Genomic DNA, 57,518 nt, shown 5'->3' on the forward strand with positions numbered 1-57,518 from the left:
ACCATGCCAGCGCTGCGCCCGCGCCGGCCAGCCATGCGCGCCGTGTGATTCGCCGATCCTGTCCGTTCATCCTGCTCCCTTTCCCGCTGCGTCCGCGCGCCGTCGTCTTGCGCGCCATCTACGCCGTCCCGCCGCGCTACCTACGCCGTCGCCCCGGACTTGATCCGGGGCCCCGCTTTCTTTCCCCACGAGAAGAAGAAGCGGGGCCCCGGCTCAAGGCCGGGGCGACGGGCGGGGGGCCGTCGCGTCACTCAACGTCCGCTCGCAATGACGAGCGATTGATTATCATCCTGACGTCATGTAAGCGGTTTCTGTAAGCGGTTACAAGACCGCGTTACCGAGAGGATGCTTCGCCGGCCATGTCGCCTGCCCGACCCGACCCTGTTCCCGTCGCCCCGGCGGCGCGTGGCGCGCATGCGACGATCCACGATGTCGCGCGCGTCGCGGGGGTGTCGGTCGCGTCGGTGTCGCGGGTGTTCAACGGGCGCGACCATGTCCGCGCGGCGATGCGGACGCGCGTCGAGGAAGCCGCCGCACAGCTCGGTTACGTGCCGCACGCCGGGGCGCGTAGCCTCAGCATGGCGCGCACCGGCGCGATCGGCGTGGTGCTCCCCGATCTTCATGGCGAATTCTTCTCCGAATTGCTGCGCGGCATGGACCGCGAGGCGAGCACGCGCGGGCTGGGGCTGTTGCTGACGGTGCTCCACGACGGGCGCGGGCTCGACACGCTGGCGGTGCTGCGCGGGCAGGTCGACGGGCTGGTGGTAATGGCGCCGCAGCTCGATCCGGCGGTGGTCGCACAGCATATGCCGCGCGGGCTGGCGGCGGTGTTCCTCGCCTGCGCGCCGCAGGACGGCAGCGCGAGCCTCCGCATCGACAATCGCGCCGGGGCGGCCGCGGCGGTCGCGCATCTCGCGGCGGGCGGGGCGAAGCGGATCGTCCATCTCTCCGGCCCGGCGGGCAATCTCGACGCGCAGGAACGCCGCGCCGGGGCCGAGGCAGCCGCCGCGGCGGCGGGCGTGACCTTGTGCGTCGTCGAGGGCGACTTCCGCGAGGGCAGCGGCGCGGTGGTCGGCGAATGCGTCGCGGCCGGCACGATCGAGGCCGATGCGATCTTCGCCGCCAACGACATGATGGCGATCGGCGCGCTGATGGCGCTCAAGCGCCAAGGCGTCGCGGTGCCGGAACAGGTGGCGGTCGCCGGGTTCGACGACATTCCGCTCGCGCGGCTGGTGACCCCGGCGCTGACCAGCGTCGCGATCGACATTGCCGCGATGGGCGCACGCGCGGTCGCGCAGCTCGCGGCGCGGATCGCAGCGGCGCGAAACGGGTTTTGGGAAGGCGCAACCGACGGAGCGGACGAGGCGATCGTCCCGCATCTGGTGGTGCGCGAAACGACAATGATAAGCAGGCAGGGAACAGGGTTATGAAGAGGAACGCTTTTCGGCTGGCGCTCGCCGGCGCGACGGTGCTGGCCGGGCTGGGCAGCGCGGCAATGTGGAGCGCGCCCGCCGCGGCGCAGGCCGGGCAGGCGGCGCTGCGCGGCGTGATCCGCACCGCGCCCGACAATCCGGTGCAGGACGTCACGCTGGTGGAGGTCGGATCGGGCTTCCGCCGCACCGTCGTGCCCGGTGCCGACGGCAGCTACAATTTCCCGTCGTTACGCGCGGGCGCGTACCGGCTCGAGATCCGGCTCCAGAAGGGCACGCGCAATTCGGACCAGTTCACGCTGCGCGTCGGGCAGAATGCCGGGCTCGACCTCGACCTGACCACCGCGCCCGCCCCGGCGCAGCCGGCCCCCGCCGACAACACGGCGGGCGAGACCGCGCCGCCCCCTGCCGAGGCGCAGGAGGGCGACATCATCGTCACCGGCAGCCGCATCCGCTCGCTGTCCGGCGGGCAGGTCGGGATCAACATCACCCCGCGGCTGATCGAGCAATTGCCGCAGAACAGCCGCAACTTCCTCGCCTTCGCCGATCTGGCCCCGGGCGTGCGCTTCATCGAGAGCGCCGACGGCAGCTCGCGCATCCAGGGCGGCGCGCAGGGCACCAATTCGGTCAACGTGTTCATCGACGGCGTCAGCCAGAAGGATTACGTGCTGCGCGGCGGGCTGACCGGGCAGGACAGCTCGCCCGGCAACCCGTTCCCGCAGCTCGCGATCGGCGAATATCAGGTGCTGTCGTCGAACTATAAGGCGGAGCTGGATCAGGTCGGCTCGGTCGCGGTGATCGCGGGCACCAAGTCGGGCACCAACGAATTCCACGGCGAGGGCTTCTTCGACTTCACCAACCAGAACCTGCGCGAGCGCCGCCCGACCGAGATCTTCCCGAACAAGATCGCCAAGGTCGCCTCGGAGGACAAGCAGTTCGGCGTCGCGCTGGGCGGCCCGATCGTCAAGGACGTGGCGCATTTCTTCGTCAGCTACGAAGGCAAGCGCCGGCAGGTGCCGATCGACATCCTGCCCGGCAACGGCACCGCGGTGTCGAGCCTGCCCGCGCAGTACCGCGACATCTTCGGCTCCTATAATTCCGATTTCCGGCAGGACCTCTATTTCGGCAAGCTCGACGTCGAGCCGACCGACAAGGACCTGATCGAGCTGACCGGCAAATATCGGAACGAAAGCGGGCGGCAGATCGGCAACGGCATCGCCGCTTATTCGACCGCGACGCTGACCAAGGTCGAGGAAAAGCGCGGGATGCTGCGCTGGCAGCATAGCGAAGAGAAGTGGATCAACGACTTCCGCGTCTCCTATGAGGATGTGGCGTGGTCGCCGCAGCCGGCCGAGAACGGCATCGGCCAGCAATTCCGCACGACGACGCGGATCAACGGCAATGTCTCCAGCTTCGACCTGTTCCGCACCGGCGCCGGGCTCGGCTTCCAGGACAAGGGGCAGAAGGGCTGGACCGTCCAGAACGACTTCACCTGGACCGGGTTCGAGAACCACACGATCAAGGTCGGGGCGAAGGCGAAGTGGGTGCGGCTCAACTCGCTCGAGCAGAACCTCATCAACCCGCTCTATCGCTACGACACGACGCTGCCGGTCGCCGACGGGTTCAACGACGAGATCCCGTACAGCCTCGAATTCGGCGCGCAGGGCGGGCTCGATCCGCGCATCCGCTCGAACAACTTCCAGCTCGGCCTGTATGCGCAGGACGATTGGGACGTGACCGACCGGCTGACGCTGAACCTCGGGCTGCGCTGGGATTACGAGCGGACCCCGGCGTTCCTGAACTATGTGACCTCGGCGACCGACATCGCGGCGGTGACGCCGCCCAATTACACGAACCTCGTCAACGCCGATTACGACATCAACGACTATATCTCGAACGGCAGCAACCGGAAGGCGTTCAAGGGCGCGTGGCAGCCGCGCGTCGGCTTCACCTATCGCCTCGACGAACAGGGCCGGTTCACGGTGTTCGGCGGCTATGGTCGCTCGTACGACCGCAACCAGTTCGACTTCCTGCAGCAGGAGCTGGCCAACGGCCGCTTCCAGCGGCGGCAGTTCCTGTTCCAGGGCGCCGACACGGTCAATCCGTGCACGTCCAGCGCCACCTGTATCCCGTGGAACGACGTCTACCTGACCGAGGCGGGGCGCCAGCAGTTGCTCGGCACCGGCAGCGCACCGGGCGGGCGTGAATTCCGCTTCATCAACAACGACCTGAAGGTGCCGTATTCGGACCAGTTCAGCCTGGGCCTGCGCGGACGGTTCAATCCGGTCGAACTGGAGGTCGGCTATACCCGGATCGTCAGCAAGGACGGGTTCGTCTATCTGCTCGGCACGCGTCGCCCCGACGGGTCGTTCTTCGCGCCGTCGCCGTCGACCGGCGCGCCGCAGGGCCCCGACACCAGCTTCGCGCCGGCCGGTTACGGCGCGATCATCCTGGGCGACAACGGGCTCGAGACCAAGGCGGACTCGGCCTATGCCAAGCTGACCAAGGCGTATTCGGCGGCGTCGCCGTGGAGCATCGACGCGACCTACACCTTCACCGCCGCGGTCGATAACCGGCCGAACAGCGACCAGTCGTCGTACTTCCTGCTCGATTTCCCGAAGGTCAGCGATTATCCGTTCCTGCGTTCGGGCGTGGTGCCGCGGCATCGCTTCGTGGTGGCGGGCAGCGCGGACACGCCGCTGGGCGTGACGCTGTCGGCGAAGTTCCAGATCGAGAGCCCGACCTTCCAGCGCGCGCTGCTCGACAGTGCCTCGCCGTACCAGCGGACGATCGTCGGCTCCGAGGTGTTCGGGCTCGGCGATCGCTGGGGACGCCGCCAGCTCGACCTGGCGTTCACGAAGTACGTGCCGCTCAAGTTCATCAGCGACGAGACGCGGATTCGCTTCCGCGTCGACATCATCAACGCGATGAACGACCGCAACTACGTCGATTACAACAACAATCCCGCCGACAACACGCGCACTGCGGACTCGCCGAGCGTGTACCGCGAGGTGTCGAGCTACAGCATCGGCGGCAACCCGCCGCGCACGATCAAGCTGTCGGCGGGGTTCAACTTCTGATGAGGGAGCGTCGCGTCGCCCCCTTTGGCCACCGCCCCGGCGGACGCCGGGGCCCAGTTGGGAAAGGTTTCCGCATCTCGCGCGCCGCCCGCAACTGGACACCGGCGTCCGCCGGGGTGGCGCACGGAGAGGCGGCGGAATCTCCCTTCTTCCCGTCACCCCGGCGCAGGCCGGGGTCCAGAGCCGCGGGCGCTGGCTCTGCTTGGCGCTGGACCCCGGCCTGCGCCGGGGTGACGGTATAGAGGCGAAAGGACCGCATGACGTTCGACCGACGCGACATCCTGCGCGCGACCGCGCTCGGCGGGGCGGGGTGGCTGGCAGGGTGCACCGCCGGGCCGCTCGCGCCCAAGCAAGCGCCGCGGCTGGCCTTCCCCGGCGTGCTGCCCGAGATCGGCACCACCCCGGCCAGCGCCAGCGACCCGCTGATGGACGACATCCAGCGCCGCACCGTCAGCTATTTCTGGAACACCACCGATCAGGCGACCGGGCTCGCCCCCGATCGCTGGCCGACGCCGAGCTTCGCGTCGATCGCCGCGGTCGGCTTCGCGCTCACCACCTATCCGATCGCGGCGACGCGCGGCTGGATCACGCGCGCGGCCGCCGCGCAGCGCACGCTCGCGACGCTGCGCTTCTTCGCCAATGCCCCGCAGGGGCCGGGCAGGGACGGGGTCAGCGGCTACAAGGGCTTCTTCTACCACTTCCTCGGCGTCACCAAGGGGCATCGCTTCGCCAAGACCGAGCTGTCGACGATCGACACCGCGCTGCTGCTCGGCGGCGTGCTGTTCGCGCAGACGTGGTTCGACGACGAGAGCGATCCCGCCGAGCGCGAGATCCGCGCGCTCGCCGACCAGCTCTACCGCGCGGTCGAATGGGACTGGATCACCCCGCGCAAGCCGTTCGTCTCGATGGGCTGGCATCCCGAAAGCGGGTTCATCGGCTCCGACTGGAACATCTACAACGAGAGCCTGATCCTCTATGTGCTCGCGCTCGGCTCGCCGACCCACGCGCTGCCGCCGACGACCTGGGATCAATGGACCGCCAAATTCGACCCGTCGTGGGACGAGAATTACAGCGATCCCTTCACCGCCTTCCCGCCGCTGTTCGGGCATCAATACAGCCAGGTGTGGATCGACTTCCGCGGCCTGATGGACACCTATTCCAAGCGGCGCGGGTTCGACTATTTCGAGAACAGCCGCCGCGCGACCTATGCGCAGCGCCGCTATGCGATGCGCAACCCGGCCGGCTGGCGCGGCTATGGCGAGAATGTCTGGGGGCTCACCGCGTGCGACGGGCCGGGCGATTTCGTCCGCGAGATCGACGGGCGCAACCGCGAGTTCTTTTCCTATTCGGCGCGCGGCCCCGGCGACCGCGACGACGGCACGATCGCGCCGACCGCCGCGCTCGGCTCGGTGGCGTTCGCGCCCGAGATCGTGCTGCCCGCGGCGCGCGCGATGTATTCGCAATATGGCACCGCGATCTACGACCGCTATGGCTTTCGCGACAGCTTCAACCCGACGCTGACGCTGACCGACGTCAAGCTGCAGCACGGCAAGGTGGTGCCCTATATCGGCTGGGTCGCGGACGATTTCCTCGGCATCGATCAGGGGCCGATCGCGTGCATGATCGAGAACTGGCGTAGCGGCCTCATCTGGAAGACGATGCAGAAGAACCCGTATATCCGCGCCGGGCTGGAGCGCGCGGGCTTTGCAGGTGGCTGGCTTTCACCGACATAAGTGAATGATTTCGGATGGTTAACCGCTAGAGGATCGCGGATGACGCCCCGCATGTCCTTCGACGTCGACCCTTCGCGCGATCTGGTGCGCATCACGTTGGCCGGCTTCTTCACCCCCGACGACGTCGGGCGGTTCGTCGCCGCGCGCGACGCCGCGCATCGCCAGCTGCGCTGCGGCCCCAATGCGCATGCGACCTTGGTCGACATGCGCGCCATGCAGATCCAGTCGCAGGAGACGGTCACCGCCTTCCAGCAGGTGCTGGGCGACCCGCGGCAGGCGTCGCGCCGGCTGGCGTTCGTCGTCGCGCGCTCGCTGGCGCGCTTGCAGATCCGGCGCGCCGCCTCGGAGCGGCAGGCGTCGTACTTCACGTCGGTCGAGGAAGCCGAGGCATGGGTGACGGGACAATAATCTTTACATAAGAGGTATTATCAAGACCGTGCACTTTAAGAGGGTGCATTCTAAATCGAAGTGCGAAAACCTAGCTTAATTGCGGGTTCCACCCGGCTGAGGATTAAGCATCGGACGCTACACGCATCTGGATCTCGACGAACGCCGCAAACTATATCAGCTCACCAGCACCGGCAGAAGTCCGCGTCAGGCCCCAGCGGAGCTTCGAAACCACCCGTCGACGATCTACCGCGAGCTGAAGCGCAACCACCGGTTCGACGAAGAGCCGATGTTCCGAGGATATTTTCCGCTAGCGGCGCAAGCCATGGCAGCCGGTTGACGGCTGAGAGGCACTAAGATCGGCCGCTATCCCGAGCTCGCCAGGTACGTCGTCGACCGATTGGAAGCCGCCTGGTCACCGGAGCAGATCGCCGGCTACTTTCGACACCGGACCGTCGGCCCGCTGTGGGTGAGCCATGAGTCGATCTATCGGTTCGTGTATGGGCTCGATCTTCGTGAGCAAGCGCTTCGTGATCGACTCACCAGGGCATGGAACCGCGCAAGGCTTGCTTACCTCGGCAAGAAGGCCGCCGCACCCCTCGATGGGTGATCCTATTCGACGTCGCCAACTTCAAGCAGCTGAACGATCTACACGGCCACGCCGCCGGAGACGAGATGCTGCGATCGCTCGCGTCCCAAGCTACGGCGACCATTCCTAACGATGCTCATTTTATCCGCTTGAGCGGCGATGAGTTTGCCGCGCTTCTGCCAGCCGGCCGCAGAGCAACTCGCGCCGCGCAAGTCGGGGGCGTCACATAAAACGGGCACAGATATACGTTAAGGCTCGGAGGGGTCGAAAAACACCTGTTTGTCAAGCATTCGTGACGACAACTATGTTTTCCGCCACCCCATGGATGGAGTGGCTGCCCTTGAGACGTTGCTGCCGCTCTCGAGCTACCGGTTGAACGTCGGGTGTCGCCAGGACCGGGGATTCAGCTTTGCCTGTTCCCTATCGACTAGGTCGTGAACCCATAAATGATGAGGGCTCCAGTCATCAATCAGCGACGCTTGAGACGAGGCCGTGCGCGCCATCGCCTCTGAGCGGGTGTTTCAGCCTTTCTGAAGGGGCGGTATGCTTGATGATGCCTTAGCGGGTCAAAGAGGCCGCGACGCTCCATAGCTTCGTTGGACAAACCTATTCGTATCGCTGCATCGAGCTTGCGCTTATTACGTCGAAGCAGGAAGCGCTCGGGGTGGTGTCCAACCTGTCGGTAGTCAAGCTCCGAGGGGTCTTGCCCCCAAGCTGCGCGACGGCGCATGGCACGCCACATTGTAATTGACCGTCGAGCGAGTGCGACTGCTGCTTCACCGGAGAGCCTCGCCGCTCTCGCGAACTCAGATTGCCACGAGAAGCTGTACTCGCGGCGGCTCAGATCGCCGCGTCCTTCCTTCATCTCGGCATCCCTCGAAAGCTCACCTTTGAAGCATCGTCGATATGAGTCGCTGCCGCAAGGAAAGCTCTTCCACGCTTTGCCCGCATCTGATTCAGCATGGGCATGAGCCGATACGACCTGACCGATTTCGAGTGGCGCGTGATTGAGCCGCTGCTGCCCAACAAGCCGCGAGGCGTGCCGCGTGTCGACGATCGCAGGACGTTGAACGGCATCTTCTGGGTGCTTCGGTCTGGCGCGCCTTGGCGCGACCTGCCCGAGCGTTATGGCCCTCGCACCACCTGTTACAACCGCTTCGTGCGATGGCGAAAGGCGGGCGTGTGGGACCGGCTGATGGACGCCATCAGCGCGGCGCACGACGGCCAAATTCAGATGATCGACAGCACTTCCATCCGGGCGCACCAGCAGGCTGCGACGGCAAAAAAGGGGGTGCAGATCATTGTCTCGGTCGATCACGCGGCGGGCTTACGACCAAGATCCACGTCGTCGTTGACGCGCAGGGTCTCCCGATCCGCCTCGGCCTGACCGCAGGCCAGGCACATGACGGGCAGATCGCCGACACGCTGCTCGACCATCTCGGCCCACAGACCATCGTGCTGGCCGATAAGGCCTATGACGCTGACCGCATTCGCGAGCTGATCCAAGACCAGGGCGCCACGCCCAACATCCCGCCGAAAAGCAACCGCAGGTGGAAGCCGTGTTTCAGCAAACGACTCTACCGCGAGCGCAACCTGATCGAGCGGTTCTTCTCAAAGCTAAAGCACTTCCGACGCGTCGCCACCCGCTACGACAAGCTCGCCGCCAACTTCCTTGCTATGATTCAGCTCGCCTCGATGCGCCTGTGGCTGCGAGCTTATGAGTCTGCGGCCTAGGTCGAAGGATGCGACGATGGGTCAAGCGGTCAGCCGCGCCTTGTGATCGCGGGGGTTCAGGGTGCGTCAAGAGAGCGCCGCCCACATCCGCTATGATTGCTTGGCGCGGCCTGCGCGGATGTCGGCCTGGCGCCATCACTTCGCCGCCAGGATTTTCTGCAGCCAGTCGCCGACGAGCGACACCAGACGCGGGGAGCCGGCGTTCGGCCCCAGCCTTGCCACTTCCTCCTCGCCACCGGTCACGGCACCCTCCTGGAACCAGTGACTGAGACCCTCCAGCACTACCACCTGTCCCCGCGGATTGTTCGCCAGTGCCTTGCGGGTTTCCGCCGCCTCGTCGGACGCCACGACCAGCGGATCCTTGGAACCGAACACGGCCAGGACGGGGATGGCGAGCGATCGCAGGTCCGACGCGGAGCGCAGCTTGCTAGCCTTTCCGGCCTCCTCGGTGTCGATTATCGCCAAGGCACCTTCCGCTTGGGGACGCGGAAAACCCGCGGCCTCGAACCGGTCAATTACCGTCGCCCGGAGTCGCGCAATCGTCTCCGCGTCCTTGCCGTCGACCCGCGCCTGCAGCAGCATCGTCGCCGCATCGGCGGCCGTCGCGGCCTTTTCGGGCGGGCGCCCCGCGACGATCATCTGATTGTAGATGGCACGCCGGAGATAGGCCAAGCCGTCCCCGACCGATCCTGCCAGCATAACAATCGCGGCGATGCCCGGATCGGCGACAGCGACCGCCGGCGCGATTACGCCACCCTGGCTGTGTCCGACCAGGGCGATGCGGCGGCCGTCAATGTCCGGGCGGCGGCGCATGGCCGCGACAGCGGCGGCAGCGTCGGCCGCAAGCTTCTCGGCGTCCTCCTCATAGGTGCCGGTAGACTGGCCCACGCCGCGCTTGTCATATTCGAGCACGGCAATGCCATGGGCGGTCAACCGCTTGATGATCTCCGTGAAGCCGCCCCGCCCGTTCGGGCCATGGCCCTGGATCACCACGACCAGCGGCGCGCGCGTCTCCGCAGTCGCGGTCGGGTAATGCAACGTACCCGCCAGGGTAACGCCCGGGGCGCTCGCGATGCGGACGTCGGTCGTGATCTCGGACGGCCGAAACGTGGCGAAAACGCGGGCGATCGCCGCATCGTCCGCGGTGCCGCGAAGCACGGCGACGGGCCCCAGTTCGATCCGCTCGGCCACTTGGCCGAGCGGCACCGAAAGCGATTGCGACTTCGCTGCTAGACCGTGCGGCGAGGTGCCACGAAGGACGATGCGCTGCCAGCGCTCGGTCAGGTTGACGTCGGCTGCGGTCAAACGGGCATAGTTCGGCGCGGGCCCCTGTACTGCGATTGTCAGGTGCGTCGGACGCGCGGCGCGCGCCCAGAACACGACGGTGATCCGCTCGCCCGCGGCAATCGCGTCTGGTATCGGAAGGACGGCGCCGCGCGACCAGGGCGTGGGTGACGGAGTCCCCGGCTCCACGAGAAGCATCGCGGATCCCGGCAGGGCGGAATTGCGGGCATGGCTATAGGGCGCGCCATAGACCGCCCATTCATTTACGCCCAGGGCCGCGCTCGTCTGCGCTGCAGCCGGACCCGTGGCCAACAACGCGATGCTAAGGGGCACGGAGCGCGCGGTCGGCCGCACGACCTCAAAGAACCAGCTCCCGGCAATTGCGACCATGCGCTGCATCCGTCCCCTCCTCTGTTATGTAGAGTCAAAAGATCGCGGCAGGCTCCTCGGCGCAACCCGCGTCCTTGAAGCGCGCCAGGCCGGCGATGGCGACGGCCTCGGCGACCAGCGCCGCGAACGGTACCAGCAGTACCGCGAAGTCCAGCGCCGCGCAGGCGGTGACGATCGCGAGCGTCGCCATGATGGCCGCGGCGAGATGCAAGGCCGTTCCGACGCGATGCCAGTCGCGGTCCAGCACCCACCACGCCGCCGGCAGGTGGCAGGCGGCGAGCAGCAGCATCACCAGCGTCAGGGCGGGCCCCAGCGCCAGGGTGCCTGCATCCAGCATTAGGCGATAGGATCCGCTTCCCGACATCAGGCCATGAATGCCATCGCTTGCTTCGACGAAGGGAAAGCCGGCCGTCGCCGCCATCGACAGCGCCGTTGCCATCGGCAGGAACAGCCCGAAGACCAAGGCGTAGCTTGCCAGCATGAAACGGCCCTCGGCATGGTGCGGCAAGGACCGACACGCGCCCAGCAGGCAGCCGAAAGCGAAGCGAAATGCCTGCCCGTCCCGCGCCGCGATCTCGAACTCATACGCCATCGCCAGCGCCCAGTTGCGGCGGCGGGATCCCAGTAGCTGCATCGCCAAGGCCAGCAGCAATCGTGGCAGCGCCTGTTTCATGCGGTGGCCAGGCCCCCGTCACGCGCCCCGAACGTGTCAGCCTGCGCTTGTGCCAGTCGCACGCCTTCTGCTGTGAGACGATATGCATGCCTTGGCGGCCGTCCGGATTGTTCGGGCGCTTGCCACATCGCTTCGACGAGCCCCTGATCAGTCATGCGCATGAGCAGAGGGTAGAGCGTGCCGGACAACAGGCCGGTTTGCTTCATCAATTCATAGCCATGGCACCACACAGGGGCTCGCGCCACGAGCGCTTTCAGCAGCAGGCACATTTGCGAAGAAGGGCGGCGAGGGCGACGCATGACGATATAGCAACATATGTAGAAATAATGGTCAACCTGCTTTTGGTCCGGGAGAAGCGCATGGCGCATTTGAGCGGCCCCATGCCATGAACGGCGGGGTATGATGGTCTGCTGAGATCAGCGTGATCGGCAGCCATATTCAGGTCCTGACTTTCATAGCAGCGGATTGGAATGCCAAACCGTAAGGCGCTAGCCGCCTAAGGAGCGTACAGTGCTACCAGTGGCAGCTTTCGGATTAAGCGGCCGCTCCCGGTCGCTGATCCAAACGACCGGCTCTAGTCGGATGCAGCCACGCTCTCCTGACGGGAAACACATGATTGCCGACACTCCGGCCAGTGACCCCGGCCAGGTCCATCGCGAACCGGCGTTTTCTGCGCGACAAACCCTGTCGCAATGCTAAGCTGCGCGGTAACCGCCTATTTGAGGTTTTCCGTACATGCTCGTCGGGTACATGCGCGTATCCTCAGCCGACGACCGCCAGTCAGTCGACCTGCAGCGCGACGCGCTGGTCGCGGCTGGGGTCGACGAGCGGCACCTGTACAGGGATAAGGCGTCCGGCGCTCGTGACGATCGGCCGGGGCTGAAGTCGTGCCTCGAGTACCTGAAGGCCGGCGACACGCTGATTGTGTGGAAGCTCGACCGGCTCGGCCGGTCGCTACCGAACCTGCTCACCATCGTCACCGACCTGAAGACGCGCGGCATCGCGTTCCGCTCACTGACCGAGCAGATGGACACGACCACGCCGCACGGCGAGCTGCTGTTCTCCATCTTCGGCGCGCTCGCCCAGTACGAGCGCGAGCTGACGCGGGAGCGGGTGATCGCCGGGCTCGCGGCGGCCAAGCGCCGGGGTAGGCGCGGGGGGCGGCCGCCGACGCTCAGCGCGGAGCAGATCGAGCAGATCACGGCCGCGCTGGATGGGGGCGCCAGCAAGGCGTCGGTGTGCCGGACCTTCAAGGTGCCGCGCTCCACGCTGCTCGATACGCTCGAACGGTTGGGCTGGACCGCCCCAGCCAAGGCCTGACGGGTGCCCAGGCGCGCTGTTCTCACTGAGGAGCAGCGCGCGGCGCTGCTCGCGCTGCCGGAGAACGAGGTCGAGCTGATCCGCTACTGGACGCTCGGCCCTGACGATCTGCGGACGATCGTCAGCAGGCGACGGCCGCACAACCGGCTCGGCTTTGCCGTCCAGCTCTGCGCGCTTCGCTATCCGGGCCGGCTGCTCCGGCCCGGCGAACTGATCCCGCACGCGCCACTCGCGTTTGTCGCCGACCAGGTCGACATCGACCCTGACGTGCTAGCGGACTATGCCACGCGCGGGCCGACCCGCTACGAACAGCTCGACACACTGCGCGACGTGTTCGGGTTTCGGCAGATCAGCCGTCCGGCGAGGGCGGAGCTGCAAGCATGGCTGTTGCCGGCCGCGCTCGCCACCACGGGGGGCGCGGAGCTCGCGCGCATGCTCCTGGACGAGTTCCGCAGGCGACAGGTCATCGTACCCGGGATCACGCTGGTCGAGCGCATGGTGGCCCAGGCGCTGCTCGACGCCGAACGCCATGTCGCCGAGCTTCTGACCCGAAAACTCACCGCTGAGCAGCGCGACGTGCTGGATGGACTGCTCGCGCCCCATGTGACGGCGAAGACCAGCGTGCTCGCCTGGGTGCGTCAGCCGCCGGGGCGACCCGGCCGACGCGCGTTCCAGGCCATCCTGGATCGGCTCGCCACCCTACGCGGGATCGGGCTCGATCCGGGGCTGACCGACGCCGTGCATCCCGAGCGCCTGCGGCGGCTCACCGGCGAGGGCGCGCGGCTCACCGCCCAGCACCTCGCGACCTTGAACCCGACCAGGCGGCGCGCGGTGCTGGTCGCGACCGCGCTAGAGACGCAGGTCACCCTGACCGACGATGCGGTGCTGATGTTCGAGCGACTGTTCGGCCAGATGTTCCGGCGCGTTGAGCGACGTGAGGAAGCGGCGTTGAAGCGGGACCGGCGCACCATCACGGCCAAGATCAGGCTGCTCGCGCGGCTGGGCGACGCGCTCCTCGCCGCTCGGAGCAATGGCGGTGACGCGCTTGCTGCGGTCGAGCACGTCATCGGCTGGAACGAACTCGGCGCCGAGGTGGAGGAGGCAAAGCGCCTGGTCCGGCCCGACCCGCTCGACCCCGTCGAGCTCGCCCGGTCCAACTTCCCCATCCTGCGCCAGATCGGTCCCGCGTTCGTGCAAGCCTTCGCATTCGGGGCGGTGCCGGCCTGCTCGATGCTAGCGCGCGGCGTCGAGATCGTGCGGCTGCTCGGGACCGGTCGCCTGCGCAAGCTGCCGGCCGATGTGCCAGTCGGGTTCATACGCCAGACTTGGCGACGTCGCATCGGCCGGGACGGCATGGACCGGCGCACCTACGAGTTCTGCGTGCTGGCCGAGTTGCGCGACCGGTTGCGCGCCGGTGACATGTGGGTCGAGGGCAGCCGCCGCTACCGCGCGGTCGAGCAGCAGCTCATTCCCGCTCCCGTGTTCGCCGCGATGCGAGAGGCGGGACCGCTGCCCGTGCCGTTGCCAAGTTCCGCGGCCGAGTGGCTGGCCGGACGTCGTGAGGTCCTCGCCCGCCGTCTGGGCGAGGTGGCGATCAAGGTTCGCGCCGATGCCCTCGAAGACGTGTCCCTGCGCGCGGGGCGGCTGCGCATCTCTCCGCTCAAGGCGGTCACCCCCGACGAGGCGGAAGGCGCGGTTGCGCCCTTGTACGCGCACCTGCCGCCGATCCGCGTGACCGACCTCCTGGCCGAGGTCGACCGCTGGACGGGGTTCACGAGCTGCTTCACGCACCTGACAACCGGGCGCACCCATGACGACCCGCGTGCGGTGCTCACCGCGGTGTTGGCCGACGCTACCAATCTTGGCCATGCCCGTATGGCGGAAGCTTGCGACCTCGTCAGCCAGCGCCAGCTCGGCTGGCTGTCGTCCTGGCACCTACGCGAGGAGACCTACGGCGCGGCGCTCGCCCGGCTGGTGAACACGCAGCACCGGATGCCGCTCGCCGCCCTGTTCGGGTCGGGCACATCGTCGAGCTCGGACGGGCAGCACTTTCCACTCAACCGCCGTGCGCAAGCGACCGGGGCCGTCAACCCGCACAAGGGTTCGGAACCGGCCGTGTCATTCTACACGCACGTTTCCGACCGCTACTCGCCGTTCCATTCCAAGGTGATCTCGGCCGGCGCGGGCGAGGCCGCCCACGTGCTCGACGGCCTGCTCCACCACGGGGCCGACCTCAGCATCGAGCGGCACCATACCGATGGCGGCGGGGTGTCGGATCATATCTTTGCGATGTGCCACGGCATGGGCTTCCTGTTCGCGCCGAGGATCCCGAACCTGTCCGCCAGACGGCTCCACCTGTTCGAGGGTCTGGACCCCGGACCCGACATAGCGCCGCTTGTCGGCGAGGCGATCGACGAGGAGTTGATCACGGCCCACTGGATAGACGTGCTCCGACTGATGACCTCCGTCCGCACCGGCGCCACCAGCGCATCCGCCATGCTGGAGCGGCTCGGCTCCTACCCGCGTGCGAACGGGCTGGCTCTGGCGTTGCGCGAGATCGGACGCGTGGAGCGCACGCTGTTCACGCTCGACTGGATCGAACACCCCGACGAGCGGCGCCGCGCCACCCGCGAGTTGAATAAGGGCGAGGCGGAGAACGCGCTCAAGCGGGCGATCTTCTTCCATCGTGCGGGCCGGCTGCGCGACCATGGGCTCCAGGCGCAGAGCCATCGCGCAAGCGCGCTTAACCTGGTCGCGGGCGCGATCGTGCTCTGGAACACGACCTACCTCGAAGCCGCGATGCAACACCTTGAGCGGCAGGGCCGCCCCGTACCGACCGACATGCTGGCCCACCTCTCGCCGCTCGGCTGGCAGCATATCAACCTCACCGGCGACTATCTCTGGACCAAGCCGACCACCAAGGCAGGGCAACTCCGGCCATTGCGCCCGGTGCTCAGCCCGCCGCTGCCCCGAGCCGCTTAGCGTATATCTGTGCCCGTTCTATGTAGCGCTCCCAAGTCGCCGAGAAGCTGCGCTTAGCAGTACGGGAAGACACGCGCTGCACGATCAGCGTCGGACTCGCGCGAATGGATGGCGAGCAAGCGACCTTGGCAGACGTGTTCGAGCGGGCGGACCAGATGCTCTATCGCGCCAAGCGAGCCGGTCGCGACCGCGTGGCGGCCTGATCGAAGGCCGAGAGGATGCGCGCAAACAGCTCAAGCTGCGGCCTGAGGAACGATTGCAGGTGCTGGCGCTCAATCGACTCCGGCCGGATCACTGAAGCGTGCTTCGCGCCTGTAAGATCGCCAGAAACTCGGCGACCTTCAAGAGGCAACTAGCCTCCAACGTTTCGCCGTCATGCAGCAGCTCATTGATGCGGTCTTCCAGCCAGTAGGAGGCATCGGGCCCGCGTCGTCGTGCTTGCGGCATAGCTCCGTTATCATCGCGCCGGCCTCGGCCTCCTTCAGAAGGCCGATGATATGCTCTTCCGTAAAATGCTTCCGCTTCATTCCGTCCGTCCCTTCAATGGGCCGGTCTCTAGGTCCAGGTAGATGAAGAAACGCGGGTCACGTCAAGACCACCATCGAATACATAATCTCGCGCCAGAGAAAGCAGACGTGACCACGATCGCCAGATGCTCACCAGGTTTGGAAATTTCCCCTGATCGACTAAGGAGCGATCATGGTTCACGTACCTTCAGCCCGGCGGCGCCGCTTACAGCCCGACCTACCCCTCTTCCTCACGATGGCGATGATCGTTTTGCTGTGGATCGCAGGCGGTGCATCCCGCGAGGATACGTTGAGCCAGGTCGTCGTGCGCGCTGGCTGCTGGAGCATTCTCGTCGTTGCAATCCTCGCGGGGCCTCGCCCTGCGCTACGCGCCAATCGAAGTGTCCTGCTGCTACTTCTTGCCGCAATCGTCTTGCCGCTTCTGCAACTCATCCCGCTACCGCCTGCGTGGTGGCAGACGCTGCCCGGACGCGACATTCTAGTGATCCCAGGTGAGCCGGTCCCGTGGCGCCCCTTGACGATGACTCCCGGGGCAACGCGTAACGCGCTTGCCTCGTTGATCGTGCCTTCGACGATGTTCGTGTTGCTGGCCCAAGCAAACGAACGAACGTTTCGATGGATGCCCACAATTCTTTTGGGCATGATCGGCTTTGCGGTCCTTCTGGGGCTATTACAATTTTCCGGTGCTGGGTTCAATAATCCCCTCCTCAACGACACACCGGGCGTGGTCAGTGGCATCTTTGCCAACCGCAACCACTTTGCCTTATTCATTGCGCTTGGATGCCTGATCACTCCGGTCTGGGCCTTCACGAACCGAAACGGGATTAAATGGCGTGGACCAATTGCGGCAGGGTTAATGCTGCTGTTCGTGCTGACGATCCTGGCGACCGGGTCGCGTACCGGCATATTGCTGGGTGGTCTGTCGGTGACATTTGCGGCGACTCTGGTGGGAAAACGATTACGGCGCCGTCTGGCGGGAGCGCCGAAATGGGTTGTCCCGGCTGTGGTTCTCACGGTGATATTTGTTGTCGCAGGCATCGTCGTACTCAGTTTTGCGGCCGATCGCGCCACCTCGATCAATCGGGTGCTTTCGACCGAGGGCGGCGAGGACATGCGGACACGCGCATTGCCGACGGTCTTGCATATGGTCGGCAGCTATATGCCTACAGGCTCTGGCTTCGGGGGTTTTGATCCAATTTTCCGGATCCACGAACCATTCGGCTTATTGAAGCTAACCTACTTTAATCAGGCGCATAACGACTATTTGGGCATCGCGCTGGACGGCGGCATCCCCGGGCTTGCGTTACTGCTGGCAGGCATCGTGTGGTGGTTGAACGCCTCTGTTCGCGTCTGGCGGATGCGAGCCGACGAGCTCGGTATCTCGGGCCAGCTCGGGTCGCTGGTCATCCTCCTCGTGCTGATTGCGAGCATCACCGATTATCCGGCACGTACACCGACGGTCATGGCCATCATCGTCATAGCCGCTATGTGGATGGTGCGGGCGCGGGGGGCAAAATCGGAGCCTGCTTTACCGGCGTGATGGCGAAACCTATAGAGCGCCAGATTTCCAATTTTTCGCGGAACCACCACGCGCATGCGCTCTTCATATTACATCCTGTGCCTTGCGCTGGCGGTAACGGCTTGCGGGGCACCCAAGCCGCTGGTGTCGAGCGGCACCCTTACCGTGGTTCCTGAGACCAGCGAACTCCCCCCTCCGGGCCGTGGTGATCTCACGGCAGCAGACCGACCTGCTCTGATCGGCCCGCTCGACACCATCGAGGTCGATGTGTTCGGTATTCCGGATCTTGGCCGCGAAATGCAGGTGGATGCCAGCGGGCGGATCGCGATGCCGTTGGCGGGCACGGTCGATGCGCGAGGCAAGACCGCGCAGGAACTGGCGCAAGCGATCGAAATCGCGCTTCGCCAGCATTATGTTCGCAATCCAGAGGTAACCGTGAACATCAAAAGTTCGGTCAGCCAGGTCGTCACCATCGACGGCTCGGTGGTCGAACCCGGCCTGTATCCCGTCACCAACCAGATGACGCTGATGCGCGTCATTGCATCGGCCAAGGGAATGACAGAATTCGCGCGGCAAGAGGATGTCGTTATTCTGCGTACTGTCGGCACGCGGCGCATGGCCGGTCTTTACAACGTCGCCGCTATCCGACGTGGTGCCTATGACGATCCGGCCGTGTACGCCAACGACATCATTATCGTCGGCGACTCTCCGCAACGTCGCCTGTTCCGCGACTTTGTCTCGCTCTCGCCGCTCCTCGCCGGGCCGCTGATCGCCGTACTGCAATAAGGCGTCCGTTGATGAACTCTGCCACTCTCCAGCTTCGCCCTGCTCGTCCAGTCGGCGTGACCAGCCTGTCCGGGCTCGCGCCGAACAGCAGCGAACCGATGCCGGTCATTCGCCAATATCTGCGCATCGCCCTGCGATGGCGCTACGTCATTCTCGGGGTTGTTGCGGCCTGTTTCATCCTGGGGCTTATCATCACGCTCCTGATGACCCCGAAATACACGGCGACCGCGACGATCGAGATCTCCCGTGATTCCAGTCAAGTCACCAACTTCCAGGGGGTCGAGCGCGAGACTAGCGTCGCCGATCAAGAATTTTACCAGACGCAATACGGTCTTCTAAAATCCCGCATCCTCGCCGAACGCGTCGCCAGCCAGCTCCGTCTGCCGGATGATAAGAGCTTCTTTGAGCGCTTTGGCGCAAAAACGGGTGATGACGCTTTCCGCGAGGTGAGCGGCCGCTACATGGCCGCCGGCCGTCCTGCACGGCAGCGTGTCGCCGGAGAAATCCTGCTGAAACTTGTCGGGATCAACCCCACCCGCCTGTCGCGGCTGGTCGAGATCGAGTTTACTAGCCCGGACCCGGCGTTTTCGCAGAAGGTCGCCAACGCCTGGGCGGAAAACTTCATCCAGACCAATTTGGAACGAAAGGTCCAAGCGACGTCTTACGGTCGCAATCTGCTACAACGAGAACTGGCGCAGACAAAGGACCGCCTCGACGAATCTCAGCGTCAGCTCGTCACTTACGCCGAGCAACAGCGCATCATTAATTTGCCGGCCCAAGGCAGTGGCGACACCAAATCGGCCGAGCGCTCGATCGTTGCAGACGAACTTGCCTCATTAAATAGCGCGCTTTCACAGGCGACGGCTGATCGCATCGCCGCAGAAGCTCGCGTCACGGGAGCTGGTCGCAGCGGGCAATCTAGCGAAGCGTTGCGCAATCAGGCGATAAACGCCTTACGCCAACGTCGGGCAGAGCTCGCTGCTGACTACCAAAAGCTGATGGTTCAGTTCGAACCCGATTATCCTCCGGCACGCGCAATCCAATCGCAGATCGACCAGCTCGACCGCTCCGTCGCCCGCGAGGAAAATCGCGTCTCCGGATCGGTGCGCGCCGAGTATCTTCAGGCCGCCGATCGGGAGAACGAACTGCGCAAGCGCGTCGAGGGATTGAAATCCGACTATCTCAACCTGCGCCGTCGTAGCATTCAGTATAATATTTATCAGCAGGAGGTAGATACCAATCGTGCGCTTTACGACGGCCTCCTCCAACGTTTCAAAGAGATCGGCGTGGCCGGCGGGGTCGGCGTCAACAACGTAGCGATCGTCGATCCGGCTGATGTCCCGCAGAAACCTTCCAGCCCACGTCTGTTCATCAATCTGGCTATCGCACTGCTGGCCGGCTTGGCGCTCGGTGCAGGCCTTGCTTTTGCGCTTGAACAAATGGATGAGGCGATCGCTGATCCCGGCGAGGTCGAGCGCAGGCTTGGGCTGCCACTGCTCGGTTCTGTACCCAAGGTTGAGGGCGTTGCGCCGCGCGACGCGTTGCTGGATCGCAAGTCCGATCTCGTAGATGCTTATCTCGCAATACAAACCAGCCTTGGCTTTACGACCGAACATGGCGTGCCACGCTCGCTGGCGATTACCTCGACTCGGCCGGCCGAGGGCAAGTCGACCACTGCCCTCGCCATCGCCACGATGCTTGCGCGTGCGCAAAAGAAAGTCATCCTTATCGATGGCGATATGCGCTCGCCCTCCGTCCACCATCTGGGCGGCGTTGATCATGATCGCGGGTTGTCGAACTTCCTGTCCGGTCAGGAAGAAATCGCGCAATTGACTTTCGAAATGGGCGATCTGGGCTTTACCGCAATGTCCGCCGGACCCATTCCGCCGAATGCAGCCGAATTGCTGACTGGCCATCGTCTGCAGCTTCTCATTTCCCGTCTGCTCGAAAGTTACGATCATATCGTGATCGACAGTCCGCCGGTAATGGGTTTGGCCGACGCTCCATTGATCGCAGCCAGGGTCGAGGGCGTGGTGTATACTGTGGAATCGCATGGCATCCGGTCGAGCTTGGTCAAGACGGCGCTGCAGCGACTTCTCGCGGCCAATGCACATATTTTAGGTGGTGTGCTGACCAAGTTTGAGGCGCGCAAAGCTCACTATGGCTATGGCTATGAGTATGGCTACGGATATGGTCGCGATAAGGGTTGAGGCAGCGTCCAGATGAATGAGGTGCGATCCCGGCTCGTAAGAAAGCGCACAGCGCGCGAGTGGGCGCTCCGCGGCGCACTTGCGTTAGCAGCGTCGATATTTGGCTATGCGTCAACGACGCAGACCCTCGGTTATTCGCTCGTCAAAACCGATCCCGAGCGTGCACATGAATTGGCGCCCGCAGATGGTCGGATAACCGGCGCACTGGCCGCTCAGCGCGTGACGGCAACGATGCCTTCCGCCCAGCGCGGCGAGAGCGCTCGACTCGCACATGGGGCACTGCTCAAAGAGCCGCTTTCGGCGTCAGCGCTAACGGCGTTGGGGATCGACGCCGATCTGCGCGGTTATAGGGGAACCGCTCGAACGCTGTTCGTGCATTCGAATGCCCTGACGCGGCGTGAACTAAGCGCGCGCTTATGGTTGATCGAGGACGCTGTGGCGCGCAACGATGTTCCCGGCGCGTTGCGCAATTACGATATTGCACTCAGGACGTCTAAAAGTGCGCCAGGATTATTGTTTCCGATCATGGCCGCCGCGATCGACAATGCCGACGTCGCTAAGGCATTGGCTGATACGATGCGGTCCCGCCCTCCATGGAACGAGGCCTTTTTCGACTTTGTCGCTTCATCGGGAGCAAGCCCCAAGGCTGCCGCGATACTGTTCATCCGTCTTGCCCAATCCGGTGTTCAACCACCGGAATCCGCACGGGCCACGATAATCAACACCCTGATCGGCGCAGACGCGTTTGAAAACGCATGGGCATATTACAAGACGCTACGCGGCAATCTCGATCGGCGCCGGTCGACCGACGCAAGCTTCAGTCAAGCGTTATCAACGCCGACCTTCTTCGACTGGACGCCTAAGAACGATGATCCTGGCTTGACCGCCCTCATCGAACGCAGCCCGCAAGGCGGGTTCCTCGACTTTGCCGCGCCATCCGGCATTGGCGGAACCGTCTTGCAACAGGGCTTAATGCTCCCGTCGGGCGAGTACCGCCTCCAAGGTTCAAGCGCCGACCTTACCGCACCGGCCGATGCACGTCCCTTTTGGCGGCTTTCATGTCTGAACAAGCGCGAATTGGGCCGGATCGATCTACCGGACTCGATACAGAACCGAGGTCATTTCTCAGGTATCCTGACGGTCGACGCGAAATGCCCGGTCCAGGTTCTGCAACTTGTTCTGCGCCCGTCACTCGATGCAGGAGGCGTATCCGGAAAAATCAGTTCGGCAATGCTGCTTCCTCTAGGATCTCGTCAATGACCATCCCTCCGCATCTCCGTTGGTGCCTGCTGGTCACGTTGACACTTGCACAACCGGCCGATGCACAACGACCGACTGAAGCGCGACGTGTCGATCGGTACACACCTTCCGCCCTCGGAGCCGATATCGGGCAGACTGGTCAACGTCGAAGCCGCAGCGACACCGCCCGCACTGCCGGGATCGCACCGATGGCACGTCTAGAACACAGGATCGCGAACAGGGTTCAATCTCGCCTTCGCAACCGCATCGATCGCTATTACGACCCGACGTCAAATGCAGCGTCGCCATTCAATATCGCGGCGGAGCACGCGAAAATACGTTAGTATCAGCCGCCCACGCTAACGCCGTGGATCTGCCTGGATCAATGTTTGCAAAGACCCCATTTGAACCATGATGTTCTCATTTACAAAAAGATCCAAGGGCGGCCCGCTCCTGCGCAGATATCAGATTTTTGGTGCAATCGTATCGATATCTCTCTGTTTATTATTAATTGTATTGACTGGTTCACCAGAAAATACCAGCGCCTACCTTCTTGTTAAGACAGGGTTCTATTGCTTAATTGCCATGATGGTTGGCTTTGAGCTTGATAGAAACATCAATAAATATCCAGGAGTCGAGGCAACGTCCTCGCTCTTGACCGCTTTTGCGATATCATTCGCAATGCTTCTTGCGATATTGATTTTGGGACGGCTTCCCTACAGTCGCCTTCTTCTTTTTGCTAGCTATACTCTCGTCGCACTTTGGTCGATGGCGATCCATGTTGCCACCAGCAGGCGGCGTAAACTGACAATTGGAGTGGTCCCGGGTGGCGATCATTCATTCATGCTGGACGTTCAAAGCGTTCACTGGATACCATTGAAATCGCCAGACCAAGATACCACCGCAGTGCATGCAGTTACCGCAGATCTCCGGGTCGACCTACCGCCGGAATGGGACCGCTGGCTAGCTGATTGCGCTTTGTCTGGCATACCGGTTTATCATACCAAGCATTTGGTGGAATCGTTAACGGGCATGGTCCGGCTGGAACACCTCTCCGAGAATAGTTTTGGCACACTCGCGCCTGTTTCTGCATTCATGACGTTCAAGCATGTCGCCGATTGGTTCATTGCGGCTACCGCGCTGGTCCTGCTGACGCCGTTGCTACTGCTACTGGCGATCGCCATTCGGCTGGATTCACCCGGGCCCGCGATTTTTCGACAGACGCGCATCGGTTATCGCGGTGAACCCTTCACAGTGTACAAGTTCAGGACGATGAAATCGGCAATACTGCCGACCTCCGCGCTCGATGCGGCAAAAACTCAATCGGACGATACGAGGATCACACGGATTGGTGCGTTTCTGCGTCGGAGCAGGCTCGACGAGCTTCCACAGATCGTCAATATCTTGAAAGGTGAGATGAGCTGGATCGGACCGCGCCCCGAGGCTCGGGTATTGTCTGAATGGTATGAGGGAGAAATTCCATTCTATCGCTATCGTCATATTGTCCGACCGGGACTAACTGGATGGGCCCAGGTTAATCAGGGCCACGTCGCGGAAGTAGACGATGTCCGGTATAAGCTTTACTTCGACTTTTATTATATTAAGAATTACTCGCCATGGATTGATATTTTGATTGCTCTAAAGACAATCCAGACGATTCTGACAGGATTTGGTGCCAAGTAATTTCTAGGGTAGCCCTATCGAGAAGGACATTCTTCATGATGCCGTACGTCGCGGTGACAACGGTTGGAATTCCGGAAACCGCGCAGCATTTGATCTGGGACATATTTTTCGTCCAAGCGAACAGAGGGACCGACTTCACTTCGCATCTGCCATGGCACGGACGCGTAGAAACCCGTTGCGTCAGTCTTACCGCCGTGACAGGCGAGTTGCTCGCCGCAGCGGTCATCCGGCCGGCTCAACAGGAAAATGTAGCCATGGTCGGCTTCGTGTGCGTTGCTCAGCGATCGCGCGGTCATGGGCTCGGGCGCGCGTTGATGGAAAGCGTCAACGAGGCGATCGATGAAGCAGGCTATCGTGCGGCACTACTATGGACAAGCCATCCAGCGTTCTACGAGGCCTGCAACTATCGCATCATAGGGCAGGATACATTCCTTCGCATTTCCGGAGCGCAAGACGCCTCACGTGCGCCGACGCTTGTAGCGGAGTGGCCAGCCAGCGGTGATCGTGTCGGATTACCTGCCTTTGCCCAAGCAGCAAAATGCCTATGTGACCATCGTGCGGAGGCCATCGTCGCCTGTGGTGGGCGTGGCGCGACGCTTGTCGATTGGCGGGGAGCGCCAGAGGATATAATCGCCCTCATGGCGGGTGCCGAATATGACCAATGGCATGTGAATCTCGGTCGCAGCGACGATGATTTCAACAATGCGCTAAAGGCGCGAGATATTGTCATCGCTGAAAACAGCGGATCTTTTGTGATGGCCCGTTTCGTCGAAAGCGCTTTTGATCTGCGTCATGTTCCCGTCGCGGAAAGGATTTAGAACAGATGTCGGGGTCCACATTGCCGATCGTCAAGGTTCGCATGCCACCCGCGGATCGCCTCATGCCGCGCCTAGCCGAGGTTCTTTATAGCGGGATGCTTGCCGAAGGCGAGTATGTCTATGAGTTTGAACGCCGCTTTGCCGAGCACTTCGGTCTTCCGAACGTCCTTGGTTTCAGTAGCGGCACGGGCGCGCTGCATGTTGCACTGCTAAGCTGCGGTATCCGTGCCGGAGATGAAGTCATTACGACTTCGATGACCGCCGAGCCGACCAATACAACAGTCCTTCAGGTTGGGGCGACCCCGATCTTTGCCGATGTCTCTCCTGATGATGGCAATCTCGATCCTGCGGCGGTCGAGTCATCGATTACCCCCCGTACCCGGGCTATTCTTGTCGTTCACTACGCGGGGTATCCGGCACCGGTCGCAGCGCTGCGCGAGATCGCGGATCGCCACGGCATCGCCCTGATTGAGGATTGTGCGCACGCGTTGGGCGCCCGCTATGCCGACCAGGCGATCGGCACATTCGGCGATGCTGCGATATTTTCCTTTCAGGCTATCAAGCATATGACCACCGTCGATGGCGGTGCTCTCGTATTACGCGATCCGGAAAGGATGCGGGAAGCACGCAAATTGCGCTGGTTTGGCCTTGAGAAGGGCGTTCCGCGGACCGCAGTAGATATCACGCAAGCCGGTTTCAAGTATAACATGACGAATGTGGCGGGCTTGATCGGGCTTCTGCAACTCGATGATATCGATGAGGCAATTGGACGGCACAAAGCTAACGGCCGCTTCTTTGATGACGAACTGGCAACTACACCCGGATTGTCCGTCGTACCCATCAGTCCGGAAAGCATGCCCAGCTACTGGATTTACACCTTGCTCTCCGACGACAGTGACGACGTCGAACGTATCTTGGCCGGAATCGGCGTTGCCGCGTCAAAACTGCATCGGCCGAACCATCTGCATTCCGTATTCGCCCCCTATCGCCGATCCATGCCGGGTCTCGAAACCTTCTATCGTCGCCTGGTTCACATTCCGTGCGGATGGTGGATCGGCGACGACGACAGAGCGAACATCGTCCACGCGTTGCGCAGGGGGTAAATCATGACCGTGCCCCTTTTCGATTGTCGCCCAAGCGACGCTGCGGTGCGCGCACTAGACCCGGTCTGGCGCTCTGGGCAGCTGGCGGCAGGGCCCGCCGTTACGGCACTGGAATCGCGCCTTGGAGCCTATCTAGATGGCCGCGAAATAGTAGCGATGAGTGACATGACCCAGGCACTCGCCCTGGCGCTTCGCCTTGCGGGAGTACGGCCTGGCGATGAGGTCGTGACGCTTGCGATGAACTGCATGTCATCGAACAGCGCCGTCGCGATGGTGGGCGCCGTTCCCGTCTGGGTCGATGTCGATCCGGAAACCGCCAGTGTTGACCTGGTCGATCTAGCCGCCTGCTTCACCGGTCGCACGCGCGCAGTCGTGGTATATCATTTGGCAGGCTACGTCGGCGATCTTCAGGCCATCAGGCGGATGTGCGACGCTGCAGGCGTCGCATTTATCGAGGACGCAAACAACGCATTTGGCGCGGATTTCGGTGGGCAGCGGGCGGGTACGTTCGGCGACTACGCAGTGCTGTCCTTCTACGCCAACCGACAGTTGAACGGTATCGAGGGCGCCGCCCTTGTTTGCAAGAACGCGGATGACGCACAGAGGGCAAGAAAACTTCGGCGCTTCGGCATCGATATCGCACGTTTTCGCACGCCCGACGGTGAAATTGACCCGGACCTCGACGTTCCTGAAATCGGCATCGCCTCGTCCTTGAGCAACGTCAACGCAACCCTCGCTGAGTGTGCGATGGATGACGTAGACGTCAGGATCCAACGAAACAGAACGCACGCCGCCCGGCTATCTAGGGCGCTAACGAATATCCCCGGTTTCCGGCTGATCGGTCAGCGATCCGGTGCAAATGGCGTGTACTGGGTCGCGCTAGCCATGTCCCAGAACCGCAACCGATTGATGACAGGCCTGAAGGCGCTGGGCATTCAATGTTCTAGACTGCATCAGCGTAACGACAGATACACCGGGTTCCAGGCCATGCCGCGTCATCTTCCCGGTACCACGCACATGGAGCGCGAGATGCTTGCGTTACCGTCCGGATGGTGGTTGTCCGATGAAGACGTAGATCGAATGGTGACCGCCGTGCGCGCGACCGCCTGACCAGCTCGTTCGTGTGCCGCCTGCGGCTGCACGCATGCCAGATTTTTTGTGCGCTCAGTCGGGAGCGAGGGGATTGTTTCATGCTTGATGGCAAGACGTTGATGATTACCGGAGGAACGGGTTCTTTCGGTACAACCGTATTGGGACGCTTCGTTGAAAGTGATGTGCGCCAGATCATCGTTTTCTCACGTGATGAGAAAAAGCAGGAGGACCTTCGCATTGCCCTGCGCAGCCCCAAGGTCAAATTTATCATTGGTGATACGCGTGATCCGCAATCCATCGATGCCGCGATGCGCGACGTCGACTTCGTTTTTCATGCTGCGGCTTTGAAGCAGGTTCCTTCGTGTGAATTCTATCCCATGGAAGCGGTTCGCACGAACGTGAATGGCACCGATAATGTCATTCGTGCCGCCATCCGCAACGAGGTCGAGCGCGTCGTACTGCTCAGCACGGACAAGGCAGTATATCCGATCAATGCGATGGGCATCTCGAAAGCGATGGCAGAGAAGGTTCTGGTCTCTCACGCGCGCGCGATGCACGCTGGCGGCCCCATCCTATGCGCCACGCGGTACGGGAACGTCATGGCATCACGTGGCTCGGTTATTCCTCTCTTCATCGAACGCATCAAGGCCGGCCTACCGATGATGATAACCGATCCAGCCATGACGCGGTTTATGATGTCGCTCGAGGATTCTGTCGACCTCGTCCTACACGCCTTTCAAAACGGCCAGCAAGGAGACATTTTTGTTCAAAAGGCTCCTGCCTGCACTATCGAAACTCTTTCGATTGCACTCAGCGAGCTGTTTAACGTGTCGATAAATACGGGGATCCTTGGGACGAGGCACGGCGAGAAGCTCTATGAAACACTAGTGTCCCGCGAGGAGATGGCTAAAGCCGAGGATATGGATCGATATTGGCGAGTACCCGCCGATAACCGCGACCTGAATTATGAGCTTTTCATTTCGGAGGGCTCGCATGCTCTCAACCAAATTGATGACTATACCTCGCACAATACGCACCGCTTATCCGTCGCGGAGACGAAGGAACTTCTTTTAAGCCTACCTTATGTCCGGTCAGAGCTCTCACACTAATTATAATGACAGGGTCGACATATAAATATCGCCGACAATGCCTAGAGCCGTAGGATTTTCTATCTTAGCCGATTTGATCTCGCTATTTGTGGGACGGATCGGCGGAATTTTTGTAACTTTACTTTTTATTCCAATATATAGCCGCCTCCTCGGCCCCGAGCAATTCGGAGCCGTAGCAATAATATTGTCATTACAAGCTTTTTTCCTAATGTCCGATCTCGGCTTGGCGACGCTGATAAGCCGCGACACGGCGGTCGCACGCGATTACAGGCCAGCATTGCACGCCGTCGTCTGGATGCGACGTCGCGCAGAAGCCATTCTTTTTGCTTTGGCGACCGTAGCCGCTTTTATCGCATTGTTGCTACCGCTTGCCTGGCCGGTATGGTCCATCGACGCAGGTATGCGGATCACGTTGATAGCCTACTTGATTGCATTGTTGGTGGCGACCAACATTATTCAGCTCAGCCTGAACTCACTCGACCTTTACCGCGTCGGCGCCATCGTGGCTGTCGTCGGGGCAGTTGCCCGTGGTATCGCGACGATTGCCTTGCTGCGAGCAGTGCCGAGTGTCTCCGCGTTTCTTGAGGCGCAGGTCGCAGTGGCAGCTGTTCATTTCGCTATTGCTCGCAAGCTATTGGAGCGGCGCGCCGCGCTAGGCTTGGTAGCTGAACGGCTTTTCGACATGTCTGCGATCCGCAGGCTCGGAAAACGCTGCGCGCCGCTCGTCCTTTACACGCTAGGCGGGGCAGCTGCAGTGAATCTGGATAAATCGATTATCAGCGCCTTCATATCGCTGAAAGTTGCTGGAACTTATTTCCTAGCTACTACCTATGCGCTGGTGCCCGTGGGGATTCTGTCAGGTCCGATTAATAGTTATTTTGCGCCCAAGGTCGCGCACGCCCAACACGTCGGCGATCCTGTCTCCGAATTTCGTCTATCCCTGATGTTTCAACTCATATTGATGTGTATAGTGGTTGGTCCCTCTCTAAGCCTCGCCTTTCAGATGTCTGATTGGCTCATGCTGTGGCTGCATGACCCCGTTCAGGTACGCAAGGTCATGATTATTGCACCTGTGCTACTGGCAGGAGGCGCCTTATCGGCGACAGGTTATTATCCGACCAGCTATCTGATTGCACGTGAGGACAATGGCTACCTTGCACGCCTTTCGACGGGGGCCGCGATCGGCGTGCTGATCGCAGCACCGATCTTCGCCGCTCAAGAAAATCTACTCGGCGTCGCATGGAGTTATTTCATTTTTTATGCTGTCGGTTTTACGGGCCTGTGGTTACGCCTTGGGCACCGTGTAGGATGGCTTACCGTGTGCCGCTTCCTTGCGATCGCCTATCTGATGCCGCTGGCAGTCATCAGTCTCAGCTATTTTCCGCTGTACCGCTTCGCCACGGCCCGCGAACTCTCCACGCCGCTACGACTGCTGGGGCCGATGGCGGTTGCAACGATTGCAGGGTTGCTGGCATGCACAGCAGCACTCTTCAAAGCGGACAACCGTCTTAGCGCGACGGAACCGAAGGAACCAACGTGACGCTGATTTCGATCGTCATCCCGACACATAACCGCCAGATTTACGCTGCGGCCGCAGTGCGTAAAATCCTGGATGTTCTGCCGGGCGCGCAGGTGATCGTCAGCGATACGAGCGCTGACGATCGACTACGCGGGATGTTGCCCGCGTCCGGCGTCGAGTACCTTCGACCCGGCCAACCCATGGACGTCGTATCCCACTTCGAGTTCGCGTTGGCTCCAGCTCGTGGTCGCTACGTCATGTTCCTAGGCGATGACGACTGCGTCGGACCTGGACTTGCCGAAATCGCCGAATGGGCTGAGCGGTGCGGCGTCGATGCGGTCGTTAGTTATGGAACGCACTTCATCGCCAATTATTTTTGGCCCGGCGTCCAGTCGCGTTTCTATGGCGATGGCTATGCCAGCCGTCTGTTCGTTCTGCCGTTCAGTGGAAAAGCACACAAGATCGATCCAATTGCAGCTTTACGGCGTGGCTTGGATAAGCTGGGCGCCGGCCTGGACAACATGCCGCGTATTTATCACGGGCTCGTGTCGAGATCGTTGATCGACAGGATCAAACATCGCCACGGCACACTATTTGGCGGTGTGACTCCCGATATATACAGTGCCGCGCTCATATGTGCCAATGCGGAAAACAGCTGGCAGGTAGACTATCCTTTCTGTATCCCTGGAGGGTCGCCTAGCAGCACCGCCGGCACAGGTGCTGCCGGAAGCGATATGACATCGCTTAGCCAACATCCGCACACTGCTGCGTTCGCCAATCTGCATTGGGATTCCGCGATACCGGAGTTTTACGCGCCACATACGGTGTGGGCCTATTCTCTGAAGAAAGCAATCGACCTGATCGGGCGAAACGACCTCGAACCGAATCTGGCGCGTATTTATGCCGTGTCGCTGTTACGCAATCGTCGTCAACGCGGAAAGATCACGGCTTCGCGCCAGAGCACAGCAACCGGATGGACAAAGATCGCGCGAGAGATGGCTCGAGAACTCGGATTTCAGGCGGGACGCTATGCGACCCGGCTGAGGGCACCAAAGGCGGGTGGACATGCCCTCAGCTTTGATGGCCTTCAAGACATCTCTGCCGCTTACGATCGCTTGGAGCAATATATCAAAGAACAACACGTAGCGTTGCAACTTCCCGACTGCGAAGGTTCCGCGATTGCGGTTCCTGGGGCAACACTGGACGTCAATCTTAAAACGGAATCTGTTCGATAACCTTATGACGTTGCCAGAACAAACATCCACAGGGTTACCGACCGATAGCGACGGCTACGCCGGTAGGGCTATGCTACTAACGGCGCTCGCGTCGGTCATCATGATACCGTTCGCCGCGTTGTTTATCGCCGACGCCTCTTCGACGACCCCCGGTCTCATGGTAGCATGTGGGTTGGTTGGTGCCGCAGGAATACTGGGGCTATATCGCTTTGAGGGCGGCAGACGCTGGACGGCGACACTGACAATCCTGTCGATAACACTGTTTGGCGTCATATTTCACAGCGTCGTCGCAGCACTTTTCGAAAGCGGCGACGTGATCCGTGCCATTGGCGCACTGATCGCCACCGTCGCAGTTTTTATTACAGCTTATCTGATCAGCCTTATTATACGACAGACAAGTCTAGCTACATTAGATAAGGTAGCAAAAACATTTAGCATATGCTTCGTTGCAATCGCGGCCCTATCGATTCTTGATATCCAGCCACCGCATACAGGATACTCGAAACCGATTTTCCCATTCACCGAGCCATCTCATTTTGCTCTTAGCTTTACTCCTTTTTTGGTATACCGCGTTGTCAGGTCGTCGCTGATAGTAAGAATCACTTGGCTGGGTATCGCGATGTTACTAGCTCTTCTACTACAAAGCCTATCGCTAGTTATTGGTGTCGCAGTTGCTGCTGCCTGCTGCCTGTCAGGTCCGATTCTCATATCGGCACTTATCGGGCTGAGTGCTGTCATCGGATACCTTGATATCAGCTACTTTACCGACCGACTCGATTTTTCGACAAATACCACTAATGTCTCAACCTTGGTCTATATTCAAGGGTATGAACTGATTGGCACGTCGCTAAAAGAGACTTTTGGATGGGGAATAGGTTTTCAGCAACTGGGGATTGTTCCATTGAACGTCCCTACAAGCGACCTCATATATCGCATCGTGGGGAATGACGCCAATATTCGCGATGGTGGGTTCACAGCCGCAAAGCTTATATCGGAAATGGGAATTTTTGGTATTGCCGCTACATTTGTATATCTTTACGCATCGGCGATATGCGTTTTACGGCTGAGACAAACTGCTGGTAAATCCGAAGCAGATGCTAGAATGATTTTATGCCTTTCCGCCATTGTTGGTATATTTATTGAGATTTTTGTACGAGGCGGAGGGTATTTTACTGGCACAATTCTTTTTGCAATCAGTGCCACGATGATCGCTATCGAGGAAGGCTATTTCAAGGTGGCAAGGTCGGTCGCGTCGTGAATATATCTCGCCGTAACGCGTTGATTGCCACATCGAAAATGGCGGTCGGTGCTGGCGCGACCAGCCTTCTGTCCGCCTCGGAAAAATCGACGACACGAGATGGCGTCGGTGATTGCCTTCAACAACGCTACGATGCTCTTGCTGCCGGTGGCGGGGGAACGCTCACGCTTCCACCGGGAACCATCTACACCAATCTCAGAATGCACTCACGCACAGTCCACCTGTGCGGCGCGGGTCGCGGTGCAACCATCCTGGTTCCAGCCGATCCACAAAAAGCTGTCCTCAGTCAGGCCTACAGAAGCGCGGATTGGAGCGCGGTGACGATTGCGGACCTGTCGATCAAGGGTTTGGGTCGCGGAACCGCGATCGATTTCGGTGACGACGATGCGGATCGGTATAGCGGCAGGACCATCCTCCGTAACATCAGCGTCACCAATTTTCAGTTTTGCATCCGAAGGGCTACCGGTAATATCGGTATAACCCTGTACGATTGCCAATTCGACAGTGCCGACTACCACATTTGGGGCCGGGCCGTCCGAACCAGCGATGGCTCTATCATGCACAGCGGCATCATAAGAGCGCAGGGGTGTCACTTCCAAGGAGCGACCAAGGCGGCCATATACGTCGACAGCCCCACTCCCGGATCTGGCCTGATAACGTTCGAGGCCTGCCTTTTTGAGAATAACCCCGGTTCCGTCTTTGTATTTTCCCGCTTCGAGGGACGTGATGGGGTACCGGGAATCAGCATTCAATCGTGCTGGAACGAGAACAATGCGACAGCAGACGAGAGTAGCGCGCTTCAGATTGGTAATCGACTTCAGCCACCCGTATTTCTTTTCGCCGATCGGGTTGCCCAGATCGAGTTCACGGACACACCCGTCGGAACTATGGTCTTGCGCGGGGATACCACTGTCTTAACAAAGAGGTGCGCGCTCGATTTATTGAATGTGATCGCGTCAGATCTCGCAGCCAGCATCACTCATGACGACGCTCGCGCGTTCGGAGGGAAAGTGATAGACGGCGTGACACGGAGCATCGCCAACGGCAATCAGAGGAACGAGGGACCCGCTGGTCCTATCTTTCGTGTTCCGCACCGGATTGCCATCGTTCATCCCAAGCCGACGACTCCATACTTAGCGAATAGCTGTGACGCACCTATTACGCTCGAGGGGAAACGCCGCATTACAACCAAAAGCGTTCCCGACGCAGTACTTCCAGGCATGACGTCCAGCCAGCAGGTTGATTTTTCCGCTGGAGACACCAGCTATGCAGGCCTGATCTCCACGCCTGAGCGCACTTTTCTAGCATGGACGTTTACATACCGGAAAATTAGTGGAGCAAATGTAGAGTTCGTCGTAGCTGGCAGTGAGGGAATTTCAACAGCCGCGTCGCTAAATGCCAGCGACTGGACAACGATTGGTGGCGTTGCTTACATCGAACACGCTCTCGACCAGCTCGGCTTTCTCCTGCGTTGCACGGAGCCCTCGTCAATCCGCATCGGAGGGTATCAGATGATCACATTCTCGACCCGTGCGGCCGCAACAGCTATGATTAACAATGGCCTTTTCCATATACCATTGGCCTGAACAGGAGCACCAGTTCCTGTTCAATCCGCGATATTTAAGCGCTTTGTGGATCAGTCTGCATCATATTCGCAGGCGACGAATTTCCTTGGCACCTAGCTACTCGAGAGCCTTGAGGATCGCGCGGCCATAAGCGGTCTTGGAATAGCGTTCTCCGGCCGCCCGCGCCTGGTCCGCCGAGATGAAGCCCATCTCGAACGCGATTTCCTCAAGGCAGGCGATCTGGATCCCCTGGCGGTGCTGGAGGGTGCGGACGAATTCGCTGGCTTCCAGCAGGCTGTCGTGGGTACCGGTGTCAAGCCAGGCGTAACCGCGCCCCATCTGCTCGACGTAAAGGTCGCCCGCGTCCATGTAGAGGCGGTTGAGGTCGGTGATCTCAAGTTCGCCGCGCGCGCTCGGCTTCAGGTTGCGGGCCAGGTCGACGACGCGATTGTCGTAGAAATACAGGCCGGTGACCGCGTGGTTCGACTTCGGCGCCGCCGGTTTTTCCTCCAGCGACAGCGCCTTCCCGTCCGCGCCCAGTTCGACCACGCCGTAACGCTCCGGATCCTCGACGCGGTAGCTGAAGACGGTCGCGCCCTCGGTCCGCGCCACCGCGCTAGCCAGGAGGTCGGTCAGGTGCGCGCCGAAGAAGATGTTGTCGCCCAGCACCAGCGCGACATTGTCGTCGCCGATGAAGTCCGCGCCGATCGTGAACGCCTGCGCCAATCCCTCGGGGCGCGGCTGCTCGGCATAAGCGATCGTGAGGCCAAACGCGCTGCCGTCACCGAACAACCTCTGGTAATTGCCGAGATATTCGGGGCTGGAGATGATGAGCACGTCGCGGATCCCCGCCAGCATCAGCACCGACAGCGGGTAATAGATCATCGGCTTGTCATAGACCGGCAGCAGCTGCTTGTTGACCGCCAGCGTCGCCGGATGGAGCCGCGTGCCCGAGCCGCCCGCCAGGATGATACCCTTCACTTGCCGTTCTCCTTGGGGCCGATCAGTTCGTCGAGGATGTCGCCGAGCGCGTCCTGCCACGGGCGGGGGACGATGCCGTACGCGCGCTGGATCGCGTCGTGCGCGAGCAGCGAATTGGCGGGACGCCGCGCCGGAGTGGGATAGTCGCTGGTAGCGATCCCTGCCACGCTGGCGGCGGCACCGCCGCGCGATTGCGACTGACGGAAGATTTGCTCGGCAAAGCCGGCCCAGGTCGTGGCGCCGGCGTTGCTGAAATGGAAAGTGCCCGTCGGCGCATCGGCATCGTCCGCCAGCCGGACCGCGATCGTCACCAGCGCCGCGGCGAGGTCGGCGGCGCTGGTCGGGCTGCCGTGCTGGTCGGCGACGACGCGCAACGCCCCGCGTTCCGCGCCGACGCGCAGCATCGTCTTCACGAAATTGTGTCCGTGCGCCGACACCACCCAAGCGGTGCGAACGATCGCATGGCGCGCGCCGCTGGTGCGCACCGCCAGTTCGCCGCCCAGCTTCGACGCGCCGTACACGCCGAGCGGCGCGACCGCGTCGTCGACCGCCCACGCGCCCGCGCGGTCGCCGGGAAAGACATAGTCGGTCGACACCTGCACCAGCGGTACGTTCGCAGCCGCGCAGGCCGATGCGAACGCGGCGGGGGCGAGCGCATTGACCTGCCACGCGGTCACCTGATCGCTCTCGGCCTTGTCGACCGCGGTATAGGCAGCACCGTTGATGACCGCCGCCCACGGCCGCTCCGCGACCTTCGCCGCGATCGCGCCTGCGTCGGTCAGGTCGAGCGCGGCGCGGTCGAGCGCCACCACCCGCCAGCCTTCGGGTAGCTCTGCGCGCTGCAGCTCATGGCCGAGCTGCCCGTTCGCGCCCGTGACCAGCAGGTCGCGCATCACGCGATCCCGCGCCGCTCGGATGCCTTGGCCGCCACCAGCGGCCGCCACCAATCCTCGTTGTCGAGATACCAGCGCACCGTCTTCTCGATCCCGCTCTCGAACGTTTCCTGCGGGTGCCAGCCGAGCTCGTCGCCGATGCGGGTCGCATCGATCGCATAGCGCTTGTCATGGCCGGGCCGGTCGGCGACCGACGTAATCTGCGCGGCATAGCTTTGGCCGTCGACGCGCGGGCGCAGCCGGTCGAGGATCGCGCAGACGGTGCGCACCACCTCGATATTCTGCTTCTCGTTATGCCCGCCGACATTGTACGTCCGCCCGACCGCGCCGCGTTCGAACACCGCCTGCAGCGCGCGGACGTGATCCTCGACGAACAGCCAGTCGCGCACCTGGTCGCCCGCACCGTACACCGGCAGCGGCTCGCCCCCCAGCGCCTTGGCGATCATCAGCGGGATCAGCTTCTCGGGAAAGTGATACGGCCCGTAATTGTTCGAGCAATTGGTGATGAGCACCGGCAAGCCATAGGTATGGCCCCAGGCGGAAACGAGATGGTCCGACCCCGCCTTCGACGCCGAATAGGGCGAGCGCGGATCGTAGGGCGTTTCCTCGGTGAACAGCCCGGTGTCGCCGAGCGATCCGTACACCTCGTCGGTCGAGATATGGTGGAAGCGGAACGCCGCCCTGGCCTCGTCATCCAGCGTCAGCCAATGGCTGCGCGCCTCGGCCAGCATCACATAGGTGCCGACGACATTGGTCTGCACGAACGCGCCGGGCCCGTCGATCGAGCGGTCGACATGGCTTTCGGCCGCCAGATGCGTGACGATATCGGGGCGGAACGCCGCGATCGCGGCGCGCACGGCGTCAGCGTCGCAGATATCGCCCTGCACGAAGCGATAGCGGTTCGACTGCGCGATCCGCTCGACCGTCGACAGCGTGCCGGCATAGGTCAGCTTGTCGAAGTTAAGCACCTCGTGAGGCGTGTTTTCGATCAGGTGGCGCACGAGTGCCGAGCCGATGAACCCGGCCCCGCCGGTGACGAAGATGCGCATGTGATCGTTCCTCAGGCGAGCGGCGTCAGAGGACGGCCGTCATAGGAAAAGGGGCTGTCGAAGGCGGCGAGCGTCGGCTGCACCTTGTCCTTGTCGCTCAGTTCGGGCGCGGTGCCGGCGGGGATCGGCCAGTCGATCCCGACCGAATCCCACGCGATCCCGCCGTCGTTCGCTGGGGCATAGGTGTCCGAGCATTTGTAGGTCACCTCGCAATCCGGCTCGAGCGTGACGAAGCCGTGCGCGAAGCCGACGGGGATGAACAGCTGGTGCCCGTTCTCGGCGCTGAGTTCCGCGCCGACCCATTGGCCATAGGTCGGCGACCCTGCGCGCACGTCGACCGCGACGTCAAAGATGCGACCGCGGATGCAGCGCACGAGCTTGTCCTGCGCGCGCGGCGGCGTCTGAAAATGCAGACCGCGCAAGGTGAAGGCGGGTACAGAGAGCGAGTGATTGTCCTGCACGAACACGCACTCGATGCCGAGCGTCGCGAACGTGTCGCTATTGTAGGTCTCTGTGAACCAGCCCCGCGCGTCGCCGAAGCGGCGCGGGCGGATGATTTGGACAGGGGATGACATGGATCGGGACCCGTAGAGAATAGACGCGCACATCACAATGCGATGCAGCGCTGCCGCATACGACCTAGAGGGGAACCATATTCACGATCCGGGGCATCTTCGAGTCACAGTCGCTGCATCTTCCACGGACAGGGGACACCCAAAATTCTTGACCCATTCTCATCCGTTCAATACCCACCCAAGCGAATGGCGAGGCGCCGGACCGGCGAATTGAAGGGCTTTCAGGCCGGCTCGGCAGAACCCTAAAAACATGGCGAAGCACGGATGAAATCCCGCTCACTGGTAGTTTCTGCAGTAAATTTTAGCGAAGGCGGGCCGCTGACCGTACTGATTGATAGCCTCGAGACCGCGGTCGCAACCCTAAAACCTGATTGGCAGATCACCGCACTGGTGCATGACGAAAAGCTTGTCGCCGATATCAATGTCAAGGCGATAGCATTTCCTGAATCGAAAATAGGCTGGCTAAAAAGAATAAAGCTCGAATGGATTAAATTCCACGATCTTTTTGATCGTAAGCCTATCGATCTGTGGCTGTCACTGCATGATATAACACCCCGCGTGATCGCCAGACGTCAGGCGGTGTATTGTCACAATCCCTCTCCTTTCTATAAATCTAGATTATCTGAAACTTTTTACGATCCAAAATTCTTCATATTCAACAAGCTCTATATGTTTGTTTATAGGTCTTTTGCCAAAAGAAATTATGCAATCATCGTCCAATCTGACTGGATGAGAGAAGAATTTCGAAAAGCTATTGGACATGAAAATATCATTGTTGCAAGACCCACTCTACACAAAAAAAGCCCTTCCGAAGTAATATTTAGTCCTAGGCAACATTACTTGCGTTGCCCGACGCCGCAAACGCCAATCCGTTTTCTCTATCCTGCGCTTCCTCGAGTTTTCAAAAATATCGAAGTCATTTGCGAGGCTGTAAAAAAGCTTTCACCCGACGCCCGAAATTTGGTCGATATTCGTTTGACGTTTGATGGAACGGAGAACAGATGGGCCGCGGCGCTTGCTCGTCGGTACCGTAATGAACCGGGCATCAGTCTAATTGGTCGACAGAATCGAACTCAGATGACCGGCGAGTATCAGGCGTGTGATGTTGTACTCTTCCCTTCACGTCTTGAGACGTGGGGGCTTCCTATTACCGAGGCGAAGGAATTCGATAAGCCGCTGCTCTTGGCGGATCGGCCCTATGCACATGAAACTGTTGGCGAATATGACAATCTCGAATTTATCGGCGTCAATGACGTGGGTGCCTGGGCCGATGCAATCGAACGCATCGTGAGGGGGACATGGCGACCAAGCGCGTCCCAAGCATTTGACCCCCTGCAGCCATATGCCGCGGATTGGCCGGCATTGTGGCGTCTCTTGACCGAGGGGCTGTAGTCACAGGATTTGCGAAACGTGCCGCTGCGCGTTAGTGGGCGATCCGCGTACGGTGACCGTTCGGTCGGAAGCCTGGATCCTCGCCGTCAATGTGAGTGGAACCGGCTGATTGGAACGGTTTGCCTGCCCAGCAGCGTGGAATGAAGAGGAATGTCGATGAAGATCATGGTGACGGGTGGCTTGGGCTTTATCGGGCAGGCCTTGGCAAAGAGGCTCGAGACGGCCGGGCACGACGTCATCTTGATCGATAGTCTTACTCCACAAATCCATGGAACGTTGCCGACGCTCAAAGCTCCGGACGGCGTTGCCGTTACCAGGCTAGACGTCCGCGATATCGCACGACACGTCGATCTAGTCGACGGATGTGACGCTGTTTATCATCTTGCCGCCGAAACTGGTACAGCCCAATCTATGTACCGCGTGCAAGAGTACGTAGCGGTTAACGAACTAGGCACCGCAGCCCTGATTGAGGCCATTGCCGCCTCCAAGACTCGTCCGAAGCGGGTTATCTTGGCATCCAGCCGTAGCGTCTACGGCGAAGGCGCATACACCACGCCGGCTCGCCCCGATATCCTGGTGCAGCCCGATCCTCGTACGCCTGACCAGCTGGCAAGAAACAATTGGGAACCGCAGACGGCAGCGGGTGAGACGCTACGCGCGGTAGCAACGCCTGAGGACCTCCCGTTCTCTCCGGGATCAATCTACGCTGCCACAAAAGCATCGCAGGAATTGCTGTTGCGGGCGGCAGGGCCGGCACTAGGTTTCAAGCCCGTCATCTTTAGATTTCAAAACGTCTATGGCGAGGGGCAGTCGCTTCAGAATCCCTACACAGGCATCATCTCAATATTCTTCAATCGGGCCAGGCAGGGGATGACGATCCCGATTTACGAAGATGGACTTGAGTCTCGCGATTTCATCCACATCCAAGACATTGTCGATGGTCTTCTCGCTGCCCTAGAGGCCGATCTGCCTAACGGCGCGACAATGAATCTGGGAGCTGGCGAAGCGACAACCGTTCTCGGTCTTGTCGAAGAATTATTGAAAGCCGGCAGTTTTGACGTCCCAGTCAAAGTGACAGGGCAGTATCGTGTTGGCGATATACGCCACTGCTTCGCTGATATCACGCGCGCGAGCAGTCTCATTGGTTTTAAGCCGAAAATTACCTTGTCCGAAGGACTAGCGCGTTTTTGCATGTGGGCTGGTGCACAGCCAGTTCACGAAGATAGACTGGAACAGGCTTCTGCGGAACTGCGTGCGAGAAAGCTGATGGGCGACTAAAATGGCCGTTAACGACAGCTTCACGCCGCCAGATCGAACCGGTTCGCTTGCAGGAAAGCGAATATTATTCTTCTCGGTACGCTATTTTGGATACGAGCAGCAGATTATTTCCGAGCTTTTACGGCGCGGGGCAGAAGTCGATTTTCTACCAGACCGTCCGTTTAACACTCCGCTTATGAATGCACTTTCCCGATATGCTCGAGGAATAGTCTTGATTTTTGCAACTCGCTTCTATCGCAATAGATTGAAGAATTTGGAAAATAAGGCCTATGATCTCGTTTTTGTTATAAACGGGCAAACGCTTTCAAAGGAATTGCTGTCAGAATGGCGATTAAAAATGCCTAAGGCGCGATTTCTATTCTACATATGGGATTCAATGCGGAATAAGCCGAAAGCCCACGAGATACTTCGCTACTTTGATGAGTGTATAACATTCGATCCAGAAGCATCAAAGAGATTTGGCATGAGGCTGCTCCCCCTATTCTTTGCACGGGGGTTTGAAAATACCGATCAAGAGGCTACTTATGATATAAGCTTCGTCGGAACTGCGCATTCAGATCGCCATCGAGTAATTAGTCGAATTGATCAAAGCTTGCCGGCAGATATACGCCGTTTTTGGTATCCGTTTCTTCAAGCCCGCTGGGTTTTCTATATACAAAAGATAATTAATCCGGCTTTTAGAGCAGCAAAATTTGAAGATTTTAGATACGATCCGTTGCCATTTAAGCGGGTTCAGGAAATCTTTGTTAAATCCCGAACAATTGTCGATATAGAACATCCTCATCAGACCGGCTTAACGATGCGCACATTCGAAGCGTTGGGCGCTAGAAAGAAGCTTATAACAACTAACGCGAGCGTTAAGGATTACGATTTTTATCATCCAGACAATTTCTATATCCTCGATCGAAAAAAATCCATCCGTGCCGCATTCATTCATAAGAAGTGAATATCGAAAAGTCGATAGCGATATATACTATAAATATAGCATCTCTGGTTGGCTGGACAGTGTCTTGTCAAATACCTTTGAACGGGGCAGCGGGCACGATGGGTCTTATTGAACTACTAAAGTCAGATCTTAAGCAATACTATATTTATAGTAACAGATCTGGAAAGAAGGTTTCCACAACAGGGCTGTGGCGGAATTTTATCGTACCCCGTTGTGCGCCGGTTGGAATTTATCGTCTATCTCGTTGGCTGCATGTGCATAACATGCAGCCGATAGCCAAACTGCTGACTTGGATAAATTTCTTTTTATTTGGCGTTGAGATCGCTTCAAATTGTGAAATTGGCTCTCATTTCTACATGCCACACGTATCTGGAACGGTGATTGGGGCTATATCGATAGGGCATCATGTCGTTATCTATCACCAAGTCACTATCGGTGCCAAAGAGATAATGTTTGAGTACGAGGGCCGTCCCACAGTCGGCAATCATGTATTCATCGCATCTGGAGCAAAAGTGATTGGCGATATTACGATCGGAGATGGTTGCGTTATTGCCGCAAATTCTGTCGTTAATAGGTCTACACCAGTAAATAGTTTATTAGCCGGGGTGCCAGCGAAGGTTTTACCTTTGAAGAAAATGCCGAATGCGAGGCTATTTAACTAAGATCTGCCTTCGGCTTCGTGAACTGCTGCCGATCGCATGGACACGAAGTTCGGCTACACGGGCTTACAGCTCTGAACCGGCCCGGGTCTGCTGGAGACTCCAACTCCTGAGAAGGTAGAGCTAGTATGAGCAAGACGGCGAGCAAGTTTGCGCCGGAGGTCCGCAAGCGGGCGGTGCGGATGGTGCTGGATCATGAGCGCGACCATCCGTCTTGATGGGCGACGGTGATTTCGATTGCGGAGAAGATCGGCTGCGCGCCGCAGACGGTGCATGAGTGGCTGAAGAGGACCGAGGTCGATAGCGGCAAGCTCGCCGGTGTGCCGATCGAGGTGACAAACAAGCTGAAGGCGCTGGAACGTGAGAACCGCGAGTTGCGTCAGGCTAATGAGATCCTGCGCAAGGCATCCGCGTATTTAGGTCAGGCGGAGCTCGGCCGCCCGTTCCGGCGATAACCGCCTTCATTGACTATCACCGCGATATCTAGGTGTAGGCGCTTGCAATCGTAGCAGCCTCTGCTCGCAAACAGAGCGACTTTTTGCCCAGATTGGCTGACAGCGGGCGAGCTGGATTGCTCACGCTCAATGACAAAGTGCTCGCCATCATCCGCGCCTGCTCGCAAACATATCCGTCCTGCTCACGCTTTCTGCCAATCTGAGGATGCGATGACGGACATCAGCCATAGCTGGTGAAGTTCACACCGACCAACGTCCCGACGATGAGCGAAACGCCCACCAGGGCCATGGCCATAAAACATCGACGATCCCAACCGACGTTCGTGGCCATCCCCACAGCAACGGGTAGTCCGAGCATCCAGACCAAATTGGCCGGCGATCTGAAAGCAAGCGCGTCTGTCACCAACACGCAGGCCGTGGTTGCGATCGCGATGAAGCACACCTGTAGAAGGTATCGGTGTCGCGCAAGTGCTGGCGGTAGCATCATATCGGCACGCCTGCTTCGCGAAGCCGCTCGGTCAGCTCGCGGGTGTGTTCGGCGTCGAGCGTTCCGGCGAGGAAAGCGCGCACGTCGGACGGCCGGGTGTTGAGCTGGCTCGCGAGCGCACCGGCGTCGTAACCGTTGCGGGTCAGTGTGGGTTCGAGGTCGTCGATCGCGCGCGACAGCACTTGCTCCACGATCTCGACCGTGACCGGCTTGGCGGCGAACCGGAAGCCTTGCTCGAAGGCGAGCGTCAGGTGCATCTCGATCTGGAGCGGGGTGCGCAGGTGCTCGGCAATGAGGTCGATTGCGTCCTCTTCCATTAGGTCGGCGACCTTGACGCCCTCGGTCGCGCAGGCGCCGAGCAGCCAGGCGACATAGTCGCGGCGCTCGGCTCCGATACCCTCATAGTCGAACGTGGTGGTGCGATAGCCGATCTCCTCCATCTGCGGACGGCGTAGGTCGTTGCGCAGGCGGGGATGGCCGACCAGCAGGACCGACAGCAGCACGCCGGCATCGGCCACCACCTCCATGAGCCGTTTGAGGCCGGTCAGCGTCTTGTGGTGGAGGTCGTGCGCCTCGTCGACGACCAGCACGACCGGGCGTTTGCCCTTGCGCATGATGTCGCGAAGGTCGCGTTCACGGCGCTCGGCCTGCTTCGGGATCTTCACCTGGGCGCGGTCGCCGGGCGAGAGGTCGTAGAACAGCGCCTCGATCAGCGACGGCAGCGAGGTGCGGCGCTTGTCGACCGCGAGCGACTTGGCGACGGCAACCTTGCCCGCCCTGGCCAGCTCGTCCTCGATGCGGCGCAGGAGGTGCGTCTTGCCCGATCCGACCAGGCCGGAGACGACGATGAGCCGGCCGGTCTGCACGGCCGCGCAGACCTCGCGCACAAGGTTGCGCTGATGCTCGGTCTCGAAGTTGCCGACGCCCTGGAACGGGCGGGCGAGCCCGTAGCTGGATTGAACGTCGGCGAGCATCAGCTTGTCCCCCTTCGTGCCTGGAACCGCTCGCGGATGCGATCGGCGATGATGGTCTTGTCGAGCGTCTCGCCCAGCAGCGCGTCGATGAAGGCGCGGTCCGCCTCGGGCAGGGAACCAAGCGGTCGTCGGAGCTGCTCGACGATGGAGTGACGCGCGGCGAGCCCGGTCGGGTACGCCGTCTCGACCACCGGTTCGGGAAAAGGAGTCTGCCGAACCGCGAGTCCGGCGGTCGAGGGCGGCAATGACGGCAGCGGCCGGTCGCCGCCCGTCGCGGTCGCGCGGGGCAGCCCGAGCTGGTCGGCGAGCCGGACCACCTTGTCGAGCCGCTCCTCGGCCCGGCTCTTCTGATACTTGCGGTAGCGGTAGAGCGGCACCGCGCCGCGCGACGGCTCGTAGGGTCCGTGCCGCTTGCCGTCATGCTCGACGAAGAGCTGCTGGTCGAACAGGCCCCACAGCAGTGTCACCGTCTCGCCGGCCAGCTCGGGCTCGACCTCGTAGGAGGCGCCCTCGACCGAGACGGTCGCGTCCCCCGCGACGGTGCGCCGCTCGGGTTCGCGGGCGAAGGCGCAGAACCGCTCCCACGAGCACATGGCGCGCACGCCCTCGCCGGGCAGGTGTCGCAGCCAGTGCTCGATCCGGGCGTGCGGCTCGGACCGATGGTCGCCGTTATTGTAGGTGACGAGCGCCCGCCGCATCCACAAATTGGCTTCCGCCTCGTTCTTGGGCTTGTGGAAGTGGTACAGCGTCTCGTGTACCTCCTTCACCGTGCGGAACGGCCGCTCGACCTTGCCCTTGGCGCGAGCGGCGGTGTGCCGGTCATCGGACTTGGGCGGCAGATGGGTGAGGATGCGAACGCCCAGGCTGCCCATCACCGACTGGAACACGCGCGACCGGCTAACCGGACCGTTGTCCATGTAGATCGTGACCGGCAGCCCCTGGAACGGCAGCTCGGGCTCGGGCTTGGCGGCAAAGGCGTTGAACAGGAAGCGCAGCGCGGACTCGGCGTCCTCGCCATAGACGCTGCGATATTCCTGATAGACCACGCCCGAGCAGTCATCGACGGCCGAGAACAGCATCAGCGTGGGTTTGCCGCGGCCCTGTTCGATCCACAGTGGCGCCTCGACCTGTTTCAAGTCGGACGGGCTCATGTCGAAGTGCCACAGCTCGTTGGATCGTCGCGCCTGAAAGCGCACGGCAGCGTGCGGGCGGGTGACACGGGCATAGTCCAGCCCCGACGAGCGCAGCAGCCGGTCGATGGTCGCCCGCTTCAGCAGGCCGGGTGCGACCTTGACCAGGCCCTCCGGTGTCTCGACGCCATCGGTTTCCAGAAACTCGATGGCGCGGGCGGTCGAGACGTGCCGGCCCTTCTTGTTGGTCGTCCTGATCTTCAGCGCGGCGACGATCTCGGCGTAGCGCTCCATCTCGGCCTGCGGTGCGACCCGCGTCGCGCCGTGGTCGGAGCGGCGCACCGACCTCGGCCGGTTCAGCTCGCGCAGTGCCCGGTACAGGGTCCAGATCGAGATGCCGTAGGCCTCGGCCGCACGGGCGACGATCTCGGTGCGACCGGGATCGCGTGGGGGCAACAGCGACAATCGTCGGCGAAGGTCGACCAGCGCCTCTCCGGGCGGCCGCTTCGCCCGGTCAGCCATGGGCTGTCGCGGGCTCCTTGGCGGGTGCGCCGCTGCCGCGCTTGCCGGCGTAGCGGTAGAGGGTCGCGACCGACACGCCCATGCGCTTGGCGATGTCGCGTACCGGGAGCGTCCCCTCCTTCATCATCGCCCGTGCAGCAGCGACGTCGCTCGGGCGCATCGCCGATGGTCGACCGCCCTTGCGGCCCTGCCGGCGTGCTTCCACCAGCCCCGCGGTGGTCCGCTCGCGGATCAGCGCGCGCTCGAACTGCGCGATGGCGCCGAACACATGGAAGGTGAGCATGCCGCCCGGCGTGGTCGTGTCGATGCTCTCCGTCAGCGACACCAACCCGATCTTCTCGCGCTCCAGCTCCTCGGCCGTGGCGATCAGCTTCTTGAGAGAACGAGCGAGGCGATCGAGCTTCCAGACGACCAGCGTGTCGCCGGCGCGCAGCACGTCTTCCAGGATGCGCGCCAGTTCGGGCCGGTCATCGCGCGCGCCAGACGCCTTTTCGGTGAATACCCGGTCGCAGCCGGCATGGCGCAGTGCGTCGAGCTGAAGCTCGGGACTCTGGTCGCTGGTGCTGACCCTGGCATAGCCGACCCGCATGGGCGTCCGATCTTCTCCAAACCCGTCGCAGGCATACCGTTTTGCGAAGCGGGTTTCCAGAACAGTTTTGACAAAGCCCGGCCCGCAGATTTACGTTGTCAGAAAGGCAAGGCGACCGGCTCGTCAGAATCGGTCGTTTTGCAGAACCGCTGAGGAGCAGGGTTCATGCAGGTGCTCGATACGGTGGGCTGGGTCGGCGATGGCGACGACACTGACTTCTTCCTCGCGATTGAGCGCACCTTCGATCTGCGCCTGCGTTTGAACCTGCCCTGGACGACGTTCGGCGAAGTGCGTGACCATGTCGTCGCGCATGTCGCAGCCTTCGGCGGGGGCGGCACGACCTGCGCCACGCAGATGACATTCTACAGGCTCCGGCGCGCGCTCGGACTTGGCCGGCACGTCGGGACGGATGCGCCCTTGTCCCCGCTGATCGGCAACAAGCTGCGCCCGGCGTTCACCGACCTGGAAGCCGATACCGACCTGAAGATGCCGGCGACGCGAGCCGGATGGCTTGGGATCGCCGGTGATTTCTGCTTCGCCGTCGCGGTCGCCGTCCTCGCCTTCGCCACGCTAGCGCCACCACTTCGCATCTTCGCCGCTGGAGCGAGCGCCTACACGGGGCTGTGGTTGCGGTACATCGACCGCCGACGACTGCCTCGAGGATGCGACACCACCGGCGATCTCGCCCGACTGGTGACGGAGCAGAACCGCGGCAGGCTCGCTCGCGATGGCGCGCGCCTCACCGCCTCCGAAATATGGCGGATCATCCAGCAACTGGCCGCCGAGGAGAGCGGGATCGACCCCAATCTGATCGGGCCGGACACGACCTTCTTTCGAGCCAAAGCGCGAGCCGCCTGATCGTGAACCTCTCGTCTTGGACCCGGTCGAGGCTAGGCCTAGCCAGCGTTAGCATACGAGCCGACATGCCGTTGCACACTGACGGCAAGCGTATGGGCTGCAGGGTAGCCGCCGCGATGTTCCTCGCCGTTCCCCTAGGGGGATGCTCCTATAGCTATGATCTGATCGCAGCGGTTCGAAACGGAGAGATTGTGATCGACGTTGATCCTGCCTCGTCCCAGCATCCTGCGTGCCTACGACGGATTGTAGTCGCCGCAGAAGATGAAAGGGAAGCCGCCTGGCTGGAAAGCGTCAGCTATGACGATGACTGCACTAACAAGTTTCCGCTGCCGTATGGTCACCGGCTGCTCGGCGAGCACCAGACGGATAGCCGGGAAGTAGCAGCCAAGCCTCTTCGGCGGGGTACGATCTACGAGGTGACCGCAACAACCGGAGCGACCGGGTATGGGGGTGGTCGCTTCATTGTGCACGCGGACGGGCGGGTTGAGAACCAGCCACCGAGGCTGCTCCCGTCGGAAACGAGCAACGGCAGCTAAACATCAAATTTCCTGCTGGCGCAAAAAGTGAGCAAGCCAACTCCGTTTGCAAGCAGGCGCGACCGATGGCGAGCACGTTGTCAGCTATCGTGAGCAGCGTAGCTCGCTCGTTGTCAGTCACTCCGAGCAGGAAGGCGTCCTGTTGGCGAGCAGAAGGCGTGATGTTTGCAAGCGCCTACATCTAGGCAGTACGTGCCAGAGCAGTTCGATGCGCGGAAGCGGCCAGTTGCCACGCTGCCGATGCGGCTGCGAATCACCGCAGGTCACATTTCCATACCGTAGTCCCGATCGCGGCTGCCGCCACTCATACCGGGGCCGTCGAGGCGCAGCTGCCGCTCGGGAATGCGGGCGTCGAGCGCCTTCTCCAGCGCGGGCTGCCGCGCCATACGGTCCTCGAGCCGCTCGAGGCGGCGCTCGGCCCGGTCTTCGATCCGCGGCGTTTCGCCCGCACGCCGGTCGCCCGACGCCGACCGCCAGTCGGCCACGAATCGGTCGGCATAATCGCGTTTATCGCTACGCGCCTGCCCCTCCTCCTCCCAGACCTGCCGCAACTCGCCGGGAGCAGATTGCTCCAGACCGCGTACCGGGTCGGCGTTGCGGTCCAGCACGATCCGCAGATCCTCGGCCGCATAGGGCCGGACCCGGTCGAGCGCGGCCGAGGCTGCGTCCAATTCGCGCACCTGGGAAAACGAAAGCTCCCGTCCATCCTCGCGCATCCGCTCGGCCGCCAGGAACAGCTGGGCGTAACGCTCCAGCGCCCGGTCGAGCGGGGAGCTAGCATCCGGCAGCCGGATCGCGTCGGTTGCCTGGCCACGCTCGACCACATCGAGCGCCGAAGTCTTGTCGCCGGTGTTGCGGGTGATATGCCGTTCGACCTTCCGCCCGTCGTCGACCACCAGCGCCACCTTGTCCGCCACGCGGGTGAGCGCGACCAGAAACGAGCGCTCGGTCAGCAGCTTTCGCTCCGACGACCGCATCGCCACGATACCGTGCTCGGTGGTGACCCCCTGCGCGACGTGGACGTTGATCGCATAGGCGAGGTCCAGCCGTTCGGCCATGCGATCACCCGACCCGATCTCATGCACGGTGCCGTCGATGAGCGAGGACACCACCAGCCTGCCCCGTCCCACCTCTTCCACCCGCGCCATCGCACCGTTGTCGAGCCCCCGGGTCCGGTCGTTGTCGCTCCAGCGGATACGGTCACCGACGTGCAGCTCGACCTGCTTCAATGCGAAGATCGACACGGCATCGCGGTCGAGGTTCCTGGCCAACCGGCCGGGCCGGAGCGACTTCTCGGTCCCGTCAGCCATGCCGAGCCGCACCCGGTCACCCTCAACACCGGTCACTACACCGCGATCGCCCCGGACCAGGCCTTGGCTCGGCAGGTTCGTGCGGACCTCCACCACATGGCCTAGGCGGTAGGCGCGCATCAGTCGCGCGCCTTCCCTGGTGGCGTTGACCCGGTCGAGCACGGTAAACGCCGTGCCCGTGGCAGCGATCTCGCCGCTCGCCTTCAGCTCGGCCTGCACCGCCTGGTTGGCTTCGCTGCGCATGGCGCGGCCGGCGGTCAGCAGAAGGGTGGCGTCGCGCTGATCTTGCGGCAGCGCCGCCCAGCGCGCCGCAGCCGTCGTCGCCACCGCGTTCCCCGGCACCTCGGTCGTGGCGGGCTTAAGTATCTCGAACGTGCCCGACACGTCGCCGCGGTCGAGCGCGGCGGTGACCGCCTTCATCTGATCCGATCTGGAACGCAGATTTTCGGTGATATGGGCCGTGGCGACGCCGGCCTTCTGGCTCGCCTCGAACGGCTTGCCGGCCGCGATCGCGGTCAGCTGGCGGGTGTCGCCGGTTTGCACGACGCGCGCGACGCCGGTTATGTTGGCAAGCCGCACGATCCGCTCCATGTCGCGCGTACCGAGCTGTCCGGCCTCCTCGACCATGACGATTGCACCCGACAGCTCCGCCTTCACGCGCGCGACCTGTTGCGGTCGGGCGGTGCCGTCGATCACGCGGGCATGGCGCGCCAGGAAGCGGGCGACCGTGCTCACGTCCGCGCCGGTGTCGCGCCCGAACTCGCTCGCCTTCACGCTGGCGATGGCGAGCCCGATCACCGCCCGGCCCTCCGCCTTCGCTACCGCCGTCACCGGCGCCATCGCGGTCGACTTGCCGCGTCCCGACCCGCCCTGCACGTTCACCACCCGGTCGGACGAGGACAGCATCAGCACGGCCGCAGCCTCCTGACCCGGGTTGAGCCGATGAAGTCCTAGCTCGCGTGCAGCCTCCTGCGCCCGGACCGCGGCATCGACCGGCGGAACGATCGGGGCAGACTGCCCCTTCCCCGCATCGACAGTGGCAAGGTACGCCTGCTCCAGCCGTACCGCACCTTGCGTCGTCACCATGCGATCGCCGTCGCCGACCAACAGGCCTTTCGCCCGCAGCAGCTCCAGCCGGGCCTCGACATCGGCCACCGTCACCGGACCGCCGCGCGACAGGCTCTCGCGGACGAGCTCCAGCCGATCAAACGCCGCCTCGCGCTCACCCAGATCGCGCACCGCCGATGCCACCGCCTGCGCCGCGGCATAGGCGCGCGGCTCCAGCCGTCCCAGTCGCTCAGGGACTAGCGGGTCGCCGTCGCGCGGGGTCAGCCCCATGCGTCCGGCGATGGCAAGACCGCATTCGCCTATTCCGCGCACGCCCCGCATCGTGCGCGTCCACACATCATGCCCCCCGCCCCGCCTCCGCCAGCGCACCTTTCACCAACCCTGCCGAATCCAGCCCCTTCTCCGCGGCCAGCCGCCGCCACCCTTCCGCGCGCTGCTCCGGGGCAATCTCGGAGATTTTGGGGTTGCGGGTCGCCAGTGCCGCATATTCGCGCGTCTGCGGGGTGTGCTCCAATCCGCGCGCCTTGATGTACGCGTCGATCTCGGCCGAGCGGACGGAGAATGCTTCCACCACCGCGCGCGACACGCCGGCGATCTCGAAGGCACCGTTGCGACCGTCGTGCCGGGGGATGGTGGCAAAACCGAGCGTCTCGACCCGGCTGCGCAACGCCGACAGGAACACCGCGTCCATGACATGCTGGCGCTCGTACAGCTGGTCCGCGTGCAGCGCCCGCCACTTGCCGTCGGCGGTGCGGGTCGCATTGGCGATGACGTTGTGGACGTGGAGCTGCGGCTCGCCGCTGCGGTTCACGTCGTGAAGGAAGGTCGCGGCGACGAACCGCCCGGTCGTCTCGGGCGCCTGTCCTCTGCCGTTCCAGACCCGACCCTCGGCTATGTTGCGTTCCGTCCAGACGAGGGTCGCCGCGGCCGCCTCCCGCACCGCCGTCACCAGCCGCGCATCACCGCCCACCAGCGCCACGATCGACACCGACTTGGGCACGGACATGGTGACGTCCCAACCCGCCCGGTGCTCACCCCGTTTGGCGTCAAGCACAACGCCGTTGGGCAATTCGCCGGCGAGCACCTGTTCGAAGCACTCGGTATCTACCGGACCGGACAGACCCAGCTCGGCCGCCCCTTCACCTAACCAAGCGCTGGCACCTTCGGCCTGATCGGCGGTGTAATAGTTGTCTCGGGCGTAATAGGCGGCTGCATCGGAGGCCGAACCGACCGCGGCGACCGAGATCATCGTTGGACCTGCGGCGTGCCGGGCCTTGCCCGCACCACAACCTTGCCTGGCCGACCGGCGAACTGTGTTCGGCAGCTGTCGGTCGCCAGCCGGTAGTTTACCAGCGCGCAGACCGCCTGATCCCCGCCGCCCAGCAGATAGTTGGCCGAGCGGACGGCGAACCACGATGGCGGCAGCGCCATTGCCACAAGGAAGTAGCTGCCGACGCAGAGCAACCAGACGACCCACAGCGCCGCACCGACCTTGCGACCCGACCAGTCCCTGTCCCAGACGGTGTAGCTGACTTTTGTCCGGGGCTGTTGCTCGAGGCTCCTGATGGCGGCGGTATTCTCCCGCAGCGCCTCGGTATGGTCGCGCTGCCGTTCGTCGATGGCATCCAGGCGAGGCTGCTTGTCGATCCGCTCGGCAAGCAATCGCATCTCCGCCCTGATCGGATTGAAGCTGGCGGTGATGCGCTCCGGCATGCCCTTGATGAACTCGGTCCGGGCCCGCGTCAGCGTCAGCTGGTCCTCACGCTCCAGCTTGTGCATGTCGCTCTCATGCGCCGCCCAGCTTTGGGCGATGCGGTCGATCTCCATGACCGCCTTGTCCAGCCTGGCGCCGAAGGCGACGACGTCACCGGGGCTCAGTTGCTCGGGCCGGTCGAATACGGCCCGCCCCTCCCGCCACGCATCGAGGCATTCCCGAACAAACGATTTGACCAGGGTCGCGCGCTCGACACCACGCTCGGCCGCGCAACGGGTGAGGTCCGCATCGTCGTCGTCCCCGAGCCGCACATTGACCTGACCGCCCATGAAATCCCTGCCCCTGTCCGGCGTAATGCTGGTCGCCGGCACCGCTCCCGTGCCATGATAGCATAGTGGCATGATTGCGCCACAATGAGCAGGATTAAGCAAGCGATTATGGCGACGTGAGTGGTGCATCCACCATCGGTGAGCGGATCAAGGCGGTACGGCTCAGGACCGGGTTGGGACAGGACGCGTTCGCGAAGGCGCTGGGCTATTCGAAGCGCGCGCTGGTCAGCTGGGAACTGGGCGGGGCCGAGCCGCCCGTCGCCCTGATGGCGAAGCTCCGGCGCGACTACGACGTCGATCCCGAATGGGTGATCCTGGGCGAGGACACCGTGCCCCGGAGCTACTACGGGCCGGTCGACTGGGACCGGCTCGACCGCCTGCGCGACGACGTGGACACCGTCTGCAGGGACGTAGGGCTGAAGCTGCCTGACGAACGCAGCCAAGCGCTCGCGCGGGTGATATACGACGGAGGAGCGGACGCGGGTGCTGCCAACCGCAAGCAGCTGCGCGGTACGCTGCTCGCCTTGTCGCTGGGGGACTGAGATGGGCAGATCCAGAGATGAACAGCTGGCGGCCTGGACGGCCGAGACGCGGCGGGTCGGGTTCAAGAGGCGCAACTGGCCGGTCGTGCGCCGACTGGCAGCGCTGTGCACAGGACTGCTGCTGGCAGGTCTGGCGGCCCGTCTGCTGGGCTATGCCCCTGCTCTCGCGGCTGCCTGCTGGATCGCCGCAGCTGTCACCGGCGCGGTCATGCTGATCTGGTTCTTCGACCCGCGCCGCTTCCGGGCACGGCCGCCCGGTACGTTCTGATCGCGCGGAAGCAGGCGCGAGCATCCGGTCTCGACATCGTCGCTGCTGGCGCACCGGTCTTGCCCATGACGCCCAACGAGAGATGAGCCCGTGCTCCCAGAGGGAGCAGTGCACGGGTCGCTTGCTTGCGACCCTCATGGCGCTGCGCGGCCCGGTAAATCCGGCGTCCGTAGCGCTGTAGCACCCTTGTAGAACGTCACGGGGCAGCTTTCGCGGAACCCGCAGCACAGCCAAAATCCTGCTACACCAATGATAAATCACGATTTTACGCTCTGAACACGGCCGCTATCCATAGCGTGGTGTGTGCTCCTTCCCTTCACGATCCAGACGCTGCGGTATTAATGCCGTGGTGCTCTGGTATTCATTCCGGCTTCCGGCGGGCACCCGGGCCGGCGTGTCAGCCGGCCAGCAAGCGAACTGTCATTCTATCCGGACCGCCTTTTCAGCAGTGCGCCAACGGCTTCAGCGCGAGCCGCAGGACATATTGCCTGCCACTGGCGCTGCCGCCGCCAGTATAGTCGCGGCGGCACGACGCTCGCGGGCCTGGGCGCGTCGCTCTTCGGCGATCCGGGGATCGCTGGCTTCCGCCTCCAAACCAGAGGCAGGATCCGGTTCCTCCATCACCCGGATCCCTTTGGCACGTTGGGCCACGTCCTTGCGCCTGGCGCACTCCTGCTGGACCGCGCTGGTCATGTCGGATCTCAGAAGGACGTAATCGGGTTCGTACCGATGCTGGCGCATCAGCTCAGCGAGCGCGTGTACTGCAAGGTCGTCACCAACCGCGGCATGAACCGCGCGCAGCCAACGCGGCGAGGCGTAGCGATGCCGCAGCGTCCAGAGCCCTCGCCCCATCTCGGTCACGAGCAGGGCCACCCAGAGGACGAGCATGCCCCGTCCGGCGACGACCGGTCTGGCGCCGATCGCCTTGCCGATACCGATCGTCACGATCAGCATCGGCAGGAAGACCATGACGCTGATCGCATAAGGGACGACGTTCAGCTGGCTCACCTCCCATCGTGCGATCAGCCGGTCAGCCACCGGGACGCGTTCAGTCACGCCAAGGATCATGGCTGCTGGCCGACCAGCTGTCGTGATGCTGGAAATGGTCATCAGCACCGCTGTCCCAGCGATCGTGGCGCTGCCAGTCGGACTCGTAATCGTGCGACCGGATAGAACCGTAGGGATTGCCGGCGACGTCGGGGGTCCCCGCTCCAGCGATCGTCGGCAATCCGGTTGTCGGATTGATATCCGTTCCGTCGCTGCCAACTCCCGGGTGGTCCGGGAGCGTCCAGTCGTTGAACCAGGTGGCGATGCGCTCGAACAGTCTCATGTCAGCACTCCCGATCTGAAGCCTGGACAATATACGCTTTCCGTATATCGCTCAAGCCGGTCTAGATGCTTCGAGGTGCCCGCCTCTCTTGTTCCATCAGACCTGCACGCCCGCATTGTCGCTGCGCTGACCGTAGCACGGCGGGACGCCATGCTTCGTCAGGTCGACCTCGCGAAGCGGCTCGGATGGCAGCAGGCCTATGTCTCGCGCTACGAAACCGGCGAGCGTCAGTTGAGCGTGGATGAATATGTCGCGGTCGCCTTGGCGATCGGGGTCGATCCGGTGGCTTTGCTCGGCGAGCTTCTCTCCAAACATAGTTCCTAACCCGCGATTAGGACCGCTCATCGATAGGATGCGCGAGAGCGCCTGCTCCAACCGGTCGCTGATCTCCCGCGCGAGCGTCTCGAACATTTCTTTCCGTGGTTAGCTGAGGGTCCAGCGTGGGAGCAGCGGCTACGAATGCCCTTTTAGCCGCGCGCCCAATTCCACCGCCTACGCGATGAGACAGACCGTCCTTGCCCAGCGGCAGCACGACACCTTTGGCCAGCAGCCTCTTGCAGCCACGGATCGAAGATCGAGCAGTTTTTGGTGGTGTTGCGATCGTCACTGGCGCGCAATACTGCATGTCGCCCAGCCCGAGCGCTGAGTTGAACGTATAGCCCAGTCCCGCGCCATACCGGCTGAGGCTTTCTAACAGGCCGTTGTCGAGCAACAATTGTATGGGCATCGACCGCTGCGCACCGTCGAGCACCAGCACCGTCGCGTCGATCTGCGACTCCCAGTGCGAGCGTCAATCGCGGCCGCAGCCACGGCAGGTAGCCTGCCGACAGCAGCGCGCGCCCGCTCGCCGCCAGCATCACCCTCGGATCCGCCAGCATCACCCTCGGATCGCCAAACAGCTTCTGCAGCAGTGGCGATGACACGCGTACGAGCCGCACCGGAAACGCCGTGGCGTCGATGCGCTCGACGGAGCCTGGCGTCAGGATGAGCTTGAGCGTAATCTCATCGTCCAGCTGCTGCGGCGGCACCGTACCACGCACGAGCAACTGCCCGATCAGCGCGTAATGCGCCTCCAGCGCGCGCCGCAGCATAGATGTCCACACACGGATGCGCTTGACGCCGCCCCGGCAGGTTCCGTGCCGCCCAGCTTGACGGGTGGCCCCGCAAGGCGCAGCATGCGTCCAAACCCAACCATGCGGTCGCGGTATTTCCTCATAAATAATTGGAGTTTTTGATGAACTTCACGTCCTTCGCGCGGATCGCCATCGCTGCCGGTGCCGCGGCGCTGCTCCCGGTCGCCGCACAGGCGGGGCCGGTCTTCTCGGGCAGCGGCGCGGTGGTCCGTGCGCTTCCCGATCAGATCGCCTTCACGCACCGGCAGGAATTGCTCGCGCTGCGCACGGTGGCGTTGCGCCAGCAGCAGCGCGACGGCGGGACGCTGTCCGCGGACAGCCGCGCGTCGATCCAGACCCGGCTCGACGCGATCAACGCCCGCTATGCGCGCGCGCTGCGCAACAACGATCCGCTGAGCCTCGACAGCACGGTGCGCGCGGGTACGGACTGGACGCACGCCGATCTGTTCACGACCGGGCGACAGTAAAAACAGCCCGATCTCCGCTACTTGGGGTGCACTGCAAACGGGATTGACGCACCGGCCGAACCGCACGACATTCGCGGATCGGTCGCAGAGGCGAGCCGGGGGAGATAGTCCGATGCGTTACGTGGGTCTGGGAATGGCAGCCGTCGCGATGGTGCTGGCGAGCGGCGCGATGGCGCGCGAGCGCAAGCCCGCAGCGGTGACCGATTCCGACAAGATCATCTGCCGTTCCGAAGAAAATACCGGCAGCCGGCTCGCCAAGACCAAGCGCTGCATGTCTGCGCGCGACTGGGCGGCCGAAAAGGCCATCAACCAGCAAGATATCGAGCGCGTCCAGGCCAATCGCTACAAGAACAACTGACGCCGGTCGCGGCGCGGATCGTCGGCGGCTTCCGTCGTCCTTGATACCTTTTCCTCGTTCGTCGCCCCGGATTCAATCCGGGGCCCCGCTTCTTCCTGCTGACCGGGAAAGAAGAAGCGGGATCCCGGATCAAGTCCGGGATGACGATAACTGGACATTGCTCCGGCCCGATGCTCAGTCCTTATAGCCGAGCGCGTCGATCCACGGCTGGAGGATCGGCGTCACCGGCGCCAGTGGCGCGCGATAGCGTTCCCAGCGCGCTAGCGCGCGGGTGTAGAGCGGCTCGGTGATCTGCGCGTAGCTGGCGGTTTTGACAGGGCCGCGCGCGAGCGCGCTGGTGCGGTGGTCGACATAATGCGGCTGCCAGTCGAGCCCGAGGAACGCGAGCAGGCCGCGCAGCTCGGACTCCAGGTCGGCGATCATCCGCTCGTAGCGGACGCGATGCACCGCCAGCTCGGGGAAGAGACTGGTGCCGCGGGAGAAGATCGTGAAGGCGGCATCGTAGACGCGCGCCGTTTCGTCGAGCGTGGTGAAGCTGCGCATCGCGGTGTTGAGCCGGAAATTGGCCATGAAGCAGCTGAGCACCGCGTCGCACGGATGTCGTTCGACCAGCACGATCTTCGCGTCCGGAAACAGCCGGCGGATCGTCGCGATGCGCACCATGTGCAGCGGGTGCTTGTCGACCAGCAGCCGCGTGCCCGGCGGCGTCACCGCATCCGCCTGCCGGAAATATTCGTCGCGCAATGCGGCAGCGCCGGCGTCGTCGAGCGTCGCCAGCCCCTCCTCGGTCACCCCCATCGACCGGGTGGCGAGCGCAAGGAACGGTTGCTCCTCAAGGACATGCACGCCGTCGACGTTCATCAACAGCGTGTCGAGCAAGGTGGTGCCCGAGCGTGGGAAGCCGACCACGAACACCGGCGCGGCACGGTCCCGACCGGGTATCAGCGGGTACCATGACGCGACCTGTTCGGGCGTCAGTCGCGCCAAAATACCCGTCAGCCGATCGCGATAGCTGTCGCCCGGTGCGGCGGAATGGAGCGATACCGCCGCCGTGTTCATCGCGGTGAAGGCGGCGAAGGCTTTTTCGGCCTCGTCCTGCCGGTCGTAGAGATCGCCGAGCAATTGATGGCGGCGCAGCGGGTGGATCTCGTCCGGCACGCGCTCGGCCAGCGCGAGCGCCGCGGCGACACGACCGCGCCGCCGCGCCACCCACGCGCGCAGGAAGTCGAGCTCGATCGCGTCGGGCGCGCGCGCGGCGAGCGCGTCGACCACCTGCTCGAGCTCGTCGATGCGGTTGACGCTTTCGAGCAGCAGTCCCAGTTCGACGAACGCCTCCGTATAGCCGGCGCTCAGCGCGATCGCGCGGCGGAACGCCTGTTCGGCGGCCACCGGATTCTGGCACGCCGCCTCGGCGGTGCCGAGTTCGAGCTGCACGTCCGCATCGTTCGGCGCGAGCGCGGCGGCGTCGCGCATCACGCGCTGGCGGACGTCGAACCGCCCCGCCGCGCGCAGTGCCTGCGCGAGGTTGATGTAGAGGCGGACATCGGCCGGCGCATGGCGCACCGCCTCGTCGAACGCCGCGACCGCCGCTTCAGCCCGCCCCTCGGCCAGCCGCGCGCTGCCGAGATTGTTCCACGCGCGATAGTCGCGCGGGTCGGCGGCGACGATCGCTTCGTAATCCGCCGCCGCGCCCGCACCGGTCGCGACCCGGGCATGTGCGGCGAGCAGGCCGAGCTTGGCGTGCGCATGGCCCTCGGCGACCGCCAGCGCCTCGGCGGCGCGCCCGGCGCTCAGCAGCGCGGTGGCGAGATTGACGCGCGCCGCATCGTCGGCGGGGTCGAGCGCGAGCAACTGCCCGAACAGCGCCGCCGCGCGGTCGGTCTGGCGCGTGTGCGCCGCGAGCAGCCCGCCGAATTCGAGCAGCGCGCGCTCGTTGGGGCTGTCCTGCAACGCGGTCTCGATCAGCGCGAGCCCGCCGGCAGCATCATTGGCGCGGGCACGGGCGGTCGCCGCCGCGATCAGCTCGGAAACGTCTGTCATGGCAGCCTTCCTAGAAGGTGATCCGTCAAAGCTGAAGTGTCGCCTCGACGTCAGCCCATCATTGCGAGCGGAGCGACGCAATGACGGTGGATGGGTTCGAACGGATGTCCTCACATTCGGGACCGATCGACATTCGCGGCGCCCCCATCCTCTTTCGTCATCCCGGACGTGATCCGGGATCCCGCTTTTGCTGCGGCTGCCGAAGAAGCGGGGCGCCGGATCAAGTCCGGGGCGACGGAGGAAGGAGACTGACGACCGATCAATTGGCCGGTCGGTCATGAGAGTCTCGGACGTCGATCGGTCCTAGGCCGGTGGCCGCGCGATGTCGAAGGCGACGGTCAGCCGCTCGCCGGCCGCGAACGCGTGCGTG

53 protein-coding genes and 2 pseudogenes (2 of these 55 cut by a window edge) are annotated in these 57,518 nt (G+C 62.5%); 34 read left to right on the forward strand and 21 right to left on the reverse strand.

All coding sequences use genetic code 11. The features are described 5' to 3' along the window. On the reverse strand, positions 1-70 hold the beginning of the coding sequence (locus tag PGN16_RS19615) for a glycoside hydrolase family 3 N-terminal domain-containing protein (RefSeq protein WP_335311040.1). Its footprint begins 2,189 nt before the window's first position; 70 of the gene's 2,259 nt are visible here — the first part of the coding sequence; the start codon lies at positions 68-70; its stop codon lies beyond the left edge, outside the window. Between the two features lie 289 nt (positions 71-359). On the opposite strand from PGN16_RS19615, the gene PGN16_RS19620 reads away from it, so the two are divergent. From PGN16_RS19620 to PGN16_RS19645, 7 genes are all read left to right on the forward strand, one after another. Next, on the forward strand, positions 360-1,430 hold the full coding sequence (locus PGN16_RS19620) for a LacI family DNA-binding transcriptional regulator (protein WP_335311041.1): 1,071 nt from the start codon (positions 360-362) through the stop codon (positions 1,428-1,430). Then, positions 1,427-4,510, forward strand: coding sequence for a TonB-dependent receptor (locus PGN16_RS19625; RefSeq protein WP_335311042.1), 3,084 nt, complete (start codon positions 1,427-1,429; stop codon positions 4,508-4,510). The genes PGN16_RS19620 and PGN16_RS19625 overlap by 4 nt, the downstream gene beginning before the upstream one ends. Before the next feature lie 257 nt (positions 4,511-4,767). Beyond that, positions 4,768-6,243, forward strand: coding sequence for a glucoamylase family protein (locus PGN16_RS19630; protein WP_335311043.1), 1,476 nt, complete (start codon positions 4,768-4,770; stop codon positions 6,241-6,243). Positions 6,244-6,282: 39 nt separating this feature from the next. After that, entirely contained in the window at positions 6,283-6,651 is a 369-nt protein-coding gene (locus tag PGN16_RS19635; protein ID WP_335311044.1) for a hypothetical protein, read from the forward strand. 127 nt (positions 6,652-6,778) lie between these two features. Beyond that, positions 6,779-6,970: a helix-turn-helix domain-containing protein gene (locus PGN16_RS20300; RefSeq protein ID WP_443019692.1), complete on the forward strand. Its 192-nt coding sequence runs from the start codon at positions 6,779-6,781 to the stop codon at positions 6,968-6,970. 209 nt (positions 6,971-7,179) lie between these two features. Next, positions 7,180-7,449 carry a diguanylate cyclase domain-containing protein gene (locus tag PGN16_RS19640; RefSeq protein WP_335311045.1) on the forward strand — a complete coding sequence of 90 codons (270 nt, stop codon included), beginning with the start codon at positions 7,180-7,182 and terminating at the stop codon, positions 7,447-7,449. A gap of 737 nt (positions 7,450-8,186) precedes the next feature. Next, positions 8,187-8,953 (forward strand): IS5 family transposase gene (locus tag PGN16_RS19645; protein WP_335311046.1). Its coding sequence is split into 2 segments (ribosomal slippage): positions 8,187-8,511 and positions 8,511-8,953, totalling 768 coding nucleotides; the frame shifts between segments, so codons are not numbered across the junction. Between the two features lie 135 nt (positions 8,954-9,088). Here PGN16_RS19645 and PGN16_RS19650 read toward each other — a convergent pair. Genes PGN16_RS19650 through PGN16_RS19660 form a run of 3 tightly spaced genes read right to left on the reverse strand, consistent with a single transcriptional unit; the run spans position 9,089 to position 11,668 of the window. Further along, positions 9,089-10,636, reverse strand: coding sequence for an alpha/beta hydrolase family protein (locus PGN16_RS19650; RefSeq protein WP_335311047.1), 1,548 nt, complete (start codon positions 10,634-10,636; stop codon positions 9,089-9,091). Positions 10,637-10,661: 25 nt separating this feature from the next. Further along, complete coding sequence (locus tag PGN16_RS19655) at positions 10,662-11,300, reverse strand: hypothetical protein (RefSeq protein ID WP_335311048.1); 639 nt, start codon at positions 11,298-11,300, stop codon at positions 10,662-10,664. Beyond that, positions 11,297-11,668, reverse strand: a complete 372-nt coding sequence (locus tag PGN16_RS19660) for a PadR family transcriptional regulator (protein ID WP_335311049.1) — start codon at positions 11,666-11,668, stop codon at positions 11,297-11,299. The genes PGN16_RS19655 and PGN16_RS19660 overlap by 4 nt, the downstream gene beginning before the upstream one ends. 367 nt (positions 11,669-12,035) lie before the next feature. On the opposite strand from PGN16_RS19660, the gene PGN16_RS19665 reads away from it, so the two are divergent. Genes PGN16_RS19665 through PGN16_RS20305 form a run of 3 tightly spaced genes read left to right on the forward strand, consistent with a single transcriptional unit; the run spans position 12,036 to position 15,805 of the window. Further along, positions 12,036-12,620: a recombinase family protein gene (locus PGN16_RS19665; protein WP_335311050.1), complete on the forward strand. Its 585-nt coding sequence runs from the start codon at positions 12,036-12,038 to the stop codon at positions 12,618-12,620. Between the two features lie 3 nt (positions 12,621-12,623). Then, complete coding sequence (locus tag PGN16_RS19670; RefSeq protein ID WP_335311051.1) at positions 12,624-15,602, forward strand: Tn3 family transposase; 2,979 nt, start codon at positions 12,624-12,626, stop codon at positions 15,600-15,602. A gap of 47 nt (positions 15,603-15,649) precedes the next feature. Further along, positions 15,650-15,805 (forward strand): diguanylate cyclase domain-containing protein, encoded by a 156-nt coding sequence (locus tag PGN16_RS20305; RefSeq protein WP_443019693.1) that lies wholly within the window; start codon positions 15,650-15,652, stop codon positions 15,803-15,805. A 231-nt stretch (positions 15,806-16,036) separates the two neighbouring features. Here the strand turns inward: PGN16_RS20305 and PGN16_RS19675 are convergent. After that, positions 16,037-16,129: pseudogene (locus PGN16_RS19675) on the reverse strand (transposase); the annotation flags it as partial. A 235-nt stretch (positions 16,130-16,364) separates the two neighbouring features. Here PGN16_RS19675 and PGN16_RS19680 point away from each other — a divergent pair. The 13 genes from PGN16_RS19680 to PGN16_RS19740 all read left to right on the forward strand — a co-directional run bounded on the left by PGN16_RS19680 (position 16,365) and on the right by PGN16_RS19740 (position 33,286). Beyond that, positions 16,365-17,669, forward strand: a complete 1,305-nt coding sequence (locus PGN16_RS19680; RefSeq protein WP_335311052.1) for an O-antigen ligase family protein — start codon at positions 16,365-16,367, stop codon at positions 17,667-17,669. Positions 17,670-17,792: 123 nt separating this feature from the next. Further along, complete coding sequence (locus tag PGN16_RS19685) at positions 17,793-18,434, forward strand: polysaccharide biosynthesis/export family protein (protein WP_335311053.1); 642 nt, start codon at positions 17,793-17,795, stop codon at positions 18,432-18,434. An 11-nt stretch (positions 18,435-18,445) separates the two neighbouring features. Further along, on the forward strand, positions 18,446-20,644 hold the full coding sequence (locus tag PGN16_RS19690; protein ID WP_335311054.1) for a GumC family protein: 2,199 nt from the start codon (positions 18,446-18,448) through the stop codon (positions 20,642-20,644). Positions 20,645-20,656: 12 nt separating this feature from the next. Next, complete coding sequence (locus tag PGN16_RS19695; RefSeq protein WP_335311055.1) at positions 20,657-21,904, forward strand: hypothetical protein; 1,248 nt, start codon at positions 20,657-20,659, stop codon at positions 21,902-21,904. A 390-nt stretch (positions 21,905-22,294) separates the two neighbouring features. Further along, complete coding sequence (locus tag PGN16_RS19700; RefSeq protein ID WP_335311056.1) at positions 22,295-23,566, forward strand: sugar transferase; 1,272 nt, start codon at positions 22,295-22,297, stop codon at positions 23,564-23,566. A gap of 35 nt (positions 23,567-23,601) precedes the next feature. Beyond that, a complete protein-coding gene (locus tag PGN16_RS19705) occupies positions 23,602-24,384 on the forward strand; it encodes a GNAT family N-acetyltransferase (protein ID WP_335311058.1) in 783 nt (260 codons plus the stop codon). 5 nt (positions 24,385-24,389) lie between these two features. Then, entirely contained in the window at positions 24,390-25,487 is a 1,098-nt protein-coding gene (locus PGN16_RS19710) for a DegT/DnrJ/EryC1/StrS family aminotransferase (protein WP_335311059.1), read from the forward strand. 3 nt (positions 25,488-25,490) lie between these two features. After that, positions 25,491-26,597, forward strand: a complete 1,107-nt coding sequence (locus PGN16_RS19715; protein WP_335311060.1) for a DegT/DnrJ/EryC1/StrS family aminotransferase — start codon at positions 25,491-25,493, stop codon at positions 26,595-26,597. An 80-nt stretch (positions 26,598-26,677) separates the two neighbouring features. Continuing rightward, positions 26,678-27,688, forward strand: coding sequence for a polysaccharide biosynthesis protein (locus PGN16_RS19720; RefSeq protein WP_335311061.1), 1,011 nt, complete (start codon positions 26,678-26,680; stop codon positions 27,686-27,688). Positions 27,689-27,725: 37 nt separating this feature from the next. After that, the gene (locus tag PGN16_RS19725) at positions 27,726-29,228 is read left to right on the forward strand and encodes a lipopolysaccharide biosynthesis protein (RefSeq protein WP_335311062.1); all 1,503 of its coding nucleotides are present in this window, start codon (positions 27,726-27,728) and stop codon (positions 29,226-29,228) included. Beyond that, the gene (locus PGN16_RS19730; RefSeq protein WP_335311063.1) at positions 29,225-30,442 is read left to right on the forward strand and encodes a glycosyltransferase; all 1,218 of its coding nucleotides are present in this window, start codon (positions 29,225-29,227) and stop codon (positions 30,440-30,442) included. Before PGN16_RS19725 ends, PGN16_RS19730 begins: the two co-directional genes overlap by 4 nt. Positions 30,443-30,446: 4 nt before the next feature. Next, complete coding sequence (locus PGN16_RS19735) at positions 30,447-31,700, forward strand: hypothetical protein (RefSeq protein WP_335311064.1); 1,254 nt, start codon at positions 30,447-30,449, stop codon at positions 31,698-31,700. A 38-nt stretch (positions 31,701-31,738) separates the two neighbouring features. Then, positions 31,739-33,286 carry a hypothetical protein gene (locus tag PGN16_RS19740; protein ID WP_335311065.1) on the forward strand — a complete coding sequence of 516 codons (1,548 nt, stop codon included), beginning with the start codon at positions 31,739-31,741 and terminating at the stop codon, positions 33,284-33,286. 96 nt (positions 33,287-33,382) lie between these two features. Here PGN16_RS19740 and rfbA read toward each other — a convergent pair whose 3' ends face one another. From rfbA to rfbC, 4 genes are read right to left on the reverse strand one after another with little or no spacing between them, the layout of a single operon-like run. Beyond that, positions 33,383-34,246, reverse strand: a complete 864-nt coding sequence (gene rfbA, locus PGN16_RS19745; protein WP_335311066.1) for a glucose-1-phosphate thymidylyltransferase RfbA — start codon at positions 34,244-34,246, stop codon at positions 33,383-33,385. After that, positions 34,243-35,139, reverse strand: coding sequence for a dTDP-4-dehydrorhamnose reductase (gene rfbD, locus PGN16_RS19750; RefSeq protein ID WP_335311067.1), 897 nt, complete (start codon positions 35,137-35,139; stop codon positions 34,243-34,245). The genes rfbA and rfbD overlap by 4 nt, the downstream gene beginning before the upstream one ends. Then, on the reverse strand, positions 35,139-36,188 hold the full coding sequence (rfbB, locus tag PGN16_RS19755; protein WP_335311068.1) for a dTDP-glucose 4,6-dehydratase: 1,050 nt from the start codon (positions 36,186-36,188) through the stop codon (positions 35,139-35,141). Before rfbB ends, rfbD begins: the two co-directional genes overlap by 1 nt. An 11-nt stretch (positions 36,189-36,199) precedes the next feature. Next, positions 36,200-36,763, reverse strand: coding sequence for a dTDP-4-dehydrorhamnose 3,5-epimerase (gene rfbC, locus PGN16_RS19760; protein ID WP_335311069.1), 564 nt, complete (start codon positions 36,761-36,763; stop codon positions 36,200-36,202). Between the two features lie 264 nt (positions 36,764-37,027). Between rfbC and PGN16_RS19765 the strand changes: the two genes are divergently transcribed. From PGN16_RS19765 to PGN16_RS19785, 5 genes and pseudogenes are all read left to right on the forward strand, one after another. Continuing rightward, the gene (locus tag PGN16_RS19765) at positions 37,028-38,155 is read left to right on the forward strand and encodes a glycosyltransferase (protein ID WP_335311070.1); all 1,128 of its coding nucleotides are present in this window, start codon (positions 37,028-37,030) and stop codon (positions 38,153-38,155) included. A 156-nt stretch (positions 38,156-38,311) separates the two neighbouring features. Then, entirely contained in the window at positions 38,312-39,433 is a 1,122-nt protein-coding gene (locus PGN16_RS19770; RefSeq protein WP_335311071.1) for an NAD-dependent epimerase/dehydratase family protein, read from the forward strand. Between the two features lies 1 nt (position 39,434). Next, complete coding sequence (locus PGN16_RS19775) at positions 39,435-40,379, forward strand: hypothetical protein (protein WP_335311072.1); 945 nt, start codon at positions 39,435-39,437, stop codon at positions 40,377-40,379. Positions 40,380-40,642: 263 nt separating this feature from the next. Next, positions 40,643-41,041 carry a serine O-acetyltransferase gene (locus tag PGN16_RS19780; RefSeq protein WP_335311073.1) on the forward strand — a complete coding sequence of 133 codons (399 nt, stop codon included), beginning with the start codon at positions 40,643-40,645 and terminating at the stop codon, positions 41,039-41,041. 125 nt (positions 41,042-41,166) lie between these two features. Beyond that, positions 41,167-41,516 (forward strand): annotated as a pseudogene (locus tag PGN16_RS19785) (transposase); the annotation flags it as partial. 197 nt (positions 41,517-41,713) lie between these two features. Here PGN16_RS19785 and PGN16_RS19790 read toward each other — a convergent pair. The 4 genes from PGN16_RS19790 to PGN16_RS19805 all read right to left on the reverse strand — a co-directional run bounded on the left by PGN16_RS19790 (position 41,714) and on the right by PGN16_RS19805 (position 45,195). Further along, on the reverse strand, positions 41,714-41,896 hold the full coding sequence (locus tag PGN16_RS19790; protein WP_335311074.1) for a hypothetical protein: 183 nt from the start codon (positions 41,894-41,896) through the stop codon (positions 41,714-41,716). Between the two features lie 80 nt (positions 41,897-41,976). Then, entirely contained in the window at positions 41,977-42,954 is a 978-nt protein-coding gene (locus tag PGN16_RS19795) for an ExeA family protein (protein WP_335311075.1), read from the reverse strand. Continuing rightward, the gene (locus PGN16_RS19800; protein ID WP_335311076.1) at positions 42,954-44,606 is read right to left on the reverse strand and encodes an IS481 family transposase; all 1,653 of its coding nucleotides are present in this window, start codon (positions 44,604-44,606) and stop codon (positions 42,954-42,956) included. The genes PGN16_RS19795 and PGN16_RS19800 overlap by 1 nt, the downstream gene beginning before the upstream one ends. Next, on the reverse strand, positions 44,599-45,195 hold the full coding sequence (locus PGN16_RS19805; RefSeq protein WP_335311077.1) for a recombinase family protein: 597 nt from the start codon (positions 45,193-45,195) through the stop codon (positions 44,599-44,601). The genes PGN16_RS19800 and PGN16_RS19805 overlap by 8 nt, the downstream gene beginning before the upstream one ends. Before the next feature lie 165 nt (positions 45,196-45,360). Here PGN16_RS19805 and PGN16_RS19810 point away from each other — a divergent pair, with 165 nt between their 5' ends. After that, positions 45,361-46,053 carry a hypothetical protein gene (locus tag PGN16_RS19810; protein ID WP_335311078.1) on the forward strand — a complete coding sequence of 231 codons (693 nt, stop codon included), beginning with the start codon at positions 45,361-45,363 and terminating at the stop codon, positions 46,051-46,053. A gap of 799 nt (positions 46,054-46,852) precedes the next feature. On the opposite strand, the gene PGN16_RS19815 is transcribed toward PGN16_RS19810, so the two are convergent. From PGN16_RS19815 to PGN16_RS19825, 3 genes are all read right to left on the reverse strand, one after another. Then, a complete protein-coding gene (locus PGN16_RS19815) occupies positions 46,853-49,237 on the reverse strand; it encodes an AAA family ATPase (RefSeq protein ID WP_335311079.1) in 2,385 nt (794 codons plus the stop codon). 67 nt (positions 49,238-49,304) lie between these two features. Beyond that, a complete protein-coding gene (gene mobF / locus PGN16_RS19820) occupies positions 49,305-50,216 on the reverse strand; it encodes a MobF family relaxase (protein ID WP_335311080.1) in 912 nt (303 codons plus the stop codon). Then, positions 50,213-51,052, reverse strand: coding sequence for a hypothetical protein (locus PGN16_RS19825; RefSeq protein ID WP_335311081.1), 840 nt, complete (start codon positions 51,050-51,052; stop codon positions 50,213-50,215). The genes mobF and PGN16_RS19825 overlap by 4 nt, the downstream gene beginning before the upstream one ends. Before the next feature lie 74 nt (positions 51,053-51,126). Between PGN16_RS19825 and PGN16_RS19830 the strand changes: the two genes are divergently transcribed. Together PGN16_RS19830 and PGN16_RS19835 are read left to right on the forward strand one after the other, a co-directional pair. Continuing rightward, the gene (locus tag PGN16_RS19830; RefSeq protein ID WP_335311082.1) at positions 51,127-51,552 is read left to right on the forward strand and encodes a helix-turn-helix domain-containing protein; all 426 of its coding nucleotides are present in this window, start codon (positions 51,127-51,129) and stop codon (positions 51,550-51,552) included. Between the two features lies 1 nt (position 51,553). After that, positions 51,554-51,820 carry a hypothetical protein gene (locus PGN16_RS19835; protein ID WP_335311083.1) on the forward strand — a complete coding sequence of 89 codons (267 nt, stop codon included), beginning with the start codon at positions 51,554-51,556 and terminating at the stop codon, positions 51,818-51,820. 462 nt (positions 51,821-52,282) lie between these two features. Here PGN16_RS19835 and PGN16_RS19840 read toward each other — a convergent pair whose 3' ends face one another. Together PGN16_RS19840 and PGN16_RS19845 are read right to left on the reverse strand one after the other, a co-directional pair. Beyond that, the gene (locus PGN16_RS19840) at positions 52,283-52,930 is read right to left on the reverse strand and encodes a hypothetical protein (protein WP_335311084.1); all 648 of its coding nucleotides are present in this window, start codon (positions 52,928-52,930) and stop codon (positions 52,283-52,285) included. Further along, positions 52,869-53,150, reverse strand: a complete 282-nt coding sequence (locus PGN16_RS19845) for a hypothetical protein (protein WP_335311085.1) — start codon at positions 53,148-53,150, stop codon at positions 52,869-52,871. Before PGN16_RS19845 ends, PGN16_RS19840 begins: the two co-directional genes overlap by 62 nt. A gap of 150 nt (positions 53,151-53,300) precedes the next feature. On the opposite strand from PGN16_RS19845, the gene PGN16_RS20310 reads away from it, so the two are divergent. Next, a complete protein-coding gene (locus tag PGN16_RS20310) occupies positions 53,301-53,474 on the forward strand; it encodes a helix-turn-helix domain-containing protein (protein WP_443019691.1) in 174 nt (57 codons plus the stop codon). A gap of 143 nt (positions 53,475-53,617) precedes the next feature. On the opposite strand, the gene PGN16_RS19855 is transcribed toward PGN16_RS20310, so the two are convergent. After that, a complete protein-coding gene (locus PGN16_RS19855; protein WP_335311087.1) occupies positions 53,618-54,241 on the reverse strand; it encodes a hypothetical protein in 624 nt (207 codons plus the stop codon). 143 nt (positions 54,242-54,384) lie between these two features. Here PGN16_RS19855 and PGN16_RS19860 point away from each other — a divergent pair, with 143 nt between their 5' ends. Both PGN16_RS19860 and PGN16_RS19865 read left to right on the forward strand, forming a co-directional pair. Continuing rightward, positions 54,385-54,750 (forward strand): hypothetical protein, encoded by a 366-nt coding sequence (locus PGN16_RS19860; protein ID WP_335311088.1) that lies wholly within the window; start codon positions 54,385-54,387, stop codon positions 54,748-54,750. 112 nt (positions 54,751-54,862) lie between these two features. Then, entirely contained in the window at positions 54,863-55,108 is a 246-nt protein-coding gene (locus PGN16_RS19865; protein ID WP_335311089.1) for a hypothetical protein, read from the forward strand. 174 nt (positions 55,109-55,282) lie between these two features. Here PGN16_RS19865 and PGN16_RS19870 read toward each other — a convergent pair whose 3' ends face one another. After that, positions 55,283-57,148 carry a tetratricopeptide repeat-containing sulfotransferase family protein gene (locus PGN16_RS19870; protein ID WP_335311090.1) on the reverse strand — a complete coding sequence of 622 codons (1,866 nt, stop codon included), beginning with the start codon at positions 57,146-57,148 and terminating at the stop codon, positions 55,283-55,285. Between the two features lie 303 nt (positions 57,149-57,451). After that, positions 57,452-57,518, reverse strand: partial view of a putative 2OG-Fe(II) oxygenase gene (locus PGN16_RS19875; protein ID WP_335311091.1) — the 3' portion only. 1,418 nt of this gene lie beyond the right edge of the window; 67 of the gene's 1,485 nt are visible here — the last part of the coding sequence; the start codon falls outside the window, past its right edge — the gene reads right to left on this strand; the stop codon is at positions 57,452-57,454.

Origin of the sequence: Sphingomonas phyllosphaerae, assembly GCF_036946485.1 — a bacterium.
Taxonomy (GTDB): Bacteria; Pseudomonadota; Alphaproteobacteria; order Sphingomonadales; family Sphingomonadaceae; genus Sphingomonas; species Sphingomonas phyllosphaerae_E.

Bases quoted from the DNA above. Each gene is read 5' to 3' on its own strand.
- PGN16_RS19620 (WP_335311041.1), top strand. From the start codon at position 360: ATGTCGCCTGCCCGACCCGACCCTGTTCCCGTCGCCCCGGCGGCGCGT.
- PGN16_RS19625 (WP_335311042.1), top strand. From the start codon at position 1,427: ATGAAGAGGAACGCTTTTCGGCTGGCGCTCGCCGGCGCGACGGTGCTG.
- PGN16_RS19630 (WP_335311043.1), top strand. From the start codon at position 4,768: ATGACGTTCGACCGACGCGACATCCTGCGCGCGACCGCGCTCGGCGGG.
- PGN16_RS19635 (WP_335311044.1), top strand. From the start codon at position 6,283: ATGACGCCCCGCATGTCCTTCGACGTCGACCCTTCGCGCGATCTGGTG.
- PGN16_RS19640 (WP_335311045.1), top strand. From the start codon at position 7,180: ATGGAACCGCGCAAGGCTTGCTTACCTCGGCAAGAAGGCCGCCGCACC.
- PGN16_RS19650 (WP_335311047.1), bottom strand. From the start codon at position 10,636: ATGCAGCGCATGGTCGCAATTGCCGGGAGCTGGTTCTTTGAGGTCGTG.
- PGN16_RS19655 (WP_335311048.1), bottom strand. From the start codon at position 11,300: ATGAAACAGGCGCTGCCACGATTGCTGCTGGCCTTGGCGATGCAGCTA.
- PGN16_RS19660 (WP_335311049.1), bottom strand. From the start codon at position 11,668: ATGCGCCATGCGCTTCTCCCGGACCAAAAGCAGGTTGACCATTATTTC.
- PGN16_RS19665 (WP_335311050.1), top strand. From the start codon at position 12,036: ATGCTCGTCGGGTACATGCGCGTATCCTCAGCCGACGACCGCCAGTCA.
- PGN16_RS19680 (WP_335311052.1), top strand. From the start codon at position 16,365: ATGGCGATGATCGTTTTGCTGTGGATCGCAGGCGGTGCATCCCGCGAG.
- PGN16_RS19690 (WP_335311054.1), top strand. From the start codon at position 18,446: ATGAACTCTGCCACTCTCCAGCTTCGCCCTGCTCGTCCAGTCGGCGTG.
- PGN16_RS19695 (WP_335311055.1), top strand. From the start codon at position 20,657: ATGAATGAGGTGCGATCCCGGCTCGTAAGAAAGCGCACAGCGCGCGAG.
- PGN16_RS19700 (WP_335311056.1), top strand. From the start codon at position 22,295: ATGATGTTCTCATTTACAAAAAGATCCAAGGGCGGCCCGCTCCTGCGC.
- PGN16_RS19705 (WP_335311058.1), top strand. From the start codon at position 23,602: ATGATGCCGTACGTCGCGGTGACAACGGTTGGAATTCCGGAAACCGCG.
- PGN16_RS19710 (WP_335311059.1), top strand. From the start codon at position 24,390: ATGTCGGGGTCCACATTGCCGATCGTCAAGGTTCGCATGCCACCCGCG.
- PGN16_RS19715 (WP_335311060.1), top strand. From the start codon at position 25,491: ATGACCGTGCCCCTTTTCGATTGTCGCCCAAGCGACGCTGCGGTGCGC.
- PGN16_RS19720 (WP_335311061.1), top strand. From the start codon at position 26,678: ATGCTTGATGGCAAGACGTTGATGATTACCGGAGGAACGGGTTCTTTC.
- PGN16_RS19725 (WP_335311062.1), top strand. From the start codon at position 27,726: ATGCCTAGAGCCGTAGGATTTTCTATCTTAGCCGATTTGATCTCGCTA.
- PGN16_RS19735 (WP_335311064.1), top strand. From the start codon at position 30,447: ATGACGTTGCCAGAACAAACATCCACAGGGTTACCGACCGATAGCGAC.
- PGN16_RS19740 (WP_335311065.1), top strand. From the start codon at position 31,739: ATGGCGGTCGGTGCTGGCGCGACCAGCCTTCTGTCCGCCTCGGAAAAA.
- rfbD (WP_335311067.1), bottom strand. From the start codon at position 35,139: ATGCGCGACCTGCTGGTCACGGGCGCGAACGGGCAGCTCGGCCATGAG.
- rfbB (WP_335311068.1), bottom strand. From the start codon at position 36,188: ATGCGCATCTTCGTCACCGGCGGGGCCGGGTTCATCGGCTCGGCACTC.
- rfbC (WP_335311069.1), bottom strand. From the start codon at position 36,763: ATGTCATCCCCTGTCCAAATCATCCGCCCGCGCCGCTTCGGCGACGCG.
- PGN16_RS19765 (WP_335311070.1), top strand. From the start codon at position 37,028: ATGAAATCCCGCTCACTGGTAGTTTCTGCAGTAAATTTTAGCGAAGGC.
- PGN16_RS19770 (WP_335311071.1), top strand. From the start codon at position 38,312: ATGAAGATCATGGTGACGGGTGGCTTGGGCTTTATCGGGCAGGCCTTG.
- PGN16_RS19775 (WP_335311072.1), top strand. From the start codon at position 39,435: ATGGCCGTTAACGACAGCTTCACGCCGCCAGATCGAACCGGTTCGCTT.
- PGN16_RS19780 (WP_335311073.1), top strand. From the start codon at position 40,643: ATGCAGCCGATAGCCAAACTGCTGACTTGGATAAATTTCTTTTTATTT.
- PGN16_RS19795 (WP_335311075.1), bottom strand. From the start codon at position 42,954: ATGCTCGCCGACGTTCAATCCAGCTACGGGCTCGCCCGCCCGTTCCAG.
- PGN16_RS19800 (WP_335311076.1), bottom strand. From the start codon at position 44,606: ATGGCTGACCGGGCGAAGCGGCCGCCCGGAGAGGCGCTGGTCGACCTT.
- PGN16_RS19805 (WP_335311077.1), bottom strand. From the start codon at position 45,195: ATGCGGGTCGGCTATGCCAGGGTCAGCACCAGCGACCAGAGTCCCGAG.
- PGN16_RS19810 (WP_335311078.1), top strand. From the start codon at position 45,361: ATGCAGGTGCTCGATACGGTGGGCTGGGTCGGCGATGGCGACGACACT.
- PGN16_RS19815 (WP_335311079.1), bottom strand. From the start codon at position 49,237: ATGGGGCTGACCCCGCGCGACGGCGACCCGCTAGTCCCTGAGCGACTG.
- mobF (WP_335311080.1), bottom strand. From the start codon at position 50,216: ATGATCTCGGTCGCCGCGGTCGGTTCGGCCTCCGATGCAGCCGCCTAT.
- PGN16_RS19835 (WP_335311083.1), top strand. From the start codon at position 51,554: ATGGGCAGATCCAGAGATGAACAGCTGGCGGCCTGGACGGCCGAGACG.
- PGN16_RS19840 (WP_335311084.1), bottom strand. From the start codon at position 52,930: ATGACCATTTCCAGCATCACGACAGCTGGTCGGCCAGCAGCCATGATC.
- PGN16_RS19845 (WP_335311085.1), bottom strand. From the start codon at position 53,150: ATGAGACTGTTCGAGCGCATCGCCACCTGGTTCAACGACTGGACGCTC.
- PGN16_RS20310 (WP_443019691.1), top strand. From the start codon at position 53,301: ATGCTTCGTCAGGTCGACCTCGCGAAGCGGCTCGGATGGCAGCAGGCC.
- PGN16_RS19855 (WP_335311087.1), bottom strand. From the start codon at position 54,241: ATGCTGCGGCGCGCGCTGGAGGCGCATTACGCGCTGATCGGGCAGTTG.
- PGN16_RS19860 (WP_335311088.1), top strand. From the start codon at position 54,385: ATGAACTTCACGTCCTTCGCGCGGATCGCCATCGCTGCCGGTGCCGCG.
- PGN16_RS19865 (WP_335311089.1), top strand. From the start codon at position 54,863: ATGCGTTACGTGGGTCTGGGAATGGCAGCCGTCGCGATGGTGCTGGCG.
- PGN16_RS19870 (WP_335311090.1), bottom strand. From the start codon at position 57,148: ATGACAGACGTTTCCGAGCTGATCGCGGCGGCGACCGCCCGTGCCCGC.